Below are 57,671 nucleotides of genomic sequence, written 5' to 3' on the forward strand. Positions count from 1 at the left end.
CGCCTCCGTAGATCACGTCAAATTTGGACACATCGATTTTTCTGCTCAAAATGTCGCTGGACATGTCGGCGACGAGCGGAATTGGAGAATTCGGGAACTCCTGCCACTGAGTGCCGAAAATCGTATTGTTGGATGTGATGTGTAAATATGCGCCGTCTTTTACATCCGTAAGGTCAACCTCCGGAATATAGCTGTAATTGTCTGTTTCACTTGTAGCGGTGATAGACGTGTTCCCGAACAGTTTCGTTTCTGCCAGTGCTTTTTCAGACCAAGCGCCTGTCATGACAAAATGCGCGGTTTTTTCAGGTGTTAAAAAGTTCATCGGAAGCATTGAAAATTGAAGGCTTGCCCCGCCTTGAAGAAACAAAATATCGTAATCTTCCGGAATGCCCATCAGTTCGATTAAGAGGTTTTTCGCTTTTTGGTGCACCGCTTCATACTCTTTGCTGCGGTGGGAAAGCTCCATAACAGACATGCCGGATTCGTTAAAATCAATAAATTCTTTCTGTGCTTTTTGCAGAACTTCCAATGGCAGCGCTGCAGGACCTGCGTTAAAATTCGTTGTACGTTCCATCATGATCTCTCCCTGTTTTCCACGTTAATGTATAAAATAATACAATTATCCTATCACAAAAATTCAGTTTTTTGATAAAAAATTAGAATTATCAAAAGAAATTGACGGATGTTTGCGAAATGTTCACAAATAAAATAACCTCATCTTATGATGAGGCCAGGCGTTTTGCGATAGAGGAAGAGATATTCTGCAGATCTTCCGGTTTATAATCATCAGCATGCGTTTTCCAAACCGCTCCGAATCCATCTCCTTTTCCATAGCGGGGGATAATATGCATATGGTAGTGGAACACAGATTGTCCAGCTTTTTCGCCGTTATTGTTCAGCGTATTTAAGCCGATCGGTTCAAATTCATCCCGGATAGCGCGGGCGATTTTCGGAACAGCATGGAAATATTGTTTTGCTAATTCATCTGTAAATTCATACACATTCTCAATATGTGTTTTCGGAATGACAAGCGTATGGCCTTTTGTCACTTGGCTGATATCAAGAAAGGCAAGTACATGTTCATCTTCATACACCTTCGCGGATGGAATGTCGCCGGCGATAATTTTACAAAAGATACAATTCTCTGCACAATGCATGAGGGTTCCTCCTTATGAAATTGTTTAATATGTATACACTCATCGTACCACAGAAATGCAGAAAATAGAAAACAGGATGAACGGCGAGCGTTCACCCTGAATGCAGAGGAAGAGCTTATATGAAGAAAATGTGTTATGCCTTTGGTAAGCACCTCATTTGTCAATAAAATGAAGACTTGTTTAATGCCTAACGATTCCTGCGATAAACACCTCATTTGACAATTTGCTTCATACATGAAGAATTCATCAAGTCAGTGAAGAGAAATGGTTTGAGCATTGGACATGTTTATTTTCTATCCAACTGTTTCTAAGACGTCTTTGACAAACACCTCATTTTTCAGTTGATATGCTTTTCCTCTACGACTATTATGATGTCCAAGACCCTGTCTCTTTATGACAGCAAATTCATCATTTGTTAAAAGGGAATTGTTTCAAATCAAGCCTTGTTTTTGGTACTATGAAGAAAAACACTATAAGGGGAGAAACTATGTCTCTGCTATCGGTAAATGACTTAACCGGCGGATATACAAGAAATCCGGTTTTGAAAAACGTATCATTCACCCTTGAACCGAATCAAATAGTCGGCTTAATCGGGCTGAATGGTGCTGGCAAAAGTACAACAATCAGACACATCATCGGGCTGATGGACCCGCATAAAGGTTCAATCGAATTAAACGGTAAAACCTTTGCTGAGGATCCGGAAGGCTACCGTTCACAATTCACCTATATACCAGAAACACCTGTTTTATATGAAGAACTGACTTTGATGGAGCATCTTGAATTGACAGCCATGGCATATGGCCTGTCAAAAGAAACGATGGAGAAAAGGCTGCCTCCGCTTTTAAAGGAATTCCGAATGGAAAAGAGATTGAAGTGGTTCCCGGCCCATTTTTCCAAAGGAATGAAGCAGAAGGTTATGATTATGTGCGCATTTTTGGCAGAGCCTGCGCTCTACATTATTGATGAGCCTTTTCTGGGGCTTGATCCGCTTGCCATTAACGCGCTGCTTGAGCGGATGAATGAAGCGAAAAAAGGCGGGGCGAGCGTGCTGATGTCAACGCACATTTTGGCAACGGCAGAACGCTATTGTGATTCGTTTATTATTTTACATAACGGCGAGGTGCGGGCGCGCGGCACGCTGTCAGAGCTCAGAGAGCAGTTTGGAATGAAAGACGCGGCGCTGGACGATTTGTATCTTGAGCTTACAAAGGAAGACGCTGGCCATGAATAATATGCTTGATATTTGGCAGTCGCGGCTGCAGGAGCATATCAAAGAAACAAGAACATACATGAAATATATGCTCAACGATCACCTCGTCATTGTTTTGATCTTTTTTCTAGCGGGCGCTGCAAGCTGGTACAGCAAATGGATACGGGACATCCCCGCTCACTTTCCATCCTTTTGGGTGATGGCCGTGCTGTTTTCGCTCGTGTTGACAAGCTCTTATGTGCGGACGCTTTTGAAGGAGGCTGACCTTGTTTTCTTATTGCCTCTTGAATCAAAAATGGAGCCTTACTTGAAGCAGGCGTTTGTCTACAGCTATGTGTCTCAGCTGTTTCCGCTGATTGCACTGAGCATCGTTGCGATGCCGCTTTATTTCGCAGTCACTCCGGAGGCTTCACTTGTTTCGTATGCCGCGGTCTTTGTCCAGCTTTTGCTGCTGAAAGCGTGGAATCAGGTGATGGAATGGCGCATGACCTTCCAAAACGACCGCAGCATGAAGCGGATGGATGTCATTATTCGCTTTGCGGCGAATACGCTCGTTCTTTATTTTGTTTTGCAATCTGTTTATATGTATGCGCTTCTTGTCTATGTCATTATGGCTGCTCTTTATCTGTATATGTCTTCGGCAGCAAAACGGAAAACGTTTAAATGGGAGAGCCATATCGAGTCCGAATTGAGACGCAAGCAGCGTTTCTATCGGATTGCCAACCTGTTCACTGATGTGCCGCATTTGCGAAAACAAGCGAAACGCAGAGCGTATCTTGACTTTTTGCTGCGGCTCGTGCCGTTTGAACAGCGCAAAACATTTGCCTATATGTTCACCCGCGCCTTTTTGCGGTCGAGTGATTATTTGGGTATTCTTGTCAGGTTAACGATCATTTTCGCGCTGATCATCATGTATGTCTCAGCCAGCCCGCTGATTGCAGGGGTTTTGACTGTGTTTGCCATTTTCATTACGGGTATTCAGCTTCTGCCGCTCTTCGGCCACTTTGACCATCTGGCGCTTCAAGAGCTGTACCCTGTGAAAAAAGAAACGAAGCTGAAAAGCTATTTCTCTCTATTAAAAACTGCACTTAGTGTTCAAGCGCTGCTGATGTCTGCTGCATCTGCCTATGCAGCCGGCTTGACCGGTTTTGTTTACGCGCTGATCGGTTCTGCCGTTCTGATTTTTGTTGTTCTGCCGTCTTATATGACAACCAGACTGAAAAAACATGGCAAGCTGTGAGCTTAAAAAAGGGGTAGTTAAATGACAGATAATCAGCTGATGCAGGAAGCCCTTCAATGGAAAATGCATTTTTTGCGAAAGGATTCCATGTTTGAACGCTTTTCGAAGCGTGTGCAAACGAAGGTGAATGAGCGGATTCCTGAAAAAATCCATTCGGTCGTCACTGAGAGCGTGAAAAAAATGGTGGAAGCGACGATGGCGGGCTCCAATATTATTACCTATAAGAAGGATACAAGCACACTTTCGCTAAGTGAAAAGAACGAACTGGCGAAAAAAACGATTGCTTCTTATCAGAAGGTGGCGGCTGCTGAGGGAGTCGGCACTGGAGCAGGCGGCATATTTTTAGGCATTGCCGATTTCCCGCTGCTGCTTTCTATTAAGATGAGGTGTTTATTTACTTTATCCTCAATATATGGCTTTGATGTGAAGGATGCACAAGAAAGAATGTTCCTGCTGCTCGTGTTTCAGCTTGCGTTTTCGAGTGATGATTGCCGAAAATCGCTTTTTTCTGTCATCGAAAATTGGGAGACGGAGAAAAAGAGCATCGACTGGAGAGTGTTCCAGCAGGAATATCGCGATTATATCGACGTCGTGAAGTTTTTTCAGCTATTGCCGGGCGTAGGAGCGGCAGTCGGCGGGATTGCCAATTATAAACTGCTGGCTCAGCTTGGTGAGACGGCAAGACACGTTTTTCATCTGAGGATAATAAAGGAAACAGCCGGAGAATAAACATTCCCGGCTGTTTTTTTATAGCTTATGATAGGTGATTGCAGCGCCTGCAAGGACCTTGGCTGCTGTCAGCATTGCTTTTTCATTAATATCAAATTTCGGATGGTGATGGGAATAGACCCGCTCTGGCTGTTCAAGAGCGGCACCTGTAAAGAAAAAAGTGCCTTTCACGTTTTGTAAGTAATAAGCAAAATCCTCGCCGCCCATTTGCGGTTCACCGGCAATGACCTGCTGAACACCCTCTATGTTTTTGGCGATGCTGGCCAAGTGGCTCGTTTCTGCAGGATGGTTCACAACCGCCGGATAGCCCCGTTCATAGTTGTACTCATAGGACGCGCTGTGCATACTGCAAACCCCTTTTACAACCGCTTCAATTTCTTTTTCCAGAATGTCTTGGACATTTTCATCAAAAGAACGTGCTGTACCGATGAGTACTGCTTGGTCTGCGATGACATTAAATGGATTGTCTGCGATAAAGGAGCCTGTCGAAATGACGGCGGATTGAATGGGATTGACCTTGCGGCTGACAATGTGCTGCAAAGAGGAAACGATTTGTGAACCGATCAGGACGGCGTCTTTTGTATCATGCGGATGAGCACCGTGGCCGCCCTTTCCGAGGACTTTAATCGTAAATCGGTCCGCCGCTGCCATTACGGCGCCGGGGCGGCAAAGAATGGTTCCGAGCGGTTCGGTTGCCCAAAGATGAGTGCCGAATATCACATCCACGTTTTCGAGACAGCCGTCATCAATCATTGGCTTTGCGCCTCCTGGATAATATTCTTCCGCATGCTGGTGGATCATCACAAAAGTTCCCTTCAGCTCATGTCTGTTTTGGTGAAGAACCTTGGCGACTGCGAGAAGAGCTGCCGTATGGCCGTCGTGGCCGCATGCGTGCATGACACCGGGCACTTTGGAGGCGTAAGGGACGTCTTTTTCATCTTGAATGGGGAGAGCGTCAAAGTCAGCCCGCAAAGCGACTGTAGGGCCTGGTTCGCTTCCTTCAATATATGCTAAAATCCCTCTGCCGCCGACATTCGTGCGGATTGGGACTCCTAGCGATTCATAATAGGAAGCAATAAATGCGGCGGTTTTTTCTTCTTGAAACGAGAGCTCCGGATACATATGGAAATGTCGCCTGATCTCAACCATTTCTTCAAAACAGCTGTCGAGCTGTTTGTTTATCTCTTTCTGCAGTGTGGATATGGACAAAGCCGCTTCCCCCTTTTCTATGCTTTTCCATGATTGTATAGGAAAATTCTGAAAACTTCAACTTACGCTGTTTTAAAGCATCATCACGGCTGCGATTGTTGTCACGAAAAGGCCAATCGCGACGGGAATGAAGTTTTTTCTGGCTAATTCAAATGGATCAACTTTGCAAATGGCCGCAGCGGGAATCAACGCCCATGGGACCAGTGTGCCTCCCCCCACCCAAATGGCGGAGATTTGTCCGAGTGCGGTCAGGACGGCGGGGTCGGCATGGAGAGCGGACGAAAAGAGCTTTGCAATGGAGCCGGCGAGAGAAATGCCTGAAAATCCGGAGCCGTCGAGGCCTGTTATGGCTCCAGCGGCAGTTAATGCAGCGGCGGCAAGCTCCTTTGACATAGGCATCATATGGGATAAAGCAATGCCGAGATCGTTGACAATGCCGTGGGAACCTTTAGGGAGTGAAGCGCCTATTATGCGTTCATAGCCTGAGTCCCCAAGATAAAAAAAAGCGGCAATCGGGATGACGGGGCCGAAAACCTTAAAACCGAACTTAAACCCGTCAATAAAATAGCCGGTGATTTTTTCAAGCCCTTTATGCTTATACACGAGAAAATGAACGGTTAGGAGGATACAGATTGCAGACCCGCCAATTAACGCGGTTGCATCATTTCCCTGCAGGTTAAACAAGAGCATGCAGGCAATATCAGCAAGAAAGACAAGCGGAATGAAAAAAGCCAGAATGGACCGCATGCGTTTTGGCAAGTACAGTGAGTTGTCTTGTTCGCCGGAAAAAACGGGGGAAAAAGAAGCGGGATGCTCCTGTTTTCTGTGCTCGCGCTGAATCATGATAAAGGCAGCGGTTGTTGTTGTCACACCCATAATCAGCACAAGCGGAATGCTGGCCGAGACGACATCACCCACTGGAATGCCTGCTGCATCCGCAGTCAGCTTTGGCGCCGCCTGAATGACAAAGTCTCCTGACAGGGCAAAACCATGTCCGAATAAGTTCATGGCCATGGCTGCTGCAAGAGGCGTCAAACCGGCGCGTGCGGCTGCCGGGAGCAGGACGGCGCCGATCAAAGCGACACCCGGAGAAGGCCAGAAGAAGAGAGAAATGGCGAACATCAGGCCTCCAATCAGCCAGTAGGCAGTCACGGGCCCTTTCACAAGGCTTGTAAAGGGAGAAATCATCGCTTCATTTATCCCTGTTTTTGTTAATAAATCACTCATCGAAACGATAAAGCAAATGATGAAAATCGTGGGCAGCAGTTCGCCGGCCGCATAGATAAAGCTGTGGAACAAGCTGCTGACAGAAGCTGAAAGTGAATGGCTGGCCCATAGCGATATGATAAAAATGCCGAATAAGGAAATAAAGGTCGTATCTTTCCGCAGCAGCATAAATAGGATAATCGCCCCGATAAACAACACGTACAGAACATGGATAGGCAAAATCCCGACTTCCATCATTAATCACTCCTTCCGCTTCCTACAGATTATTCATAGGCGGGCGGAAGGTGCGGGACAGAAGTCTGGGTTATGATGGAAGATCAGCATTGATACGTTTCAGCTGTTCAGTTAAAACATGCTTTAACACTTTTTTCGCTTTTTGCTGTTGCGCTGGGCAGCAATCAGGAGAAAACATAACAGAACCGTCAGCAAGCCACTGTTTTCTGTAGGCGATGATGCTTTCCGCAGGTTCTAAATATGAACCATCCTCGTGCTGCATCTCGTACCCGTCAATCCCTTAAACCTGCAGACTGGGCAAGGATGCTTCATTTTGCTTTTCTCCCAATAAATAAGCTGCCGGACATGCCGGCAGCTATTCGACAGCGAAATATGTGGTGACGTACGAAGGCCGGGAGAAGATCGACGTCGTGTCAATTCCGGCAGACGTGCCACGTTTTTTGTGGGCTTCCTTGTAAGAACCGGACTGCTGCCAGTCTTGAAAGGCACTTTCCGTTTCCCACAATGTCAGAATGACATAGGTGTCACTGTCAAGCGGACGGAGCACTCGAATTGCTTCAAAGCCAGGCTCATTTTCAACTTTTCCCGTTCTGTTTTTAAATCTGTTTTCAAACAGCGGACGCCCTTCCTGTGTGACGGCAATATTGTTCAATACTGCAAAACCGGGATGCTTGATCTCTCCGACTTGGTCAATGACTTCATAAGCATGTGGTGCCTGGAAAACGGTATCTCCGTTTGTTTCATGAATCAAAATCGCGTTTTCCTGCCCCTGCATCAAAAGGATATGCTCTGAGGGATGCTTCTCAACGATCTTTTTTAAAAAATCGGCTGTCCCATATGTAATATAAACCTTCATATCAGCCACCTCCTGCTTGCTAGTATACCAAAACAATGGTATAAGTTTCTATTGGCGAGTGCTTCGAACATAATTCCAAACAATTTTTCCCATACTACCCTTAGAAAGGCGAGGTGAGTTCATGTTTAAGATAAAGAAAAAGAAACTTTTTATACCTATCATTATTTTAGTGTTAACTGCTTTTCTCGCTTTAATAGGATATATTTCAATTATTTTTCTCGGGCATTATGTCATAGATGAAAAGAAGCTGATACTTCATGCCTCTTCAAAAATTGTTGATCAAAACGGCGATGAGGTTGCAAGCCTGTATACAGAAAATCGCGAGCCGGTTTCGATCAATGAGATTCCCAAGCAAGTCAGAGAAGCGTTTATCGCTGTTGAGGATAAAAGATTCTATGAGCATCACGGCATTGATGCGAAATCTGTCGGAAGGGCAGTGTACCGCGATATATTAGCAGGCGGAAAGGTGGAAGGCGGAAGCACAATCACCCAGCAGCTTGCCAAAAATATTTTTTTGACACATGACAAAACGTTTCTAAGAAAAACAAAAGAAGTGATCATTGCGATCAATCTTGAACGGGATTACAGCAAGGACAAGCTGCTTGAAATGTATTTGAACCAGCTTTACTTTGGACATGGGGTCTACGGCATACAAGCGGCGTCCCACTATTATTTTAATAAAGAAGTAAAAGATTTGACTGTATCTGAAGGCGCTGTTTTGGCCGCTATTCCAAAGGCGCCTTCTACGTACTCTCCGATTTTGCACCCTGATAAAAGTAAGGAGCGGCGTGATACAATTCTAGGTATGATGAATGACCAAGGCTATATTAGTGCGAAGGAGGCTGTCACCGCGCAGGGCCGGACGCTTGGGCTGCACGTGAAGAAACAGTCGGAAACACCTTGGTTTGACAGTTACATTGACCTTGTGATCAAAGAGGCAGAAGACAAGTATTCGATTTCCGGAGAGCAGCTTCTTCAAGGCGGATACACGATCAAGGTGCCGCTTGATTCGAAGCTGCAGAAGACGGCTTATCAGGTGATGAAAGAGGGAAGCTATTATCCCGGAACAGATCAGAATGCCGAGGGCAGCGCGGTCTTTATTAATAACAAGACAGGTGGTGTAGAAGCGGCCATCGGCGGAAGGGATTACACATCCAAAGGATATAACCGTGTCACAGCTGTCCGCCAGCCGGGTTCCACATTTAAGCCGCTCGCAGTATACGGACCGGCGATGCAGGAAAAGAAATTTAAGCCGTATTCTCTATTGAAGGATGAGTTGCAGTCCTACGGAGATTATACGCCGAAAAACTACGACAGCCGGTATGAGGGCGAAGTCACTATGTCTGATGCCATTACGTATAGCAAAAACGCGCCGGCTGTCTGGACGCTGAATGAGATCGGCGTCGAAACAGGAAAATCTTATTTGAAAGCAAACGGCATTGATATCCCTGATGAAGGCCTTGCTCTTGCTCTAGGCGGCTTGGAAAAAGGCGTTTCACCACTCCAGCTTGCCGGCGCGTTTCATACATTTGCCGCGAATGGAACGTATACTGAACCGTTCTTTATCTCAAGCATAATAGATGAAGACGGAGAAACAATAACCGATCATAAAGGAGAAGGAAAACGGGTATTCAGCAAGCAGACGTCCTGGAATATGACAAGAATGCTGCAGCAGGTAGTCAAAAAAGGAACGGCCACGTCTGGCATCTATCACGGCGATCTGGCGGGAAAAACAGGTTCTACAACTTATACAGGCGTCTCCGGCGCGACAAAGGACGCCTGGTTTGCAGGCTATACGCCGAAAATAACCGGGGCAGTCTGGATGGGCTATGACAAAACGGACCGAAATCATTATTTAACATCCGGGAGCTCATACCCGACGCGGCTGTTTAAGGATATTTTGACACAGGCAGGAGAAACCGGTGCTGTGTTCACAAAGCCTAAAAACGTCAAAGAACTGGAAAGTCCGATTGAGCTGAAGCCGGTCAAAACACTCACAGCCGATTACACATTTAAAGCAGCGGGACTCTTTACTATTGAATTAAAGTGGGACGCCCAAGAGGATGATCGGGTTGTATACAGAATTTATGTAAACAAGGACGGAAAGGAGACGCTTCTTGATTCGGTTGAAGGGAAGGGGAGCTATGAAATCCCTTATGCCAACTTGTTTTCGGGCGCGTCTTATAAAATTGTGCCTTATAATTCACAGACAAAAAGAGAAGGGGAAGGAACCGATTACGTTCAGCCGAAATTGTTTTCCTCTTAATGGAATTCGGCGATTTTTTGAACTTTGAGCTTCATTTCTATACCATTTGCCTAAAACAAGGTATAGTGTAATAAGTCAAGAAATACGAACGTATGGTTGCAGTATGAAAGGTGGAAATCAGATGAGTAAACGAGAAACGTTTAACGAGACGTTTTTAAAAGCTGCGCGGGGAGAAAAAGCGGATCACACGCCTGTGTGGTATATGAGACAAGCAGGGCGCTCACAGCCGGAATACCGCAAGCTGAAGGAAAAATACGGATTGTTTGAGATCACCCATCAGCCCGAACTTTGTGCGTATGTCACAAGACTGCCGGTTGAGCAATACGGAGTCGATGCTGCAATCCTATATAAAGATATCATGACTCCGCTTCCGTCAATTGGTGTGGATGTTGAAATCAAAAACGGGATCGGTCCTGTGATTGATCAGCCAATCCGGTCTCTGGCGGACATTGAAAAACTCGGCCAGATTGATCCGGAACAGGACGTGCCGTACGTGCTTGAGACGATTAAACTGCTTGTCAATGAGCAGCTGAACGTCCCGCTCATCGGTTTCTCAGGTGCGCCTTTTACGCTTGCCAGCTATATGATCGAAGGCGGCCCATCTAAAAATTACAATAAAACAAAAGCCTTCATGTACAGCATGCCGGATGCATGGAATCTGCTGATGTCCAAGCTTGCCGACATGATCATTGTGTATGTGAAAGCGCAGATTAAAGCAGGCGCAAAAGCGATTCAAATCTTTGATTCGTGGGTCGGCGCGCTGAATCAGGCTGATTACAGAACATATATCAAACCCGTGATGAACCGGATCTTTTCAGAGCTTGCCGGGGAGAATGTGCCGCTGATCATGTTTGGCGTTGGTGCAAGCCATCTGGCGGGAGACTGGCATGACCTTCCTCTCGATGTTGTCGGGCTGGATTGGAGACTCAGCATTGATGAAGCCAGATCAAAAGGAATCACCAAAACAGTGCAAGGCAACCTGGACCCGTCCATTTTGCTTGCGCCATGGGACGTCATTGAGAAGAAAACGGCGGCAATACTTGCTCAAGGAATGAAATCGGACAACTTCATTTTCAACCTGGGACACGGGGTATTTCCAGACGTCAGTCCTGAGGTTTTGAAAAAACTGACAGCATTTGTCCATAAATATTCACAAAACAAGAAAATGGGTCAATATTCCTAAGCATATCTTTTGGTATCATGATGATATCCTGTCAAAATGTTTGTATCAGATCATTAAAGAGGGTGTAAACAGTGAGTAGAAAGAAAATGGGGCTTCTCGTGATGGCGTACGGCACGCCTTATAAAGAAGAAGATATCGAACGTTATTATACACATATCAGAAGAGGCAGAAAGCCTGAACCTGAAATGCTTCAAGATTTGAAAGACAGATACGAAGCAATTGGCGGCATTTCACCGCTTGCCAAAATCACAGAAGAGCAGGCACATAATCTGGAACAGCACTTGAATGAGATTCAGGACGAGATTACGTTTAAAGCGTATATCGGACTGAAGCATATCGAGCCATTTATTGAAGACGCTGTAGCAGAGATGCATAAAGACGGCATTACAGAAGCAGTCAGCATCGTGCTGGCGCCGCATTTCTCCACGTTCAGCGTTCAGTCCTATAATAAGCGTGCCAAAGAAGAGGCTGAAAAACTCGGCGGTTTAACGATTACGTCTGTTGAAAGCTGGTACGATGAACCGAAGTTCGTGACATATTGGGTTGACCGAGTGAAGGAAACATATGCGTCAATGCCTGAGGATGAAAGAGAAAACGCGATGCTCATCGTATCCGCGCACAGTCTGCCGGAAAAAATCAAAGAATTTGGAGAGCCTTATCCGGACCAGCTTCATGAATCGGCGAAATTGATTGCTGAAGGCGCAGGCGTTTCCGAATATGCTGTCGGCTGGCAAAGTGAAGGGAACACGCCTGATCCATGGCTGGGACCTGATGTTCAGGATTTAACTCGCGATTTATTTGAACAAAAAGGCTATCAAGCGTTTGTATATGTTCCTGTCGGGTTTGTCGCGGATCACTTAGAAGTGCTTTATGATAATGATTATGAATGCAAAGTGGTTACAGACGATATCGGCGCAAGCTATTACCGGCCGGAAATGCCGAATGCCAAGCCTGAGTTTATTGATGCTTTGGCAACAGTCGTATTAAAAAAATTAGGACGTTAAAGAAGGCGATGAACATGAGTGACGGAAAAAAACATGTAGTCATCATCGGCGGCGGCATTACCGGTTTAGCCGCCGCCTTCTATATGGAAAAAGAAATCAAAGAAAAGAATCTGCCGCTTGAGCTGACACTTGTTGAGGCAAGTCCGAGAGTCGGCGGAAAAATCCAGACTGTCAAGAAAGACGGCTATATCATCGAAAGAGGGCCAGACTCATTTCTGGAACGGAAGAAAAGCGCCCCGCAGCTTGTTAAAGATTTAGGTCTTGAGCATTTGCTTGTCAACAATGCGACCGGACAATCCTATGTGCTTGTAAACCGCACCCTGCATCCAATGCCGAAGGGCGCTGTAATGGGGATACCGACAAAAATTGCGCCGTTTGTATCTACGGGTCTGTTTTCCTTGTCCGGTAAGGCGAGAGCTGCTATGGATTTCATCCTGCCTGCAAGCAAAACAAAGGATGATCAGTCATTGGGAGAATTCTTCCGCAGACGTGTCGGAGATGAAGTGGTCGAGAACTTAATCGAGCCGCTTCTATCAGGGATCTATGCAGGCGACATTGATAAGCTCAGCCTGATGTCGACATTCCCGCAGTTTTACCAGACGGAACAAAAGCATAGAAGCCTGATTCTCGGCATGAAAAAAACAAGGCCTCAAGGCTCAGGCCAGCAGCTGACGGCAAAGAAACAAGGACAGTTCCAGACTCTGTCAACCGGATTGCAAACCCTTGTTGAAGAGATCGAAAAGCAATTAAAGCTGACGAAGGTGTATAAAGGCACAAAAGTGACCAAGCTCAGCCGTGGCGGCTCTGGCTACTCGCTTGAACTGGATAACGGTGTCACACTTGATGCTGATTCAGTAATTGTGACTGCTCCGCATAAAGCGGCTGCGGGAATGCTTTCTGAGCTCACTGCTATTTCCCATTTGAAAAATATGCACTCCACATCCGTGGCAAACGTCGCTTTAGGCTTCCCGGAAGGCGCCGTCCAAATGGAGCATGAGGGAACGGGCTTTGTCATTTCGAGAAACAGTGATTTTGCGATCACAGCCTGTACGTGGACGAACAAAAAATGGCCGCATGCAGCGCCGGAAGGCAAAACGCTGCTTCGGGCATATGTCGGAAAAGCCGGAGACGAATCGATTGTCGATCTATCAGATAATGACATTATCAACATTGTGTTAGAAGACTTAAAGAAAGTCATGAACATAAACGGCGAACCGGAAATGACATGTGTCACCCGATGGCATGAAAGCATGCCGCAGTATCATGTCGGCCATAAGCAGCGCATCAAGGAACTGCGTGAATCACTGGCAGCCGCATATCCGGGTGTTTATATGACAGGCGCTTCTTTTGAAGGTGTCGGAATACCCGACTGCATTGATCAAGGAAAAGCTGCCGTGTCTGACGCGCTTACCTATTTATTCAGCTAAAATCTCCGCCATAAAGCGGAGGTTTTTTTGTGCTGTGCGATGGCAATATTGTGTAAAAAAATGATTGAATTGAGCAGCAGGTTATGATACATTTGCATATGTACTTAATGACTAAAATGTTCAAACGGTCAGTTTTGGGGTGATATACGATGTCAATAGATCGAAAAAAGCTCATTTTGGAGGCGGCTACAAAGTCTTTCACGCAGTTCGGGTATAAAGCGACGACCATGGACCTTGTCGCAAAGCTTGCGAATGTGGGGAAGGGAACCATTTATACATTTTTTAAAAACAAAGAAGAGCTGTTTGACGAGATTTTCACAACTTTATTGAAGGAAATGAAGCAAAAAGCGGATGAAGCGATGGAGCCGAACCTTCCGTTCCATGAAAATGTGCACAGAGCGCTGTTTGCCATTCTGGAGTTCAGGAAAACACATCAGCTGACGATTAAGATTTTCCAAGAGAATGCCGAGATTGGTACAATGGCAGTTCAGGAAGTGATCCAGAAAATGGAGCGAGCCATACTGTCTTATATCAAAAGTAAGATTGAAGACGGGATTAAAAGCGGCGCAATCAAGCCGTGCGATCCTGAACTGACGGCCTTTGTGATGTTGAAGCTTTATATCGCGCTCATTTTTGACTGGGAAAAACAACATCCCCCGCTTGATAAAGAGACAATTGCGGAACTGCTTGAATTGTATGTTGTCAATGGATTGTCAGCCAACTAGATAATCCTTTCTCTTTGCAAGAAAATGACCATTTTTCATGATGAGTCAGTTTTAGAATGGAGGCATCAGGATGAACACAATACGAAGTCAGTGGAAAGACATCGTAACAAGTAAAAAACTATTGATTCCCATCATCGCCATTTTGTTTGTTCCGCTTATTTACAGCGGCGTATTCTTAAAGGCTTATTGGGACCCGTACGGCACAGTTGACCAGCTGCCTGTCGTAGTCGTCAACCAAGATGAGGGCGCAACGTATGAAGGAGAAAAACTTCAAATCGGTGATGATCTGGTCAAAGAATTAAAGGATAATAAAAACTTTGATTGGCATTTTTCCAATGATCTAGACCAATCGTTAAAGGACTTATTAAATCAAAAATATTATTTAGTTGTCGAGATTCCTGAGGATTTTTCTAAGAATGCCAGCACTGTGTTGGACAAAAATCCGAAAAAATTGGATCTGAAATACCATACAAATGCCGGTTCCAACTATGTAGGGGCAACGATCGGCGAAAAAGCGATTGATAAACTGAAAGCCTCTGTGTCTAAAGAAGTGACCGAGCAATATACGAAAGTTATTTTTGATAACTTTAAAGATATCGCAAAAGGGCTGAGCGACGCGAGCAGCGGCGCGAAAAAAATTGATGACGGCACAAAGGATGCGAAAAACGGAAGCGCCCAGCTGAAAGAAAATCTGGCGAAGCTGAAGGAAAGCACCGCTACCATCAGTGACAAAACAGCGCAGCTTGCAGATGGAGCGGCTCAGGTGACGAGCGGCATCCAATCACTTGACAGCTCTCTCGGTAAATTCCAGGACAGCAGCAACCAGATTTATGATAAATCTGGTCAGCTTGCAGCAGGATCAGGCAAGCTGACGGGCAAACTAAATGAACTGAATGCCGGCCTTCAAAAGGTGCAGCAGGGCTTACCTGATCTTACAAACGGGCTGAATCAGCTCAACAGTAAAGCACAAGAAGAGTCGGAGAAAGCAGCAAAAGCGGAAAAACTCATAAATGCGCTCGATTTAACACAGCTTGAAACAGCTGTGAACAATCTGGAAAAGTCAGAAACTGCGATGAAGGAATTTAAAAAACAGCTGTCTGACTTTGAAAACAGCTTGAAAAACCGTGATCAGGCATTCAAAAATCTCATCAACTCGAGTGATTTCTTAACAGCGGAGCAAAAAAGCCAGCTGATCAATTCTGTTGAAAAGCAGCTTCCGCAAGTTGATGCGCCTGATTTTGATGAAATTTTAAGTGGGCTTCCTACAGCTGATCAGCTGCCTGACATCGCAACGATAAAAAGCTCATTGGAAGATGTGAAAGCGGAGGTTGCCCAGGTGAAGGCATTGCCGGAAGCTACCTCTAAGCTTTATAACGGCGCAAAAGCCACTCAAGACGCGATTGACCAATTATCTGCTGGATCTGAGAAAATATACAATGCGTCACAGCAGGTGACAGATGGCCAAAATAAATTGACAGCCGGCATTGGTGAATATAATAAGCAGTTCGCAAAAGCAAAAGCGGGCTCAGAGCAATTGGTGACAGGAAGCAGCCAAGTATCCGGCGGATTGTTTAAGCTGTTAGACGGGTCTAAACAGGTCCAAAGCGGATCATCAAAACTGGCAGACGGGTCTGCATCACTTGATACAGGCTTAGGCAAGCTATTGGACGGCACAGGGGAGCTGTCTAATAAGCTGAAGGATGCGGCAGATCAAACAGGAGATATCGACGCTGATGATCAAACATACGGCATGTTTGCGGATCCGGTGAAAACCAAAGATGATGCCATTCATTCCGTTCCTAACTATGGAACAGGGCTGACACCTTATATCCTGTCAATGGGCTTATATGTCGGCGGCATCATGCTGACGGTTGTCTTCCCGCTGAAGGAGGCGTCAGGACGTCCGAGAAACGGTTTTGAGTGGTTCTTCAGCAAATTCAATGTCATGATGCTTGTTGGAATCATTCAATCGCTGATTGTGGCGACAGTTCTTCTATTGGGAATTGGGCTCGAGGTAGAGAGCACGTGGAGATTTTACGTGTTTACGATTATTACGAGTCTCGCTTTCCTAGCGATGATTCAATTTTTGGCCACAACAATGGGCAACCCGGGACGTTTTATCGCAGTCATTATTTTAGTGCTGCAGCTGGGAGCAAGCGGAGGAACCTTCCCGCTTGAATTGCTTCCGAATTTCTATCAGGTCATCCACGGCGCATTGCCGATGACCTACAGCATTAACGGATTCAGAGCGGTCATTTCAAACGGGGACTTTGGCTACATGTGGCAGATGGCCGGCGTCTTAATCGGCATCGCTCTCGTTATGATTATCTTAAGCATTACCTACTTTACAGTGTTAAGCCGGAAGGAAAAAACATCGGAAGAACAGCCGGCTTCATAAAGAAAAAGAACTTGTTTCCTTGGAAACAAGTTCTTTTTTTGTTACATTCCCCATCTAATAAGCAATCCTGTATAGGTTAATCCGCCGCCAAATCCGAAAAGCATCACGGTTTGGTCTTTTTTCAGCTTCCCTGCTTTTACTGCGAGATCAAGCGCCAAAACAATGGAGACCGAAGACGTGTTTCCATAGTATTCAACACTAGTGAGCGTTTTTTCAATCGGGAACGGTGTTTTTTCACAAATTGACTCGATCATGCGCAAGTTGGCGCTGTGAGGAACAAACCAATCGAGACCATCAGAGCTGAGTCCTGCTTTATGTAAAAGCCGTTCAAATTCGCCAGGGATCGTTCTTACGGCCCATTTATATACTTCGCGGCCGTTTTGGACCATTTTCCCGGAGCCAGCAAGCTCCACACCGTTTATTTCATTTCGCAGTCCGGCACGATACAAAATATCGCCTCCGTTCCCGCTTGTTCCTTGGACAGACGCAAGAAATCCTGGCGTCTCTTCCTCTCGTTCCACTAACAGCGCACCCGCGGCGTCACCGAACAGAACGCATGTCGTTCGATCGGTATAATCCGTTACCTTTGACAATGTCTCCCCGGCGATGACGAGAATTTTTTGATGAAGGCCGGATGTGATCAATCCATTTGCCAAATGAAGACCGTATGTCAGTCCGGCGCACGTCGCATTAATATCCAGCGCGCCGGTGTTTTCCCAGCCGAAATATTCCTGTACGCGGCATGCCGTACTCGGAAAGGCGTAATCGGATGTTGTTGTGGCAACGAGGATCATATCGACATCATCAAGTGTGCCTTTATAGCGGCTCTTGAGGTCCTTCACTGCTTCGATGCATAAATCAGAGGTAAACTGCTGTTCATCTGCAATCCGGCGTTCTCTCATGCCTGTACGCTGAACGATCCATTCATCAGATGTATCAACGATCTTTTCTAAATCAACATTGGTTAAGCGTCTGCTCGGCGCATATGTGCCGATAGCTGTAATTTTTGCTTTTGACATATGAATCACTCCTTATGGCTAGATTATAACACTAGATATTAGTATCTGGTACTAAAAAGAAGGTTTTTTGATAAAAAAAGAGAAGTGTAGGATAGGGAAGCTATGAAATAGAAAAAGGAGGCTGAAAAATGGTCAGTCAAGAAGCAGTAGTCTTTTTGGCGTTATCCGGGGCTATTGCGTTTCTGTTGCCGATCGGGCTGATTGTGTGGTTTAAGCGGAAATATGGCGCCTCGCTTAAAGTGTTCTTTATTGGCGCTCTTACGTTTTTTGTCTTCGCTCAGCTGCTGGAAGGCGGCGTTCATCTGTATGTACTGCAAGTGAATGAAGTGACGAAAGAAGCGATGCAACATCCATTGTGGTATGGCATTTACGGCTGTTTGATGGCCGGCATTTTTGAGGAGTGCGGAAGGTATTTGATGATGCGATTTTTTATGAAGCGCCATCATACTTGGGCGGATGGCCTGGCTTTCGGTGCAGGCCATGGCGGGCTTGAAGCCATCCTGATTACAGGCTTGTCCTCTATCTCACTTATTGTATACGCATTTGCTATCAATAGCGGGACGTTTGAACAGCTTTTGGTCAATGGCGACGTCAAACAGGCGCTTTTGCCGATACAGGAGCAGCTGTTGCATACCCCTTCGTATGAATGGCTGCTGGGCGGAATAGAAAGAATCAGCGCCATTGCTGTCCAAATCGGGCTGTCGCTGCTAGTCCTGTACGCGGTTAAAAGCCGCCGGCCGCTGTTTTTGCTGTATTCTATTCTTTTACATGCACTGTTTAATGTCCCGGCGGTTTTATATCAAAGAGGAATCGTAGAGCATGCCGCTGCTGTTGAAATCATTGTTGCTTTTATAGCTGCTTTATCAGTGTATTGGATTGTAAAAGCAAAAAGGGTGTTTCAATAAAAGGTCCAAGCAGCAGCAATGCCCGCTTGGAAAAATGTGAATGGAAATATTCATTAAGCATGGGTCATCAGAATATTTCTGATTCAGTCTTTAGCAATGACAGCAAGAATGTCTGTGTTTTTTACAAGAGAAACAATGGTGTTTCTTTTTCTTCTTCTCGCAAGGGTCATGGCATTCTTTCTTTTTCTTGCAATGGCCATGGAAATCTTTATCGAACCACTCGTCAAAGAACCAAAAATCATCGAACCAATCGTGACAACGACATTTCTGTTCATGTGAATGACGACAGCACATAGAAATCCCTCCTCTTCCCATGCTCTCTACAGCATATGAGAGATTGATAGGAAAAGATTGGACGGGTCCCTCGGGAAAAGAGTATATTTTAAGTAGAAAATAAAAGGAGGAATGCCCTATGACGTCCGTACGTAAAACGATGGAGCTCATTAAAGAACTGGTATCGATCCCAAGCCCGACAGGAAATACATATGAGGTAATCAATTATATTGAAAGCCTTTTAAAAGAATGGAAGGTAGAAACGGTTCGGAACCACAAGGGCGGCTTACTTGCAACGCTTCCAGGACGCGACACATCCCGGCATCGCATGCTGACGGCGCACGTTGACACCCTCGGCGCTATGGTGAAGGAAATTAAAGCGGACGGCCGGCTGAAAATCGACTTAATCGGCGGGTTCCGCTACAACTCGATTGAGGGGGAGTATTGCCAAATTGAAACCGCCTCAGGAAAAACGTACACAGGCACCATTTTAATGCATCAAACGTCTGTGCACGTATACAAAGACGCAGGAAAGGCCGAGCGGAATCAAGAGAATATGGAGATCCGCCTAGATGAACCTGTTCACTGCCGAAAAGATACGGAGGAGCTTGGCATTGGTGTCGGAGACTTTGTGTCGTTTGATCCCCGTGTCGAGATCACATCAAGCGGATTTATTAAATCGCGCCATTTGGATGACAAAGCAAGCGTCGCCTTATTGCTCCGCTTAATTCATCAAATTCAAACAGAAGACATTGAACTGCCGTATACAACCCATTTTCTTATTTCCAATAATGAAGAAATCGGATACGGCGGAAATTCGAATATTCCTCCTGAAACGGTCGAATATTTGGCGGTTGATATGGGAGCTATCGGAGACGGACAGGCCACAGATGAATATTCAGTATCAATCTGTGTGAAGGATGCGAGCGGGCCGTATCATTACCAGCTGAGAAAGCATTTAGTTCAATTAGCCGAGAAGCATCATATTGACTATAAGCTTGATATCTATCCGTACTATGGGTCTGATGCGTCAGCAGCGATCAAATCCGGGCATGATATTGTGCATGGCCTCATCGGGCCGGGAATTGACGCTTCCCATGCATTTGAACGCACCCATAAATCATCTCTTCGCCATACCGCTAAGCTTCTGTATTACTATGTACAGTCACAAATGGTATAAGGGGGAAGGGTGAATGAAGATTTATAAGCTGAAAAGCACATTCGGCTGGGAAGGTGATGACGGGCTGGGAGAACAGCTGATTCAGCAGATCATTGCCGGAGAAAAAACAGCCACGTGCGCGCCGAGATCATTATATTCAAAAGATGAATTGAGGGACGTTTATCAAACAGCTGGTCAGCTTGTTACCGTTTATGATAAACATGACAATCCAAGATGCAATATAAAAGTGACAGACGTCTTTGAAACCACCTTTGGTGCGCCTGATATGAGGTTAGTCAAAGGAGAGGGCAATGGAGACCGAATTGACGAATTTCAAAAGGATCATCGGATGGCTTGGGCGGAGCTGATTAAAAACGGTGACCTGGAGCTGAATGAAGATACGGTTTTGATTACAGAGCTGTTTGAGCTTGTTCAAGACTAAAAAAGCCTGCGGGGATAAGAATCCCGCAGGCTTTTCATTAACCGGAAATGGTTGCGTTTTGCTCTGTTTTCGATTGGGACATAACAGCTTCTGCTTTCGCAGGGTTAAACATGCCTTCCCATTTAGACATCACAACAGCAGCAAGCGCGTTACCAGTCAGGTTGACAACTGTACGTGCCATATCCATGATACGGTCTACGCCGGCAATAAAGGCAAGTCCCTCAGCCGGAACGCCGATGGTGCCAAGCGTCGCAAGCAAGACAACAAAAGAAGTGCCAGGCACGGCAGCCATCCCTTTAGATGTCACCATTAAGACAAGCACAAGCGTAATTTGGTGCCAAATTGTCAAATCAATTCCGTATACCTGTGCCAAAAACAGCGCGGCAATGGATTGATAGAGAACGGAACCGTCTAAGTTAAACGTATATCCGATCGGAATCACAAATGAAACAATGCCTTTCGGGCATCCGATTTTCTCCATTTTTTCCATGATGCGCGGAAGAACCGTTTCAGAGCTTGATGTACTGAACGCCAGTAAGATCTCATCCTTCATGTAAGCAAGGAATTTGAAGATGCTGATGCCGGCCATTTTTGCGACAATTCCAAATACGACAATTAAGAAGAAAGCAAGTGCGACATACACCAATCCGACGAGCTTTCCGAGAGAGATAAGAGAACCGAGCCCGAATTTAGACACAGTCACTCCGATAAGCGCGAAAACGCCGAACGGCGCCACTTTCATCACAAGGTTTACAACGTGGAACATGGCATGGGATACGCCTTCAAAAAAGGCTAATACAGGCTTGCCGCGTTCGCCGATCGCGGAAATACCCAATGCAAATAGTACTGTAAAGCAGATGATGGCTAGAAGATCCCCTTCGACCAACGACTGGAAGAAGTTTGTCGGCACAATATGGAGGAATGTTTCCGCCACTGATTTATTACTTTGTTCTTTTTCGGTTTCAACATATTGACTGATGTCCGATTTTTGAGCTTCGTGTATATTAACTCCTGTACCCGGATGGAAGATGTTTGCAAGGGCTAGTCCGAGAATAATGGCAAAAGTCGTGATGATCTCGAAGTACAGAATCGTTCTGAAGCCTAGTTTACCGACTTGCTTTCCATTTCCTGCACCGGCTACACCGATGATTAAGCTGGAGACAACAATAGGAATCACTATCATTTTGATTAAGCGTAAAAAGAGATCCCCAATTGGCTGCAGGTAAGTAGGCAATGCTGGGTTGCCATACCAAATGACGCCAACAATAACACCTAGAATAAGTCCAACGAATATTTGTGTGGCTAATCCAAACTTAATTCTTTTCATAGATTACCTCCCAAAAAACAAAGTATCAACATATATCATGAATAGACATATATTTAATCTCACTATTAGATCAAATTATAATAGATAAGAAATGAATTCGTCTACAGTAAATTATATTTCGAAAATAAAGAATATTCAGTGATGGCGCGATAATCACCAGAATTATCTAAAATCGGGTGAGCTTTGACCTAACCTGACTATTATTTCAAAATTAAGATATGTGTGAATAAATAAGAAAATCCCACGCGCAGGGCGTGGGATTTTTGCTTATGACAAATCATTTACTTTTATGCAGTTATTGCAGATATTACCATAGCACTCATGCTGCTCTTCTATCTTTTTTCCGCATTCCGCGCACTTTTTCGAAGGCAGGTTTCTAAAAAATTCTGTGATTTTTCCCAGCATAACCAATCCCTCTTTCCCCTTTGTAGTGACTTCATTGTAATATAACAGATTGTAAAAATCAATAACTGTTTTGATACAATATTTAAAACATGCTTTTTTCAAGAAAAATGGGTATATTGAAGGAGGAACAATTTTCTTGAAAAGATAGGAGGACATTATGAAAGTTACAGTTATCGGATGCTATGGCGGTTTCCCGGCCGCAAATGAAGCGACGTCAGGCTATTTATTTCAGTCAGGTGATTACTCTCTGCTTGTCGATTGCGGCAGTGCCGTATTGTCTAAGCTGTTCGGCTATGTGCCGGCGGAAAAGCTGGATGCGGTCGTTCTGTCTCATTATCACCATGACCATATTGCTGATATCGGGCCGCTGCAATTTGCCAAGCAAGTCGGTTCGTTTCTCGGCAAAGGAGAGCATACGCTTCCGATTTACGGACATGATGCTGATATAGAACAGTTTCAAAAGCTTACATATAAAACACATACGAAAGGCATTGCCTATCAGCCGGATCAGCCGCTGACTGCCGGTCCGTTTACGATCACATTTTTAAAAACGATTCACCCGGTGACGTGTTATGCCATGCGGATTACTGACGGCAGCCACACTGTCGTTTATACTGCTGATTCCAGCTATCAGGATTCATTTATTCCGTTTTCGAAAGATGCTGATTTGCTGATCTCAGAATGTAATTTTTATGCGGATCAAGACGGGACAAGCGCAGGCCATATGAACAGCCTGGAAGCCGGACGCATTGCAAAAGAAGCCGGGGCTGGAGAGCTGCTGCTGACACATTTGCCGCATTTTGGCGTGCATGACAATCTTCGCAAAGAAGCGAAAACCGTTTTTAACGGTGAAGTGAATATTGCGAAATCAGGTTTTGTGTGGGAAGGATAAAGGAGGAGCACCATGTTATTTATAGACAATCAAAATATCAATGATCCGCGGATCAATCTTGCTATCGAGGAGTACTGTGTCAAGCATTTAGACCCTGAACAGCAGTATTTGCTTTTTTATGTGAATCAACCGTCTATTATCATTGGGAAAAACCAAAATACAATAGAAGAAATCAATACAAAATATGTAGAGGAAAACGGGATTATCGTCGTCCGCCGTTTATCAGGCGGGGGCGCTGTGTACCATGATCTGGGGAACTTGAACTTCAGCTTTATCACCAAGGATGACGGGGACAGCTTTCATAACTTTAAAAAGTTCACTGAGCCGGTGATTCAGGCGTTACATCAACTCGGGGTTGAAGCGGAATTAAGCGGCCGGAACGACATTGTAGTGGATGGCCGGAAAATATCCGGAAACGCCCAGTTTGCAACGAAAGGCCGTATTTTCAGCCACGGCACCCTCATGTTTGATTCAGCCATTGATCATGTTGTGTCAGCATTAAAGGTGAAAAAGGATAAAATTGAATCAAAAGGCATCAAATCGATCAGAAGCCGAGTGGCAAACATCAGTGAGTTTCTCGATGATAAAATGACCACCGAAGAATTCCGCAGCCATTTGCTTCGCCATATTTTTAACACAAACGACATTGGAAACGTGCCGGAGTATAAGCTGACAGAAAAAGATTGGGAGACCATCCATCAAATTTCGAAAGAGCGCTATCAGAATTGGGATTGGAACTACGGCCGCTCACCGAAATTTAACCTTAATCATTCGAAACGTTATCCGGTTGGGTCGATCGATTTGCGCCTGGAAGTCAAGAAAGGCAAAATTGAGGACTGCAAAATCTTCGGAGATTTCTTCGGTGTCGGTGATGTATCTGATATTGAAAACCTGCTGGTCGGAAAACAATACGAACGGAGTGTCATCGCTGAGGTGCTCGAAGATGTGAATCTCAAGCATTACTTTGGGAACATTACGAAAGAGGATTTCCTTGATCTGATTTATTAAGGCAAAGCACTTCGTTTGAAAGAGCGGTTGTGTGTTTGAAAGAATGGAGGCAGGAGGGATTCAGATGAAAGTGTTTTTAATCGGAGCGAACGGACAAATCGGGCAAAGACTCGTCTCTTTATTCCGGGATCATCCTGATCATTCCATTAGAGCGATGGTCAGAAAAGAAGAACAGAAAGCGTCTCTCGAAGCTGCCGGTGCAGAAGCTGTGCTTGCGAATCTGGAGGGCAGCCCCGAAGAAATCGCCGCCGCGGCAAAAGGCTGCGACGCCATCATTTTCACAGCGGGTTCCGGCGGCAGCACAGGCTATGATAAAACGCTGCTGGTGGATCTTGATGGAGCGGCAAAAGCCATTGAAGCGGCGGACATTGCCGGAATCAAAAGGTTTATTATGGTCAGCGCCCTTCAAGCCCATAACCGTGAAAATTGGAATGAGGCACTCAAACCTTATTATGTGGCCAAGCATTATGCCGATAAAATTTTGGAAGCAAGCGGTTTAACCTATACGATTATCCGTCCGGGAGGCCTTCGCAACGAGCCTGGAACGGGAACTGTTTCAGCTGCGAAGGATCTGGAGCGGGGTTATATTTCCCGTGATGACGTTGCAAAAACGGTCATTGCCTCTTTAGATGAAAACAATACGGAAAATCGGGCCTTTGATCTGACAGAAGGAGATACGCCGATTGCCGAAGCATTGAAGAAACTATGACTGAACTGACACTCGGGGCTTTTTGCTCTTGAGTGTTTTTTTCTGTTTCTCTATAATGGAGGAGAAAGCTTGGCTTCAATAATGAATGACTATTCATTCACTTTAAGGGGTGGGAGAATGAATCTTGTTTCAAAATTGGAAGAAACAGCATCTGAGAAGCCCGACAGCATCGCATGCAGGTTTAAGGATCACATGATGACGTATCAAGAGCTGAATGAACAAATTCAGCGATTTGCGGACGGCCTTCAGGAAGCCGGTATGGAGAAAGGGGACCATCTAGCTTTGCTGCTTGGCAACTCGCCTGATTTTATCATCGCGTTTTTTGGTGCTTTAAAAGCCGGGATCGTGGTTGTTCCCATCAATCCGTTGTACACGCCGACAGAAATTGGTTATATGCTGACAAATGGCGATGTAAAGGCGATCGTGGGCGTTAGCCAGCTTTTGCCGCTTTATGAGAGCATGCATGAATCGCTGCCAAAGGTTGAGCTCGTCATTTTATGCCATACGGGAGAGGCTGAGCCGGAAGCCGCGGACCCAGAGGTCAGGATGAAAATGACAACGTTTGCAAAAATAGTGCGGCCGACATCTGCCGCTAAACAAAACCAAGAGCTTGCTCCTGATGATACCGCGGTTATTTTATATACGTCAGGAACGACTGGAAAACCGAAAGGCGCAATGCTGACTCATCAGAATTTGTACAGCAATGCCAACGATGTCGCAGGTTATTTGGGAATGGATGAGAAGGACAATGTGGTTTGTGCTCTTCCCATGTTTCACGTGTTTTGTTTAACTGTCTGCATGAATGCACCGCTGATGAGCGGCGCAACTGTCTTGATTGAGCCTCAATTCAGTCCGGCATCTGTTTTTAAACTTGTTAAGCAGCAGCAGGCGACCATTTTTGCCGGTGTTCCTACGATGTATAATTACTTGTTTCAGCATGAGAATGGAAAAGAGGATGATTTTTCTTCCATCCGGCTTTGCATTTCGGGGGGAGCGGCCATGCCAGTCGCATTGCTGACGGCATTTGAAGAAAAATTCGGCGTTACCATTTTGGAAGGCTACGGGCTCTCGGAAGCATCACCTGTCACATGCTTTAACCCGTTTGACAGGGGCAGAAAGCCGGGCTCCATCGGGACAAGTATCTTACATGTCGAAAACAAGGTCGTAGATCCGCTCGGACGCGAGCTGCCCGCTCACCAGGTCGGCGAATTGATCGTAAAAGGACCCAATGTGATGAAGGGCTACTATAAAATGCCGATGGAAACAGAGCATGCGTTAAAAGATGGTTGGCTTTATACGGGGGACTTGGCAAGACGGGATGAGGACGGCTATTTTTACATTGTTGACCGGAAAAAAGACATGATCATTGTAGGAGGATACAATGTGTATCCGCGGGAAGTGGAGGAGGTGCTGTACAGACACCCGGACGTCAAGGAGGCCGTTGTCATCGGCGTGCCGGACGCCCAAAGCGGGGAAGCGGTAAAGGGATATGTGGTACCGAAACGTTCTGGCATAACAGAAGAGGACATCATGCAGCACTGTGAAAAGCATCTGGCGAAATACAAGCGGCCTGCCGCCATTACGTTTCTTGACGACATTCCGAAAAATGCGACGGGGAAAATGCTCAGACGGGCGCTAAGAGATATTTTGCCTCAATAAAATGAAAAAGCGAAGCAGCTAGCTTCGCTTTTTCATTTTCAATCCTTTGCTTCTTTTTTCATAATGTTTAGCAGCGCCTTTGTATCGTTTTTGCTTAATTTGTAGTATGTGCCATCCTTCAAAAATACGGCTTGCTGGCTGCCGTCAATCCATAGCCTGAATGAGTCGTACCGGTCTTTATGAAACTTGATTGTCCCTTCGTAATCAGGGGCTGATGTTTTTTCTTGCTTCACCTGTTTTCCCTGATTCATAATGTCCAGCATATCTTTGACGTGCTGCCTTTTTTCAATCTTAATATCTTCCTGGCCGCTTGAAGACAGTGTGATCAAATCCGCGTCTACCGATTGATACACATCGCCTGACCGGCTGTAAAGATAGAAAAATGCAATAAACACAAGACCGATTACCACGATGGCTGCCACTATTTTTTTCATTTACATCACTCCAAACATTGTTAGTTTTCCCAGCGATCGGGCTTTCCATGCTTAAAAGGATGGAAAAGTGCGGAACACTGCTTGGTTCTAAGAATTTGAATTTATGATTACAATAGAAGTAACGGGTTGATGTGAGGAGTGAGGTGTTATGCGCAAATGGATTGCGGCAGCAGGGCTTGCTTACGTGCTGTACGGGCTGTTTTTTTATTGGTATTTCTTCCTGTCCGGTGATTCCGCAATACCGGAAGCTGTGAAAGGGACGCAGGCTGATCCGGCTTCTTTCATGAAGCCGTCTGATTTGGCGGTGGCCGAGCAGTATTCAAATATCAAGAATTTTTTATTTTTTATCGGGGTACCTCTTGATTGGTTTCTGTTTTTTGTTTTGCTGGTCAGCGGCGTTTCAAAGAAAATCAAGAAATGGATGGAAGCGGCCGTGCCTTTTCGATTTTTGCAGATCGTTGGTTTTGTATTTGTACTTTCGCTGATTACCACATTGGTGACGCTGCCTTTAGATTGGATAGGCTATCAAGTGTCACTTGACTACAACATTTCCACACAGACTACGGCCAGCTGGGCTAAGGATCAGGTTATCAGCTTTTGGATCAGCTTTCCAATCTTTGCGCTTTGCGTTCTCGTGTTTTATTGGCTGATCAAAAGGCATGAAAAAAAATGGTGGTTATACGCCTGGCTGTTAACAGTGCCGTTTTCGCTTTTTCTGTTTTTTATTCAGCCGGTCATTATCGATCCTTTATACAATGATTTTTATCCGCTGAAAAATAAAGAGCTTGAAAGCAAAATTTTAGAGCTGGCAGAAGAAGCTAATATTCCGGCTGATCATGTATATGAAGTGAACATGTCGGAAAAAACAAATGCGTTGAATGCCTATGTTACGGGAATAGGGACCAATAAACGGATTGTATTATGGGATACGACGCTGAACAAACTTGACGATTCAGAGATTCTGTTTATAATGGGCCACGAAATGGGCCATTATGTCATGAAGCACGTTTACATCGGCCTGGCTGGCTATTTGCTCGTGTCGCTCGCCGGATTTTATGTTATTGATAAGCTATACAAGCGGACAGTGCGCCTAACCCGCAGCATGTTTCATTTAGAAGGGCGGCATGATCTTGCGGCACTTCCGCTGTTATTGCTTTTGTTTTCTGTTTTGAGCTTTGCGATTTCGCCTTTTTCTAATGCTGTCTCGCGTTATCAGGAGAATAAGGCTGACCAGTATGGGATCGAGTTGACAGAGAACAGAGAAGCCGCTGTTAAAACGTTTCAGGATTTGGCCGTGACGGGGCTGAGCCAGGTTGATCCTCCGGTGCTTGTGAAGATTTTCAGAGGCAGCCACCCTTCGATCATGGAACGGATTCAACATGCGGAGAAAGAAGAGAAAACGCCGGAACATCCTGCCACAGAACAGGATAATGGCAAATAAAAAGAAGCAGGTATGGAGGAACCTGCTTCTTTTTGATATTATTGGGCAGCTGCTTCTACGTTGATTAACCCTTTTCCATAGTAGAAAGAGCTTCCAAGGTATGTTGCAGTGCTTTCTAAACGATCACGGACTTGCGCGTTTGTCCAAGTCGGGTGCTTAGAAAGAATTAACGCTGCTGCTCCGGCAACGTGAGGAGTCGCCATTGACGTTCCGTTGTAAGCACCGTAAGTGCCTCCAGGAAGTGTGCTTTGGATAGATACGCCAGGAGCCATCACATCAAGCTCAGAACCTGCGCTTGAGAATGAAGCTCTTTGGTTGCTGCTGTTTACCGCACCTACCGCGATGGTAGAAGGATATTTCGCAGGATAGCCGACTGTGCTTGAGCTTCCGGACGAGCCTTCGTTTCCGGCTGCGGCAGCAACCACAATACCGCTGGAAACGGCTTTATCAACAACTGTTTTCAGCGCTGTAGAACCAGAAGGTCCGCCAAGGCTCATGTTGATAACATCCATATTGTTGGAAATGGCCCATTCAATGCCGTTAATAATCCAGCTGTATTGGCCGCTTCCTGTTGAATCAAGAACTTTTACCGCATATAATGATGCGCTTGGCGCTACGCCGAGAACACCGATTGAGTTATTAAGAGCGGCAATCGTACCGGCTACGTGCGTACCGTGAGAACTGCCGTCCTGGTATGGGTTTGTTTCAGAAGGTACGAAGCTTGCTCCGCCTCTGACGTTTAAGTCAGGATGAGAAGAGTCAATTCCGCTGTCGATAACAGCTACTTTTACGTTAGAGCCTGTGTAGCCTTGAGAGTGAAGAGCCGGCGCTTTAATTTGGGAAATGCCGTAAGGAACAGATTGCGCATATTCATGTGCAATATGATCTTCTTCCACATATGCAACACTCGGATCTTGTTTTAATTCTTTTACAGCTTTTTCATCCAATGTTGCTGTGGCTGCGTTAACATACTTAAACTGCTTTTGAACTTTTCCGCCTTTCTCAGAAATAACATCCTTTTTCTTGGCGGAGCTCATGGCACTCATTGTCTGTTTAAATCCGACAATGTATTTCTTTTCTGTACTGCTTTTTCCGGCAGCCTGCGCAGACATGTTGCTGAACGCCATCGTAAAGATTAACGTTAACGCAAACAACAAGCTGATCCACAATTTTTTGTTTCTCACTCTTTACCCTCTCCTTTTAAAAAATTCAGAGTAGACTTACTAAAAAGACTATTCTGTGAATTTATTGTAATAGATGGAATAATATTTTAGTAGACCCATTTTTTTGAGATGATTTTATCTCTATTTAGGTATATCATCTCTCGCTATTTCCGTAGAGACTCGAAATAACTATTTTCATACAGAAAAAAACGAAAATAGACATGAGTAAATGTTCATTATGCCGAAATGTCATGCTTTTTCAGGTTAAATGCTCCTGAGTCCCGGCAAATTCCTGTCGAAAAAATTCGTTCGAATGACCTGCATATGTTTCCGTGAGAACAATGGATATTATCGTGATATTTTTTCAATGTATGATGATAAAAGTATTCTGAAAAATAAACTTTACAGAAAAATTTGATTAGGGATAGAATGAAAAAATGATTGAGAGGGAGGAAGAACTGAGATGAACATTCGCCAAGCAAAGATTTCAGATGCGGCAGCCATCGCGCCGCTGTTTAACCAATATCGGGAATTTTATAGACAGGCATCCGATTTGCAAGGGGCGGAGGCTTTTTTGAAAGCGCGTTTGAAAAATCACGAGTCTATTATTTTGATAGCAGAAGAAAATGGAGAGCTCATAGGCTTTTTCCAGCTCTATCCCGCGTTTTCTTCTGTGTCAATGAAAAGAATCTACATATTAAATGACTTATTTGTTGCTCCTCATGCGCGTACAAAGGGAGCCGGCAGCCAGTTGCTTTTGGCCGCAAAGGATTATGCAGCGGAAAACGGGGCAAAAAGTTTAACGCTTCAAACTGAGCACCACAACCGGAAGGCAAGAAGCTTGTATGAGCAAAATGGCTATGAAGAGGATACCGCATTTGTCCACTACCATCTCAATGTGCCGGCGAAGTGAAAATGGCGGCTTGATGATTTGGTTTTTGGAACGTTCTTCGGTTACGATATAAATGAAAAGGAGTGTGCCGAATGTCAACGTTATTTCAAGCATTGCAGGCAGAAAAAAATGCCGATGATGTTTCAGTCCAAGTGAAAACCATATCAACAGAGGATTTGCCGAAGGATGGTGTCCTGATTAAAGTTGCTTATTCCGGCATTAATTACAAAGATGGTCTGGCCGGAAAAGCAGGAGGCAATATCGTCAGAGAGTATCCGCTTATTTTAGGCATTGATGCTGCGGGTACGGTCGTCTCTTCCAATGATCCGCGTTTTGCAGAGGGGGATGAGGTGATCGCGACAAGCTATGAGCTCGGTGTCTCCCGTGATGGCGGATTAAGTGAATACGCTTCGGTGCCCGGTGACTGGCTGGTGCCTTTGCCACGGAATCTTTCGTTAAAAGAAGTGATGGTGTACGGAACGGCGGGGTTTACTGCGGCGTTATCAGTGCATCGGCTTGAACAGAACGGCCTGTCTCCAGAAAAAGGCAGTGTGCTAGTCACAGGAGCAACCGGCGGTGTCGGCGGAATTGCGGTATCGATGCTGAACAAGCGGGGCTATGATGTGGTGGCAAGCACCGGAAACCGGGAGGCGGCTGATTATTTGAAACAGCTCGGTGCAAGCGAAGTAATCAGCAGGGAAGATGTCTATGACGGAACGCTTAAGGCGCTGTCCAAGCAGCAATGGCAGGGAGCGGTTGATCCAGTCGGGGGAAAACAGCTTGCCTCGCTTTTAAGCAAAATTCAATATGGCGGAGCTGTCGCGGTGAGCGGCTTAACCGGAGGAGGAGAAGTTCCTGCAACGGTGTATCCTTTTATTCTTCGCGGAGTAAGCCTGCTCGGGATCGATTCAGTATACTGTCCGATGGACGTCAGATCCGCTGTTTGGGAGCGCATGGCTTCTGATCTCAAGCCTGATCAGCTGCTGACCATTGTGGATAGGGAAGTCTCATTGGAAGAAACGCCTGCTGCATTAAAAGAGATTTTGCAAAATCGCATTCAAGGAAGAGTGATAGTGAAGCTTTAACAGGATCAGCTTGCAGGGAATGCATGTTTCTGCAAGCTTTTTTGTGGACAGGGTGTTAAGCTGTGCCCCGAAACAATCTTCCGTTTCTTGTTTGCGCTATGTTAAAGAAACAAGATTGACCTGGAAAGCGGAACTTTCTTTTCTCATTTGAAAAATAATTGGTGATAATGATTCTCATTCCGTGTTATACTACTCTTGGACATCTTAATCATAGAAACTGCTAACAGGAGAGACTGGAACTATGAAAAAAACACTGATTATTCTTACAGTTTTACTTCTTTCTGTCTTAACGGCTGCTTGCTCGTCTTCAAGCGGCAATCAAAACAGCAAAGAACATAAAGTGGCGATAACACATGATTTAGGAAAGGCGAATGTGCCTGAGCATCCGAAGCGGGTTGTTGTTCTTGAGCTTGGTTTTATCGACACACTGCTTGATCTCGGCATTACGCCTGTCGGGGTTGCCGATGACAACAAAGCGAAGCAGCTGATCAACAAGGATGTGCTGAAGAAAATTGACGGCTACACATCTGTCGGCACTCGCTCACAGCCAAGCATGGAAAAAATCGCTTCATTAAACCCCGATTTGATTATTGCTGACACGACCCGGCATAAGAAGGTGTACGATCAGCTGAAAAAAATCGCGCCGACGATTGCGCTTAATAATTTAAATGCCGATTATCAGGATACAATTGACGCTTCCCTTACGATTGCAAAAGCAGTCGGCAAGGAGAAGGAAATGGAGAAAAAGCTGACGGCGCATGAAGAAAAGCTTAGCGACACAAAGCAGAAAATCAGCGCGAACAGCCAGTCCGTGCTTTTGATCGGAAATACAAATGATACGATTATGGCCAGGGATGAAAACTTCTTTACATCAAGACTTTTAACACAGGTCGGCTATCGATATGCAATCAGTACGTCAGGCAATAGCGATTCAAGCAATGGCGGCGACTCCGTGAATATGAAAATGACACTGGAGCAGCTGCTGAAAACAGATCCGGATGTGATCATCCTGATGACAGGAAAAACAGATGACCTCGACGCCGACGGGAAACGCCTGATCGAAAAGAATGTCCTCTGGAAAAAGCTGAAGGCAGTGAAAAACGGGCATGTATACCACGTGGACCGTGCAGTGTGGTCTCTGCGCCGCAGTGTAGATGGGGCGAATGCCATTTTGGACGAGCTTCAGAAAGAGATGCCGGCTGATAAGAAATAAAAGAAAAGACAGGCTGACGCCTGTCTCAGCGTGTCGACAAACCCTCGCATTCGTTGTCAGGACTGCGCTTCGGTGCTCACGAATTAGAACATTCGCTCCGCTCCTATGCTCGTCCTTCCTAGACTTCAAGGGTTTTCAATCACGCTGAATAGATGACATAATCATAAAATGAAAACCATTTTATGATTTTATCAACAATCTAAGACAGGCTGACGCCTGTCTTTTTCTTATTTGATAAAGCCGGATAAGTGGCTGTTGATATTATAGTCTTTAATCCGCCATTTTTCTTCTGCAAATTCAATGTTGCTGAGGCAGGCGTTTACGAGGCGAGTGCTTTTAAGCTCAGGGTCACCGCCGGATATCTCCGTCAGCAGGGCGTGAATTGCCGCACCGTGCGCCACGATCAGCACCTTCTTGTCTGGATACGCTTGGTTCACTTTTGCCAACCCGCCCATCAGTCTGTCAGTGAGTTCTTCTAGGGTTTCCATATTCGGATAGATGTTATCCGGATAGCGCTTTGTCCGCTCCTCCAGCGGCATGCCCTCCGCGTCGCCGTAATCGCGTTCCTTAAAATCATCCATCTCGACAATCGGAAGATGCAGATATTCATTAATAATTTCCGCGGTTCTTTTCGCTCTTTTCAGCGGGCTCGTCACAATAATATCCCAAGAAAAGTCCTTTACATATTCTCCGGTTTCTCTTGCTTGGCGTTCACCTGTTGCGTTTAGCGGGATATCGGTTTTGCCTTGGCATTTTTGCTGCAGGTTCCAATCGGTTTCTCCATGTCTTACTAAACAAACGGCTGTCATAAAATCCCCTTCCTGACTTTATTCATATTGCTATTATACTAAATCGAAAGCGTGCGTCCTATGAAAAAGCCTATGCAAGCACTTCAAATAATAAAGCCAGTCCGATTCCGCCGCCGCTTCCGATGGCTGCAACCGCATATTGACAGTCTGTCCGTCTTTTCGCTTCATAAAACAATCTGGTTACCAGAGCTGCACCTGATGCACCGTATGGATGGCCAAGAGCTAATGCGCCGCCGCGCACATTGATTTTTGAAAAGGGAATGCCGAGTTCTTGCGAGCAGACACAAATTTTGACGGCAAAGGCTTCATTGATTTCAAATAAATCGATATCATCAGGGGTTACATCGTGTGTATGTAAGAGCTGTCGGATCGCATCAACCGGTGCCGCGGGCGGATAGTTGGGGTGAATACCGCTGACAGCGCTGCCGATAAACCGAAGCACAGGCTTAAGTCCGAGAGCTGCCGCTTTTTCCTCTTCCATTACTAAAAGAGCGGCTGCTCCGTCTGCTATGCCGCTGCTGTTAGCTGCTGTAACTGTTCCGGAGCTGATGTCGAAAACCGGCTTTGCACGGGGAATAATTGCTTTTATCGGCCGCGTCTTCAAAAATGCTTCGTCCGTCTCCAATTCCCCGAGAGCAACAATTTCTTCACGGTAGAATCCTTCATCATGCGCGTTCCTGCTGCGTTGATGGCTGAGAAGCGCGTACTCATCCTGCATGCTTCTGCTGATGGAATAGCGTGCCGCCGTATATTCTGCGGCAATGCCCATGTCGGGATCGCCGATCGCATCTGGAGAAAAGCGGGCCCGTTCTGAAAAAGGGGATTGGCTGCTGCTTTCTGAGCCGCCCGCGATATACATCGCCCCGGCTCCCGCTTGAATGAGGCTGCAGGCATAGCGTACGGCTTCAAGGCCTGAACCGCACTGTCTGTCAATTGTCATCCCGGGAACCGATAGAGGCAGTCCGGCTTGAAGGGCTGACAGTCTGGCGAGGTTTCCGCCTCTGCCGGTAGCGTTTCCGAGAAAGACCTCGTCAATTTGATCCTCTAGCTTTCGGCTGAGACAACGGATGATGGGAGCCGCCAAATCCTCTGGCAGGAAAGGCTTCAGCAATCCATTTTGTTTTCCGAAGATCGTTCGTTTTGCATCAACAATAACCGCATTCATTTATACTGTACACCCTCTTCCAGCCATTTCTTCACTCTGGAACGGGCAATTTTTCCGCTGCTCGTTTCCGGCAAGCTGTCTGCAAACACCCATTTTTTCGGGATTTTATAGGAGGCTAATTTCTGTTTACACCAGGCTTTCAGCTTTCTGGCATTAGCGCTTCCACGAATGACAGCTACAGCGATTTCTCCCCAATACTCGTCCGGCATTCCAACGACAGCCGCGTTTTCAACCTCTGGGCAGGAGAGTAGCACACGTTCAACTTCTTCTGGGAAAATATTTAATCCTCCGTACACGATCATCCCGTTTTCTCTTCCTGATATGTATAGAAAGCCTTCCTCATCAACGCAGCCCATATCATCCACTGTCATCCATTCATCTGGTGTGCTGCCGTTCACATAGCCGGAAAACCGCATCGGGCTTTTGACAAATATTTTTCCGATTTCTCCTGGCTGGCAGCGTTCTCCTTTGGCGCCGCGGATTTCGATCTGGACATTATGAAAAGGGCGGCCGGCTGAATGCGGCTTCCGTTTGCTGTCTTCCGGTGAAGAAAACGTCACAAAACTAAGCTCTGAAGTGCCGTAAAAATCGTACAGCCTGAGATGGGGCCATATAGCGGCAAGCTTTTTCTTGGATTCTGCCGGCCAGTCTGCACCAGATGAAATGATTTTAAGAGGGCTGTCGGGAAAGCCCTCGATCCGGGTGAGTGCGTCTGTCATTGTAGGTACGGTATAAAGAACACTGACGGCTTCACGGTTCAGCCATTCCTTTGTCTGGGCAGGAGAAAACTTATTCAGCAAACAAACCGTTCCCCCGAGATATAAAGTGCTGACTGCCCCATATAAAAAGTGAGAGGATATTAACGTTCCGGGAATCAATACCGTGTCATCTGATGAGATCGAAAAATCTGTTTCTGTACAGGTAAAGCTCTCTATCCATGAGCGGTGAGAGCGCGTAAAGGCCTTTGGTTTTCCTGTCGAGCCTGACGTGAATCCCATGTAAAAGGGGTGCTCCGGGTCAATGATAGGTAAGGGAGCAGCGGATTCCTCTTCAATATTTGCCATACAGTTATCCAGCAAAACAACGGGTGTCTTGCTATGTATCAGTTTGTTTTTGTAAAAGGCTGAAGTAACCACTAGATCCGCATCGCTTATGGATAGCCTCTCCATACATTCAGCCGGGCTCCAGCGTGTGTCGAGGGGAATGGCCGTGCATCCAGCCGCTGCGGCTCCGGCAAACAGCTGTAAAAACGCCAGACTATTTGGGAGCAAAAATGCCACACGATTCGGCATGCTTGGCTGTGACCGCAGCCAATTGGCGGTTTGGGAGACAAGCCGATCCCAATCTTGGTACGTGATTTGCTCCGATTCAGTTAGGATCGCTACACGGCCGGGCGATGTTTCGGCAGTAGATGAATAGGTATGAGTAATTGTCATGCAGTGTCATCCTCCTTTTGTAAACATCGTATCAGAAAGAGACAAGGCTTGAGTGATTTTTATTGCCAGGAATGCAGATACAGCCGCTTTTATCAAATCACCGGGCACATATGCAAGACTCATGAAGGCGGCCTGTGACAAATCAATATGCATCATAAAAGCTTGTACCGGTATACCAAGCAAATAAATAAAGATAATGCCGAATGCGAGATGTGTGAAAAAGAGACGCGCTACTGTCACCTTTCGCAGTCTGTTAGCGGCTAAACTGATCAGCCATGAAGCGAGGGGATAAGCGATCAAAAAACCTGCGCTCGGTCCGAAAAACACACCAAAACCGCCTCGTCCGCCAGGCAACAGCGGCGCTCCGAAGGCGACGAGGAGCAAAAAGACAAGCTGGCTTAAGAAAGCAGACTTTGGCTTGAGGATGCTGCCTGCCAGCATGACACCAAGCGTTTGCAATGTAATCGGAACGGGTGTAAAGGATAAGAAGAGAGGGGGGATAAAGCCGAGCACTGCCATCAGTGCGGTGAAAATAGCAATATGCATCATGTCGATTAATTTCAGCATTGTGAATCCTCCAAACAGTAATCAAATATGGTTATACAATAAATGCAGGCTATTATTATGTCAACTTATTTTTAAATTAAGTTTACATTATGAACGCAGAAAAACCGGCCGTATGGCAGGCCGGTTATAATGATTATTCTTCTGTCAGGATGACAAGCGAATCAACGGAAGCGGCCACATGGGAAACGGCGCGGCTGACTTCCTGAAGCCCTCCAAGAAAGGCCTGCAGATCGACGTCGATTTTGCCTGATTGCTCTTTGCTGATTTTCATGCTGTGGACGATTTCATCGAATAAGCGGTTAATTTGTGTCATTTTTTCTTTACTTTCGCTGACTAGCTCATTCACGTCCTTGATATGCTTCGATACAATGTTGATTTGTGTATTCGTATTATTCACAAGCTCAGACACAGTAGAGACGGTTTTTTTCGTGTCCTCAGAAAGCTTCCGCACTTCATTTGCCACGACAGCAAAGCCTTTGCCGTGTTCTCCGGCGCGGGCGGATTCAATGGAGGCATTGAGCGAGAGAAGGTTTGTTTGTTCAGCTATGCCTGTGACGATGCCGAAGATTTTTTCAATTTGCTGCGCGATTTCATCCAGCTTAACCATTTCTTTTTCGATTTGGACAAGGCTTGTGTCAATTTTGTTCATCTGTTTTTGCTGGACTTCTAGCTCTTTTTTCCCGCCGATCGACTTTTCTTCAACAGTGCTGGATGTCACCGTGCCGGCTTTGGATGCTTGAGAAATGCCTTCAGATTTGTCCACAAGCTCTTGAACGGATCTGCTTGTTTCTGAAAACAGATTGGCAATCGATCCAGAGGTTTCTTGAATTTTCTGATGAAGAAGGTTTTTCTTTTCTTCTTGTTCATCACGGGTCTGGCTGTACTCGCTTTGAAATGCTTCAAGGACAAGCTGCTGTTCTAAGTTCAAGATTTTTGTTGTCGCTTTAATGGCTTTCAGCAGTTCTTGCTGATTTGTAATGGAAGCTTCGTAAATGTCAATCATTGACAAAAGTAGTTCTTGAAACGCGCCCATATACCATTTTGGCAGAAGGCCGATTTTTAAATGGATAGAGGCGATTCGGTTTCGCTTTTCAATGAATCCATCATCGATAACGCCTGCAAACATTTCCTGAATATGCCGTTTTAACGTTTGTTTTAAACGGTCAACTGAGCTGTGATCATTAATGATATCCATCAATGAGCTTTCATGGTCAAGGTTTTTATAAAACGCATCGACGATGAATACGATATTTTCTTGAATTAATGGCTGAAGCTGCTCCAACACGTAAAGCTCAGCATCTCCCAGCCTGACCATTTTGAGCTGTTTTTTGACATCTTCATGTTTGTTTGTGAGCTGGATGCGGTTTTTTTGCTGTCCATTTGAATCAGAAAAGTAAGCAGTTTCTTGTTTTCTCTCTTTTTTAAATAACAATACAATGATCCCCCTTGGGAAAAATATAATTTTTACTTTTTGGCTTTTTAAGCCTTTTACTTTTTTATCGGCCAAGGGAAACATGAATGAAGCTGCAGATGAAAAATATTTGAAAAACCGTTCATTAAAATGAACGGTTTAATCGAGATCTATTTGCTTTAATGGTTTAATGGCCGGACCCTCTACAACTTCGCCAGAAGGCTTAAAGCGTGATCCGTGGCACGGACAATCCCATGTAAGCTCGCTGTCGTTCCACTCGACCTCGCAGCCTAAATGGGTACAGGTTGTATCAACGAGATGGAGGCAGCCTGCCTCATCCCGAAATGCACCCGCCCGCCTGCCGTTTATGGTAACGGCTTTTCCTTCTCCAGGCGCAATGTCTTCAAATTGGACATCAGGCTTTTCAAGCTTTCCTTTAATTAAATGCTTGGCGACATCGGCATTGTAGGAAATCACTTTCTGCAAACCGGGATTCAGATGGAACCGGGACGGTGTGAAAATGCTTTCGTAAGGATTATCTTTTTTCTCTACAAGGTCCGATAATAAAGTGGCTGCGACCCCCGATGCAGTCATGCCCCATTTTTTGAACCCGGTCGCTACCAGAATATTGTCCTCATTTTCCGACATCGGCCCGATAAACGGGATTTTGTCGATCGTCACAAGATCTTGGGTGGACCAATAATATGGGATGCTTTCGATGCCGATGGTGCTTTCGGCCAGTTGTCTCAGTGTTTCATAATGTGTGGACATGTCTTTTCCCTGGCCTGTTTTATGGCTTACTCCACTAAAGAGAATCAGCTTTTCACCGTTTGCAACCGTATAGCGAAGGGCCACTGACGGCTGATCGATACTCAAATACATGCCCTCGGGATACTCGATCTTCGGCTTGATGGCGAGGACATAAGATCTGTCAGAATACATTCTCGCAGCATATAATCCGCCTCCGTCATAAAAAGGGAAGTGGGAACAGCATATGACAAAGCGGCTCTTAATGGCGTGCTGGCTTTTTGTTATCACTTCGGGCCTTTCGCCTTTTTTGATATCAAGCGCAACGGTCTCTTCATAAATTCGGCCGCCTTTTTGAACAATTTGCTCCAGAAGCGCTTTTAAGTATTGCAGCGGATGAAATTGAGCTTGATTCTTCATGACAAGCGCCAGCTTAGAACCTACAGGAATCGGAAGATCCTTGATAAGGTCTCTTTCAATTCCGAGTTTTGTGTATGCCTCATGCTCAGTACGGATTTTTTGAACAGCATTTTCATTTGCTGTGTAAAGATATGCGTCTTGCTCAACCCATTCACAGTCAATTTGATGTTCATCCACAATTCCTTTTATGTAATCAATTGCATTTTGGTTTGCTTCATAATAAAGCCTCGCATGGTTTAATCCGAAATTGCGGATAAATTCGTCGTATATCATGTCATGCTGTGCGGTAACTTTAGCCGTTGTGTGGGCAGTGGTCCCGTTGAGAACCTGATTTGCTTCAATCAAGACAACACGGAAGCCTCTTTTCGTAAGTTCATATGCCGTTGTAATGCCTGTAATCCCGCCTCCGATAATGGTGACGTCACATTCAGTGTCCTCTTGAAGCGCAGGAAAAGAAGGCAGGTCAGTTGATGTTTTCCAGTATGTTTCAGGTGCTTCCTTTGCAAAATGTTGATTAGCCAAGCCGTTATACCTCCAATCAGATTTATTCTTAATTTTTCCATATTCTATCTTTTCATACATAGGAAGCAGGCATTGTTCATAACATAATAAGGTTGAAAAGGAGTGATTTCATTGGCGAATCAAAAAAAGAAAACATTACCGCCTCAGCACCAGAACCAGCAGCCTGGTTTTGAATATCTCATGGACCCGCGTCCGGTTTTTGATAAGCCGAAGAAAGCGAAAAAATTAGAGGGCAAAACGGCTATTATTACTGGAGGAGACAGCGGAATTGGACGCGCTGTATCGGTGTTATTCGCAAAAGAAGGGGCTAATGTGGTCATTGTATATTTGAATGAACATCAGGACGCCGAGGAAACAAAGCAGTATGTAGAAAAGGAAGGGGTAAAATGCCTGCTGATTGCAGGAGATGTCGGGGATGAAGCGTTTTGCAATGATGTAGTCGGGCGGGCAAGCCAAGCGTTTCCATCCATTGATATATTGGTTAACAATGCAGCTGAGCAGCATGTCCAGCCCAGCATTGAAAAAATCACCAGCCACCAGCTGCTCAGAACCTTCCAAACAAACATTTTTTCCATGTTTTACTTAACAAAGGCAGTGCTGCCTCATTTAAAAAAAGGGAGCTCTATCATTAATACCGCCTCAATTACAGCCTATAAAGGCAATAAAACGCTGATCGATTATTCAGCGACAAAAGGAGCGATCGTTACGTTTACAAGATCCCTTTCCCAGTCGCTTGTTCAGCAGGGCATACGGGTCAATGCGGTGGCACCGGGTCCCATTTGGACACCGCTTATCCCGGCCAGCTTTGCCGCAAAAGACGTGGAAGTGTTTGGTTCAGACGTGCCGATGGAGCGCCCGGGACAGCCGGTCGAAGTGGCGCCAAGCTATTTATACCTAGCCAGCGACGATTCCACATATGTCACAGGACAGACGATTCACGTCAATGGCGGAACAATTGTGAATGGATAATAAAAAGCCAATCCTTAAGGATTGGCTTATTCGCTCTGCTTGAGCGTTGCATATTCTTTAGAGAGCGTCAGAAACGCATCTTTATCTTTTTCGTCCAAGGCTTTGTCGATTTGGTCCGTCAGCATGGCCAGCCGACGCTTATACAAGGATTCATCGAGCACCATTTGAATATAGACATCCGTCATTGTGACATCAAGTTCTTTTGTTTTTTGCGTGTTGCGGGACTTCATGAGCTCAGTGTACGATTTTTTCTCTTTCATAAAGAATCCCCCCAATGCCTTTTTTATAGTATATGGATAACGGTCGAAAAAATCAATAAATTTTTATAATTTTTAGACAACTAATACTTGGCAATCTATCGACATATCCTGCAAAATGCCGTAAACCGGCAAGTCTAATCAAAGTAAAATCGGTTTATTACTAGTCATTTAGTACCATTAAATATCATTAAAAGATGATTTTATCTTAATTGTTAAAAAAACCTGTCGTTTTATAAAAACAGATGATAGATTATTAGTATAAATTTTGCAGAAAAAGGATGGGGGCCAAAATATGAGTCAGAAAACAGACGCACCTTTAGAATCGTATGAAGTGAACGGCGCAACAATTGCCGTGCTGCCAGAAGAAATAGACGGCAAAATCTGTTCCAAAATTATTGAAAAAGATTGTGTGTTTTATGTCAGCATGAAGCCGCTGCAAATTGTCGACAGAAGCTGCCGATTTTTTGGATCAAGCTATGCGGGAAGAAAAGCAGGAACTTATGAAGTGACAAAAATTTCACACAAGCCGCCAATCATGGTGGACCCTTCGAACCAAATCTTTTTATTCCCTACACTTTCTTCGACAAGACCTCAATGCGGCTGGATTTCCCATGTGCATGTAAAAGAATTCAAAGCGACTGAATTCGACGATACGGAAGTGACGTTTTCGAATGGGAAAACGTTGGAGCTGCCGATCTCCTATAATTCGTTCGAGAACCAGGTATACCGAACAGCGTGGCTCAGAACCAAATTCCAAGACAGAATCGACCACCGCGTGCCGAAAAGGCAGGAATTTATGCTGTACCCGAAGGAAGAGCGGACGAAGATGATTTATGATTTTATTTTGCGTGAGCTCGGGGAGCGGTATTAGAAAATAGAAAGGAGCTGACCCACAGGGCAGCTCCTTTCATAAAGCTATGCCGTCGGAATTCCTCCGGTGATGCCATATACCTGAGATGTTACATAGCTTGAATTCTCTGAAGCTAAAAATACATAAACATCCGCCAATTCCGCTGGCTGTCCAGCGCGGTTTAATGGAGCTGGAGGCGTGCCTTGTCCGAATTTCGGGATGTTTTCCGTCGGCTGTCCGCCGGATATTTGCAGCGGTGTCCAAATGGGTCCGGGCGCAACTGAATTCACTCTGATTCCTTTGGAAGCCAGCTGTTTTCCCAGTCCGACGGTAAAGCCGATAATGGCGTTTTTCGTCGCTGCGTAATCTAACAGCATCGGGCTTGGATTGTAGCCTTCAACTGAGGTAGTTGTGATAATTGAAGATCCCTCCGGCAAATACGGAAGCGCCGCTTTTACAACCCAGTAAAGGGAGAAGACGTTCACTTCAAATGTTTTATAGATTTGTTCAGTAGGCAGATCTTCGATGTTTTCGACTGCTTGCTGTTTGCCTGCAACGAGCGCCAGCACATCCAGTCCTCCGAGCTCCTGCTGCGCCTGTTTGACCAGATCCTGGCAAAAGGATTCGTCGCTCAAGTCTCCGGGGATCAGCACTGCTTTTCGACCTTCTGCTTCTATGAGTTCTTTTACCTCTTCAGCATCTGGCTGTTCCTCGGGCAAGTAGTTAATGGCCACGTCGGCGCCTTCTCTGGCGTAAGCGATCGCGGCAGCGCGGCCGATGCCGGAATCGCCGCCGGTGACAAGCGCTTTTCGGCCGATTAGTTTACCTGACCCCTTGTAGCTTTTTTCTCCGCAATCAGGAACAGGCTTCATGTTCTTTTGCAGGCCTGGCGGCTCTTGATATTGTTCAGGAAATTCATCATGAAAAAATGCTTTTATAGGATTCGTAAGGTTTGAATCAGACATCATCAACGCTCCTTTTCTGTTTGGTGTACATTCGTATGTGTACCCCTGAGCATGTAGAGAAAAACATGTGTTGGCAGTTTGAATAGTGAAGGAAAAAGAAAACAAGAAAAACAAACTCTTCTTCCATATTTATCTTGTCAAATAAGACTATATGAATTATGATAAATTCGAGCTATAAATCAACTAAATATTGGGTGTTGGGGGAGTGAATTGTCATGAAAAAGGCGGCGGCGGTTTTGCTGTCACTCGGTCTCGTTTTCGGTTTTTCATACGGAGCTGACCATGTGGCGGAAGCCAAAACAAAAGTGAAGGTCTATAAGAACTGCAAGGAGTTAAACAAAGTATACAAAGGCGGAGTGGCCCGCACATCGAAGGTGAAAAATAAAGGCGGAAAAACGAAGTACAAGCCTTACGTCTCTAAGGACCTTTATGATGCCAATAAAAAGAAAGACCGCGATAAAGATCTTATCGCCTGTGAACGGTAAACAAGAAAAAGCAATCTGGTGTCCAGATTGCTTTTTCTATTGCTTAAGCCGCCTGATCGGCCGCAGCGCTTTTCGCCTTCCTTGTCATAAGGCTGACTGCCGTCATGACCGTGATATTCAAAAGCAGGGCGACGATGCCGACATTCAAGTCTTTTGCGGCTTGCGGCAGCGCCGGAAATAAAGTGCCGATCGTCGTTTCCGTCATTGTAATATAAGTAACTGCTCCAACACCTGCAATAATGCCGGCGAAGGCTCCCTGCTTTGTCACCATATTATGCTTGAACAGGCTGAACAAAAGGGCGGGGAATAGCTGTGTGACAAGGCTGTAGCCCATCAAAAGCAGCGTAACGATGGTATTCCCGCCTTTGAAGGTAAAATACACCGAAATCAGCGCGATCACCGGCACTAAAAACTTAGCAAGCGCCGATACTTGCTGTTCTGTCGTGCGGGGTGCGATTACCTTGTACACATTTTTTGCAAACAGCGTGGAGGCGGACATTAAGATCATAGAGCCTGGCACAAGTGCTGTCAGCAGTCCGGCAGCACCGATAATTCCGACAAACCATGGGTCAAATGCTTGCAGGGACAGTCTCAAAAGCGATAAATCCCCGTCTGCGCCTTTCAGATCTGGAACTTGCAGGATAGCCGCGAAGCCAACGAAAAGGACGAAGAGCAGGACCAGCTGGTACAAAGGCATGATGATGGCGTTTTTGCGAAAGACTTTTGGGTTTTCAGCTGAATACGAAGCGGAAAACGTGTGAGGCCACATGTAAAACCCAAGCGCTGTCAAGAGTACGGTTGAACTGAACCACGCCGTACTTTGTCCTGTTTCGGGCAGTGTAAGAAAGCCAGGCTTTGCCGTTTCAATCTGCTGAAACATGTCTTGAAATCCGCCGTAGTAATGAATTGGCAAATACACACCTAAAAACAGAACGACAACCAGAATCATGATGTCCTTCACAACCGATATCCAGGCTGACCCGTGAATGCCGGAAACCATAACATAAACCGTAATGGAAATGGCACCGATCCAGATGGCGGCGGTCGGGGTGATTTTGCCGTACGAGGTTTCCGATACAATCAGCCCGAGGCCTTTCAGCTGCAGTACAAGATAGGGAATGAGTGCGGCAATGCCGACCAGTGAAACGAGAATGCCAAGCAGCGGACTGTTGTATTTTTTTGTGAAAAAATCAGACTGCGACATTAGTTTATGCTGTTTCGCGTACGTCCAAACTGCCGGAAGAAGCCAGTAAGAAAGGATGTAGGCTAGGCATCCGTAGGCGATGATATAAAAGGCTGGACCGCCCTTTCCGTAGGCCCAGCCGCTGCCGCCGAGAAACGTAAAAGTAGTGTAAATTTCGCCTGCCATCAAAAGGAAGACGAACACAGTTCCGAAGCCGCGTCCTCCGACCGTCCACTGCTCCAGGTTCATGTCTTTTCCTTTTTGGGCGCGTATACCGAGAAAAATACTCAAGAGCAGGACGCCAAAAATGATGATGAGAGCTGCGTTCATTCTGCTTCCTCCTTTTTATTTTCCTTGTCGAGGACATACACAATTGCCATCAGCGCAGAGGTCAAAAGAGCCCACATCACAATATAGGCAAGGATAAACGGCATGCCGAACACATAGGGGGTCACTTTATTTGCAAAAGGGATGCCGAGTAAGATTCCGATAAAGGGCAACGCGGCGAGAACGTGAATCAGTTTCATAAAATCCTCCTTCTCATTAGGATTGGGGGTGTACAAGCCCGGCCGTACTGAAAATGGTGTCGTCGATATGGCAGTACATGTCATATTTCGGGGTGAGAGGCTGTGGTTCGAATTATAAATAAATTTATTTTGTTTGTATAGTGTGAATTGTCTGAAATTTATGATCGGGATCGCCCCGAAGAGGGAACGGACAATATGATTCAAAAGGCTCAGGTCCTGTCCGGGGCAAATAGATAGCATGTTAATAATTCGCTGACCTGCTCACGGATTCGGGGATTAAAATAGCGGTGCTTTTCTTCATAACCATCCATGACAAATACATAGAGCGTAAACGCCTCATCGCGTTCCATCTCGCGGATCGCAATTTTCCTTTTCCTCAGTTCTTTTCTGACCTCTATCAAATCCTTTTGTGCTATTTTTAATGATTCGCTGATAAGCTGTTTATAAGGATGCTTCAATTTTAATGTGCTTTCTTCAATTGCGGCGAGATCACGGTTAAAAATCGTAATGGCCATGGGCAAAAAGAGAGCACGTTCAATTAAATCGTATATTTCCTCTTGCAGATTCGGCATGTTGACTCCTTCCTTCTAAAGGGAACATTTGTTCTATTTGTATTCTATATCGGCTGGTGAAATGTTTCAAGACAGAAAAAAACACCAAAACTTTTTAGTTTTCTGCTGATAATGTGTAGAATAAGGATAGACAAACCCGGTAAGGAGTATAAATGTTGGAGCATTTTTTATCCTATTTGACACAAGAACATTTAACTGAATTATTTCAAAGCTATAGGGCTTTCGGTCCGCTCATAGCTGTGCTGCTGCCTTTAATTGAAGCGTTTCTCCCATTTTTGCCGCTGATCGTGTTTGTGGTGGCGAATACGAACTCGTTTGGCTTATGGGAAGGATTCATCCTGTCCTGGGCAGGGTCAACTGCTGGTTCCATTCTCGTATTTTTGATCGTCCGTCAATACGGACAGAGAAAATTGCTTGGATTTATCCGCAGTCATCCGTCTGTCAGAAAGCTGATGTTATGGGTGGAAAGACACGGCTTCGGCCCCATGTTTCTTCTGCTTTGTTTTCCATTTACACCGTCAGCCGCGGTGAATGTTGTTGCCGGTTTGTCAAGGATCGGAACGCGGCCGTTTATTTTGGCGGCAGCCTCAGGGAAGCTTGTCATGATTTTTATGATCAGCTTCATCGGATATGATCTGCACGCGCTGATTACACAGCCGATTCGAACGGTCATCGCCGTATTGGTGATCACTGTCTTATGGTATGTCGGCAAAAAGGTGGAGCGGCATCTGCATGTAAGAGCCAGTCAGCGTGAGCATGATGGAGGGAGACAGTAACATGAAAAAACGGTTTTTGTTTCTTGCCGGTGTAGTGTCCGTCGTTCTCGCCATTCAGGTTAAAAATGCCGTCTTTATTGATTACAAGGTAGAAGGTGTCAGTATGAACCCGACGTTTCAGGAAGGGAACGAATTGTTGGTCAATAAATTTTCACATCGATTTAAAACCATCCATCGTTTTGACATCGTTCTTTTTAAAGGCCCTGATCATAAAGTGCTGATTAAACGGGTGATCGGCTTGCCCGGTGAAACGATCAAATATCAGGATGATCAGCTGTATGTGAACGGAAAGCAGGTTGCTGAGCCATTTTTGAAGCATTTAAAATCCGTTTCTGCCGGAAGCCATGTAACAGGTGATTTTTCTTTGAAAGATGTGACGGGAACAAGCAAGGTGCCGAAAGGAAAATATTTTGTCGTTGGAGATAATCGCATATACAGCTTCGACAGTCGGCATTTTGGTCCGATAAGAGAAAAAAATATTGTCGGTGTGATTTCTGATGCCGAATAAAAAGACGCTAATTGAAGAGGCGTCTTTTTGTATGCCGTTTGGAAAAATGTGTTGAAGAAAAATTTGTAACGAGCTATAATCAATATTGTTACGTATGTAACAATATTCGTATACTTTTTGATTGGAGGTCCATTTTTATTGGGTTTTGTTCGTTTTTTATGAAACAAAAGGAGTGGTGAATGATGATGAAATATGAAGCAGTGATTATAGGTGGAGGGCCGGTCGGATTTATGCTGGCTTCTGAGCTTGCGATGGCCGGGGTGAAAACATGTGTGATTGAACGGCTTGAAAAACCTGTTCCACATTCCAAAGCGTTGACGCTGCATCCCCGAACGCTGGAGCTCCTTGAGATGAGAGGGATTTTAGAGCGGTTCGTATCCAAGGGAAGCAAGATACCTTCCGGACATTTTTCAATGCTGGATACCCGTCTGGATTTTTCAGGCTTGGATACGAGTTGCCCTTACACGCTTTTGCTCCCGCAGTCCAAAACAGAAAAGCTGCTTGAAGATCATGTACGACGTCTGGGTGCAGAGGTGTTTCGGGGGGCAGAGGCGCTCGCGGTTACGCAAAATGGGGAAGCGGTGCAAACGATTTTTAAGGATCGGGACGGCAGTGTACGGACGATCACAAGTAAGTTTGCCGTTGGTGCCGATGGCGGTGGAAGTACCGTCCGGAAACAGGCTGGAATTGAGTTTCCGGGAACAGACAGTACTGTCACCGCTGCGCTTGGAGATGTGGTGCTCCATTCTCCGCCGCCGTCAGGAGTACTGTCCCTTTGCACAAATGAGGGCGGTGTTATGATTGTTCCGTTATCACCAGGCCAATACCGTGTAGTTGTCGTCAGCCCTTATCGCACACAAACGCCGAAAGATGTGCCGGTGACTGAGGAAGAGCTGAAAGCTGACCTTCTGCGAATTTGCGGGACTGACTTCGGTTTAACCGACCCTTCGTGGATGTCGCGGTTCGGGAACGCCGCGCGCCAAGCGAAACGGTATCGTAACGGCAGAATCTTTCTAGCAGGTGATGCCGCACATATTCATTTTCCAGCGGGCGGGCAAGGATTGAATGTCGGCCTTCAGGATGCGATGAACCTTGGGTGGAAGCTGGCGGCGGCGATCAAGGGCTCTGCGCCTTCATGGCTTTTGGACAGCTACCATGACGAGCGGCACCCGGCAGCTGAAGGGCTCTTGAGGAACACGGAGGCACAGACAAGGCTGATTGATTTTACTCAAGCAGGCCTCCATTTGCGGGGGATGATGTCGGAGCTGCTGGCCTTCCCTGATGTGAATCGATATGTAGCGGGGCAAATTTCTGCGCTCGATGTCAGATATGAAGCTGATCTTATCATGCCGCCGCATCCTTTGAACGGGGCAAGGCTCCCTGATATGGAGCTGATTCTTTCCGACGCCAGTTCGGAATGGCTGTACAGCCTTCTCCGAAACGGGACATTCGTTTTGCTGTCGTTGATGCAGGAAGCTGATGATCATATCAATGTGAAAGGCTTACGAACGGTAAACGCCTCGCTTGCAGAACCGAATGAAAAGTTGCGGGATGTGCATACCATATTGATTCGTCCTGATGGACATGTAGCCTGGGCGGTAGATGCATCAGCGCCCGATTGTGCCGAGGTGATTCAAAAAGGGATCAGCCGCTGGTTTTCCGTCACCAGCCGAGTATAATTCAATTCGATTGTTTCATCTGTAACAAAACGGTATGATAGAAGAAACAATCGAATGAAAAAGGATGGAAAACCCGATGAACACAGATCATACGAAACGCAATCTTTTTGAATTGTATGCGGAGCTCATTCATCAGCAGGAGAAATGGGAGGGGCTTATTAAAGCTTTTTTATCCGACGAATTGAGGAAGCTAGATGTAGAGCACGGGAGTAAATCTCAATTGACGATGACAGAAATTCATGTTCTGTCCTGTGTCGGGGACAATGAACCAATCAATGTCACGTCGATAGCAGAAAAAATGAATACGACAAAAGCGACTGTATCACGCATCAGCACAAAATTGCTCGGCGCAGGCTTCCTGCACAGAACACAGCTCAGCGATAATAAAAAGGAAGTCTACTTCCGATTGACGCCTGCTGGGAAAAAGCTGCACAATTTGCACAAATATTATCATCAGAAGGCTGAACAGCGTTTTCTGTCATTTTTTGACCGCTATACCGAGGAGGAAATTCTTTTTGCGGAACGGCTGTTTCGTGATCTTGTGACAAAATGGTATCCGACGTCAGAAGAAATTGAAGGAGGCCTTCCCGGCATTTTCAAATAAAAAACACGCACTGCGGTGCGTGTTTTTTACGTTTTTTCTTTCTTTTTCAGGATGATGAGGTAAATCAAATTTCCTCCGACTAAAATCGTAAGAGGCAGTCCGGGGGAGCCGGTTGCCACCAAATTATAAATCAGCCAGATTCCTAAGCATATGCCATAATATAAGTGCATTGCCTTCTCTGGATTGTCGCGCAGCAAAAGAGTCACTCCTTCCCCATCTGCTATAAGTGTATCACGGAAGGATTTTGTTTCCAATTATGCATTGCTGCTGATCGAGCCCTCTTTTCCTTTTTTTTCACCATGGAGATGGTGAAGCAGACGATAAAACGGCGGCAGCAGGGCAATGACAAGGATGACGCGGATGACCTGAACCGCAACGACAAAGGTGGAATCAGCATGTAATGTAACTGACGTCGTCGCCATCTCTGCAATCCCGCCGGGCGCAAATGCCAGAACAGAGGTGATGAGCGAGATTCCTGTCAGTTCGGAAACGATCACGGCGCTCAAAAACATAGCTGCGATTAAACCGACGGACGAGACAAACCCGACGATGATAATGCGGGTGACGCCGGCAAACATGCTTTTGTACATTTTAGAGCCGATCGTTGCCCCGAGAAATACTTGTGATACATGGTTCGCTTGTGACGGCCACCATGCCGTCATGTCGTGCCCTATCACCGCAGCTCCGCCAACGTGTACAATTGCTACACCAAGCATGCTGCCAAGCAGCCATGGAGCCGGAAACTTTAAACATTTCGCCGCTTTACAGGCTCCCCAGGCAGCGAGAATCAGAATGACGGTCCACAAAACGGGAGCGAGCCTAAAATCTGTCGTTGCTGAAGAAAGTCCTGCTGCAGCACTTGTGGAACTGTCTTGTTTTGTATAGATCATGATAACCAAAAACGGAATGGAAAGGACCACGAGCAGTACCCGCATCATTTGCACGAGGCTGACAATGGCGGTGTTGGCGCCGACCTCCTGTGCGATGCTCGGCATAGCGGAAAGCCCGCCGGGAGCTGTGCCGACAAAGCTAGTCATCATATCCGTTTTGCTGAAACGCCAAAGCACATATCCTGACAGCATGGCCAGCAGGATAGACAATATCAGCATAACGCCGACTGAAAACCAATGGTCTTTGAGAACAGAGAGAACGGATAAATTCAGCTTTTGGCCCAATTCGATGCCGAGGATCATCTGCCCGAGGGCGAGCCATCGTCGGTTAATTCCTTTTTGGTCTGGTGCCATCATCAGCCATGCCGGCCGTATCATGGCGAGGCAGCAGGCGACAATCAGCGTTCCGATCATCCATCCAATTGATATTCCGGTTAATGAAAGAATAAACCCCCCGGCTGCACTGATTGCGATAAACCATAGATCTTTGAGGAGATTTTCGTCTTTCTTCAATGTAAACCCTTCTTCCTTTTCGCGTAACACTCCAATTGTTCACGTAGTGAATGTATTTATAACTATAGTATATTTTTGTTGATAAAGAAATTATGAATTATTTTCTATTAGTGATTCACTTTTCTTATGACCTTATGTTCGAGCTTCTCTATTGTGTAAGTCAGGCATAAACCCGCTGCCAGCAGACACACGGCAAGGGCGTAAAATATCACTTCTCCGCCAAACGATGTCAGGATCAGCCCGCCCGCGAGCGGTCCGATTGAGCGGGATATATCCCAATGCAGACCATAGACAGCATAGAACCGGCCAAGCAAATGAGGCGGTGCCAATTTTGAGATGAAGGTCTGGATGTGAGTTAATCCGATGCTTTCGCCAACCGTCATCACCGCTGCCGTCACTAAAAGCATTGTCGGGGATGTTGAGCATGCAAAGCCGGCAGCCGCAAGGGAGTAGCAGATATAAGTAATGAAAAGAATCGTTTTCATTGTAAGCTTTTCAGTCCCTTTGACAAGAGGAACCTGGAAAACAAAGCTGAATAAAGCCTTTGCTGCTGAGTAGATGGTCAGTATGGACAGATAATCAGAAAACATATTTTTGCTGAACAGTCGGTATGTTGTTTCTGTTTGCGCATATAACATGCTGATGGGGAGAGAAAGCAGCAAAAGAAGCAGGACGGGCCTGTATATCGTAAAGCTCGCAGACTTTTCCTGTGTCACCGCTGTGTTTTGCGGCTTTGTCTCAGGAAGTTTCAATGCAGCTGCCAGACAGTAGATGAACAAGGCTGCGGCATCTAAAGCGAATATCCATTCAGGATTTTGTTTGTACAGGAGCATTCCGAGCAGCGGCCCTGCCGTCAGGCCGGCTGAATAGATCGCGTTGATGACCGCAAATACTTCCGAACGTCTGCTTTCTGGCGTGCTTTCGGCGATTTGGGCGCGGGAAGCGGGAATGTATAACGATCTTCCGATGCCATTCACGACATAAAGAATGGCGAAAACATACGCATGCTCAGCAAATACAAACCCTGTCATTGCAGATGATTGCAGAAGCAATGCGATCAAAATCGCTGTACGCCGACCAAGCTGGTCCGTCACCCGTCCGGCAGCGAGCGTCAGGAAAAGATCAGCAAATGGCTGAAGGCTGATGATCAGCATTGGCATCATGACATTGCCGTTTAATTGTTCATGCAGATACAGCACCATAAAAGGTCCCATCATTGCACCTGTCAGGCTTGTCAGCATTTCGCCGAAAAAGCGGAGCCAAACGGGAGCGGTATATCTTGATTTAATAGATTGAAAGCTGGTCAGCATGTGATCGCCGCCTTTCGGTGTTTGATATAGTAGTAGTGTATAGAAGGGGCGGCGGCCCAAAAAGTGAAGAAAAGAAGAGATAAAAGTTCCCCTTTTGTCGGGAGGTGCGGGGATTGAAGCTAATTGAGCACTACGTGGCACTTGTAAAAACAGGACGGGCTGAGTATGGGCAAATGAACGAAATGACGCTCACTGAGATTGCAGACAGTTTATTTTGTACGGAAAGAAATGCAAAGCTCATTTTACATAAGATGGAGAACAACAATTGGATTACCCGGGAAAGCGGGGCGGGGCGCGGCCGCAAATCAAAAATTGCGTTTCTTCGGAGGCCTGAGGAACTGCTTCTTCAAACTGCCAAGGAATATACCATGGCTGGAAAGCTTAAAAAGGCAAAGGAGCTGCTTCAGCAGTATCAGTCCGCGTTTCCGGAGCTTCAAAATGAATATGGTATGTGGTTTTCTGAGGTATTTGGTTTTGTGACAGAGTCCGGCCGGGATGGAGAAAAGGATGTTCTCCGGATGTTCATCTCCCCTGAATCTGTCAGCAGTTTTGATCCATGCCAAATATTTTTGCGGTCTGAGGGTCATTTCGTCAAACAGATATTTGATACGCTTCTCACGTTTGATCCGGATATGCAGGAGCCGAAGCCTCATTTGGTTCATGGATGGGAAGAGGACGGAAAAAAACGGTGGAGATTTTTTCTTCGAAAAGGTGTGTTGTTTCATAATGGGCAGCTGCTGACATCGCGGGACGTTGCGTTTACGTTTCAGCGCTTTTTGGAACTGGCTGACAACCCGTATAAATGGCTGCTGCACGGAGTGAAACAAGTCTTAGAAAAGGGCCCTTATTGTGTGGAGATCATACTTGATAAGCCGAATGAGTTTTTGCCGTATGCTCTTTGTGACGAACGGCTGTCCATATTGTCGGCAGAACAGGGCTGCGGGATCAATGGAACAGGGCCTTTTCGTGTGAATCAGCATCACGGCTGGATGCTTGTGCTTGAAGCCTATGAGCGCTACTTCAAGGGGCGCCCCTATTTGGATCGCGTGGAGTTTGTGTTTTCTGAACAAGCCGGTGAGATGAACGGATTTACCATTCAAGAAAAACAAACATGTCCTGAGCAGCAAACTGTTTTTGATGAGCGGCATGTCCAGTATTTGTCGCTCAATCTGAAAAAGAAGGGGCCTCTTCAGCACCGAAGCTTTAGAAAAGCGCTCCGGCTGTTGATTTCCTCTGAACGGCTCGTTCGTGAAGCGGGAGGGCACCGGAGAATCCCGGTTACGTCGTTTTGGCATCCGAGTTCTTTTGAGTTAGAGGGCGTTACGCCATCTGAATTGTTGAAGAAAAGCGGATACGAGGGCGAAACAATGGTGCTGTATACCTTTTCGGAAACGGATCATCGTGAGGACGCCGAATGGATTCAAAATATGTGCGCCCAACACGGGATCAAGCTTACACTTCGATTCTGTGATGCTGATGATCTGCGACGGCCGGAAGTCGTGCAGATGGCGGATATCATTCATGACAGTGCGACGTTTTATCAAGATACCGAGTTTGGTTTTCTGCATTTGCTGCTGTCGGAGAACAGTTTCTTGTGCCAGCATCTATCTGAAAAGCTGACACAATTCTGCTCGGGAATGATAGAGCGGATGTTTTCCATGCCTGACCGCTGTTCGAGAATGAATATCCTGCGTGACATTGACCGTCAGCTTACACAGGAGCTGAATGCAATTCCGCTATATCAAAATGTGCTACAGGTGACATCAAGTAACAATGTAAAAGGCCTGGTGCTTGATGAAGAGGGATGGATTGATTTGTATTCCGTGTGGCTGTCCAAATAAAAAAGAGGGTTCAATCATTGAACCCTCTCCGTCTTTTAAGACGCCGCCATGCTGCGGCATTGTTCAGCGCAGGCGAAGCAGGCTTTCGCACATGCTTGACAATGATCGTGATCATGCTTTTCGCATTCAGTGCCGCACGCTTCACAAATATCGGCGCAAAGTGCACAAATTTCTTTCAAAAAGGGGCTGTCCGTTTGCATGGCTTTGATTGCCAGGGCGCAAATATCCGCGCATTCCCTGTCAAGCCGGATGCAGCCGCTGAGATCATGGTGCGCGCTTTCTTCCAAACATTTTGTAAAACAATGATTGCAAGCCTCCATACAATCAATGCAAGCCTCAATACAAGCTTCTGAATATTGCTCCATGGTTGATTCCCCCTAAATGCAGTGTATGGTTTTATGTTTCCCGGCTGCATTTGAAAAAAACGGAGGAATGTGTTTTTAGCTGAGGAGATATGTACATATACCCTAAAACGGGTATATCTAACGTTTGGACAGATAGTATAGGAACCAGACAGCGTGATTTTGTTCATCACGTGCGGCGCGCGTGAAGACGCCTTTCGCTTTTAAGTTTGACGTTTCCTCGGCTGCACGCAAGTAAAAGTCGACGGTTTCTTGTTCATCTTTAAAAGCGGCGTCCAGTCCTCTCGTGAAATTGTCCGGGCACTCTTCCGTTTGTTTCGGCATGATGTGCTTGCCGGTAATCGATCCATACAGTGTGGAAAATTCACGAAGGTGGCGGATCTCGTCACGTCTGATTTCTTCAATCTGTTTTCTGACTTCATCGCGCTCGGCTAGTTCGGCAAGCCTGCGGTAGCATTGAATTGCACTGAATTCTCCGTTGATGGCCTTCTGCAAATTCCGAATCAAAACAGGATCTTCCCGGTATGGCACCGGATAGGGATAGTAACTGTAATGCAAGAGGATTCAACTCCATTCCTAGGAATTGGGCTTCTGTAAAAGTATATGTTGGGCAAGGAGAGATGTGCAGGGATAATCAGCTTTTTATATGTGAAAAGGCCGTTTTTACCAATAGATCAGATTGGTCATTTTCGTCAACATTCGATAAAATATATAAAGATAAAAAGAGAGGGGTCTTCTAATTTGGGAGCAGAGTTTTTAGTAGGCAGGTCCGGGAGTGGAAAAACGAAGCTGATCATCAACAGCATTCAGGATGAATTGCGCCGGGCTCCATTCGGGAAGCCGATCATTTTTCTAGTCCCGGATCAAATGACGTTTTTAATGGAATATGAGCTTGCTAAAACGCCAGATATGGGCGGGATGATACGCGCTCAAGTGTTCAGCTTTTCACGATTGGCCTGGCGCGTCCTTCAGCATACGGGAGGAATGAGCAGGCCGTTTCTGACAAGCACCGGCGTACAAATGCTGCTGCGGAAGCTCATTGAGGAGCATAAACAGGAGTTCAAAGTCTATCAAAAAGCGAGTGACAAAAACGGGTTTACCGCACAGGTTGAGCGGATGCTGACAGAGTTTAAGCGGTATTGTCTGGAACCGGAGGATATCCGCCGGATGGCGGAAAGCGGAACGGCTTCCGAATATCGCGGAGAACGTGTGTTATCTGAAAAGCTCCATGACTTATCGATTCTGTATCAGCAAATGGAAAAAAGCCTCGCAGATCAATATCTTCACTCTGAGGATTATTTGACATTGCTGGCAGAGCATATCCCGCTTGCGGAAGATGTAAAAGGCGCGCATATCTATGTGGATGGCTTTTATCAGTTTACACCGCAGGAATTCAGGGTGCTGGAGCAGCTTATGGTTCATGCAGAGCACATCACGTTTTCGCTCACAGCGGACAAGCCGTCATATGAGCGGGAGCCGCATGAACTGGAATTGTTTAGAATGACGGGAAAAACCTATTACCGCCTGCATCAGAAGGCGAAGGAACTGAATTTAGACATTACGTATAAAGAGCTGAGAGGGACTGAGCGGCATACACAGACACCTGAATTGGCCCATCTAGAGGCGCAGTATGAAGCGCGTCCGGCCGTTCCTTACGCAGAAAAACAAGAAGCACTGACTGTAATGCAGGCCGCGAACAGACGAGCTGAGCTGGAAGGTATTGCCCGGGAAATTCACGCCCTCGTCAGAGAGAATGGATATCGCTATAAAGATGTAGCAATTCTTGCGCGCCAGCCGGAAGACTACAAGGATATGGTGAAGGAAGTTTTCGCAGATTACGAGATTCCTTATTTCATTGACGGAAAAGCATCTATGCTGAACCATCCGTTAATCGAATTTATCCGGTCAAGCCTTGATGTTCTGAAAGGGAATTGGCGTTATGAAGCGGTGTTTCGCTGTGTGAAAACCGAACTGCTATTCCCGCTCAATGAACCGAGGGCCAAAGTGAGAGAACAGGTCGATCAGCTCGAAAATTACTGTATCGCTTATGGGATCAAAGGCGACCGCTGGACAAAGGGCGACCGTTTCCAATATAGGCGCTTTGTGTCGCTGGATGATGATTTTGCGCAGACCGATCAGGAAATCGAAATGGAAAACATGTTGAATGACACCCGCGATTGGATTGTTCCGCCGCTTTTTCAGCTTCAAAAACGAATGAAAAAAGCAAAGACGGTACATGAGAAGGCGGAGGCGCTCTATTACTATTTAGAAGAGACGGAGGTGCCGATGAAGCTGGATCAGGAAAGGAAGCGTGCTGAGGAAGACGGCAGAATCATTGAAGCGCAGCAGCATCAGCAGGCGTGGGACGCAGTCATTCAGCTGCTTGAGGAGTTTGTTGAAATGATGGGAGATGATGAGATTTCTCTTGATTTGTTTCAGCAAATGATAGAAGCCGGCGCGGAGTCGCTTACATTTTCGCTTATTCCGCCTGCGCTTGACCAGGTATTTGTCGGCAATATGGATTTGTCCAGAATGTATGGCACATCCTGTACCTTTGTGCTCGGGGCAAACGACGGCGTTCTGCCGGCACGCCCTGATGAAAACGGGGTTCTGTCGGATGATGACCGGGAATGGCTGAAAACGATCGGGGTTGAGCTTTCCTCAGGCGGACGGGAGCGTTTGCTTGATGAGCATTTCCTCATCTACATGGCATTTTCAAGTCCGTCTGACCGGCTTTATGTCTCGTATCCGATTGCAGATGCGGAAGGAAAAACGCTTTTGCCGTCGATTATCGTTAAACGGCTGGAAGAACTGTTTCCGCATCATAAGGAGCGCCTGTTGACAAATGAACCTGAGCAGGTCAGCGATGAGGAACAGCTGAAGTATGTCGTCAATCAAAGCGTGGCACAGTCCTTTACTGCGAGTCAGCTCAGATTATGGACCCGGGAATATGACATCAGCAACGTCTGGTGGAGCACGTACAATGTGCTGATGAGTGAGCCGGACAGGCTGCAATCGAAAAAGCTGTTCTCAAGCCTGTTTTTCCGGAATGAAGTAAAGCAGCTTGAACGCAGTGTGTCAAGACAGCTCTATGGTGAACGCATTCAGGGCAGCGTATCGAGAATGGAAACCTTTAACGCATGTCCGTTTTCCCATTTTGCGTCACACGGGCTGCATCTGAAGGAACGGCAATTTTTCAAGCTTGAAGCGCCGGATATCGGCCAGCTGTTTCATTCCAGCTTAAAGCTGATTTCAGACAGGCTGCGTGAGCAAAAGCTGGATTGGCGAGATTTAACGAAAGAGCAGTGCGAGCTGTTTTCTTATGATGCGGTAGAGCGGCTGGCACCGAAACTGCAAAAGGAAATTTTGCTCAGCTCAAACCGGCATTATTATGTAAAGGAAAAACTGC

General features: G+C 45.9%; 55 protein-coding genes and 1 pseudogene (2 of these 56 cut by a window edge). 29 read left to right on the plus strand and 27 right to left on the minus strand.

Translation table 11 applies throughout. From position 1 onward, the window contains the following. Together serC and C1T29_RS06240 are read right to left on the minus strand one after the other, a co-directional pair. Positions 1-574 carry the 5' portion of a 3-phosphoserine/phosphohydroxythreonine transaminase gene (serC, locus tag C1T29_RS06235; protein ID WP_095432703.1) on the minus strand. 506 nt of this gene lie to the left of the window's left edge, so only the first 574 of its 1,080 coding nucleotides appear in the window; it begins with the start codon at positions 572-574; its stop codon lies beyond the left edge, outside the window. Positions 575-719: 145 nt separating this feature from the next. Then, positions 720-1,157 (minus strand): HIT family protein, encoded by a 438-nt coding sequence (locus C1T29_RS06240; protein WP_003233231.1) that lies wholly within the window; start codon positions 1,155-1,157, stop codon positions 720-722. 487 nt (positions 1,158-1,644) lie between these two features. Here C1T29_RS06240 and ecsA point away from each other — a divergent pair, with 487 nt between their 5' ends. Genes ecsA through C1T29_RS06255 form a run of 3 tightly spaced genes read left to right on the plus strand, consistent with a single transcriptional unit; the run spans position 1,645 to position 4,336 of the window. Continuing rightward, positions 1,645-2,388, plus strand: a complete 744-nt coding sequence (gene ecsA, locus C1T29_RS06245; RefSeq protein ID WP_014663403.1) for an ABC transporter ATP-binding protein EcsA — start codon at positions 1,645-1,647, stop codon at positions 2,386-2,388. Next, positions 2,381-3,607, plus strand: coding sequence for an ABC transporter permease EcsB (gene ecsB / locus C1T29_RS06250; protein WP_095432702.1), 1,227 nt, complete (start codon positions 2,381-2,383; stop codon positions 3,605-3,607). Before ecsA ends, ecsB begins: the two co-directional genes overlap by 8 nt. Before the next feature lie 21 nt (positions 3,608-3,628). Continuing rightward, entirely contained in the window at positions 3,629-4,336 is a 708-nt protein-coding gene (locus C1T29_RS06255) for an EcsC family protein (protein ID WP_095432701.1), read from the plus strand. Between the two features lie 18 nt (positions 4,337-4,354). On the opposite strand, the gene sndC is transcribed toward C1T29_RS06255, so the two are convergent. The 4 genes and pseudogenes from sndC to hmoB form a co-directional block, all read right to left on the minus strand. Further along, positions 4,355-5,545, minus strand: a complete 1,191-nt coding sequence (sndC, locus tag C1T29_RS06260) for an N-acetyl amino acid acetylase SndC (protein ID WP_095432700.1) — start codon at positions 5,543-5,545, stop codon at positions 4,355-4,357. A gap of 72 nt (positions 5,546-5,617) precedes the next feature. Next, entirely contained in the window at positions 5,618-7,009 is a 1,392-nt protein-coding gene (locus C1T29_RS06265; protein WP_095432699.1) for a hypothetical protein, read from the minus strand. Positions 7,010-7,076: 67 nt separating this feature from the next. Further along, positions 7,077-7,318: pseudogene (locus tag C1T29_RS06270) on the minus strand (hypothetical protein). A 43-nt stretch (positions 7,319-7,361) separates the two neighbouring features. Continuing rightward, on the minus strand, positions 7,362-7,862 hold the full coding sequence (gene hmoB, locus C1T29_RS06275; RefSeq protein ID WP_103748952.1) for a heme-degrading oxygenase HmoB: 501 nt from the start codon (positions 7,860-7,862) through the stop codon (positions 7,362-7,364). Between the two features lie 121 nt (positions 7,863-7,983). Here hmoB and C1T29_RS06280 point away from each other — a divergent pair, with 121 nt between their 5' ends. From C1T29_RS06280 to C1T29_RS06305, 6 genes are all read left to right on the plus strand, one after another. After that, positions 7,984-10,128, plus strand: coding sequence for a transglycosylase domain-containing protein (locus C1T29_RS06280; protein WP_103748951.1), 2,145 nt, complete (start codon positions 7,984-7,986; stop codon positions 10,126-10,128). Positions 10,129-10,249: 121 nt separating this feature from the next. Beyond that, positions 10,250-11,311 (plus strand): uroporphyrinogen decarboxylase, encoded by a 1,062-nt coding sequence (hemE, locus tag C1T29_RS06285; RefSeq protein ID WP_103748950.1) that lies wholly within the window; start codon positions 10,250-10,252, stop codon positions 11,309-11,311. 71 nt (positions 11,312-11,382) lie between these two features. After that, positions 11,383-12,315 (plus strand): ferrochelatase, encoded by a 933-nt coding sequence (hemH, locus tag C1T29_RS06290; protein WP_103748949.1) that lies wholly within the window; start codon positions 11,383-11,385, stop codon positions 12,313-12,315. Positions 12,316-12,329: 14 nt separating this feature from the next. Continuing rightward, positions 12,330-13,742, plus strand: coding sequence for a protoporphyrinogen oxidase (gene hemY / locus C1T29_RS06295; protein ID WP_095432697.1), 1,413 nt, complete (start codon positions 12,330-12,332; stop codon positions 13,740-13,742). A gap of 149 nt (positions 13,743-13,891) precedes the next feature. Then, on the plus strand, positions 13,892-14,467 hold the full coding sequence (locus C1T29_RS06300) for a TetR/AcrR family transcriptional regulator (RefSeq protein WP_021479630.1): 576 nt from the start codon (positions 13,892-13,894) through the stop codon (positions 14,465-14,467). Positions 14,468-14,537: 70 nt separating this feature from the next. Continuing rightward, positions 14,538-16,865: a YhgE/Pip domain-containing protein gene (locus C1T29_RS06305; protein WP_095432696.1), complete on the plus strand. Its 2,328-nt coding sequence runs from the start codon at positions 14,538-14,540 to the stop codon at positions 16,863-16,865. A 41-nt stretch (positions 16,866-16,906) separates the two neighbouring features. On the opposite strand, the gene fabHB is transcribed toward C1T29_RS06305, so the two are convergent. Next, positions 16,907-17,884: a beta-ketoacyl-ACP synthase III FabHB gene (gene fabHB, locus C1T29_RS06310; RefSeq protein ID WP_103748948.1), complete on the minus strand. Its 978-nt coding sequence runs from the start codon at positions 17,882-17,884 to the stop codon at positions 16,907-16,909. Positions 17,885-18,012: 128 nt separating this feature from the next. Here fabHB and C1T29_RS06315 point away from each other — a divergent pair, with 128 nt between their 5' ends. The 3 genes from C1T29_RS06315 (at position 18,013) to C1T29_RS06325 (ending at position 20,663) form a co-directional block, all read left to right on the plus strand. Beyond that, positions 18,013-18,789, plus strand: coding sequence for a YhfC family intramembrane metalloprotease (locus C1T29_RS06315; protein WP_095432694.1), 777 nt, complete (start codon positions 18,013-18,015; stop codon positions 18,787-18,789). A gap of 412 nt (positions 18,790-19,201) precedes the next feature. After that, a complete protein-coding gene (locus tag C1T29_RS06320; RefSeq protein WP_014663420.1) occupies positions 19,202-20,242 on the plus strand; it encodes a M42 family metallopeptidase in 1,041 nt (346 codons plus the stop codon). 13 nt (positions 20,243-20,255) lie between these two features. Beyond that, positions 20,256-20,663 (plus strand): ASCH domain-containing protein, encoded by a 408-nt coding sequence (locus C1T29_RS06325; RefSeq protein ID WP_014663421.1) that lies wholly within the window; start codon positions 20,256-20,258, stop codon positions 20,661-20,663. Between the two features lie 37 nt (positions 20,664-20,700). Here the strand turns inward: C1T29_RS06325 and gltT are convergent, their stop codons facing one another. Together gltT and yhfH are read right to left on the minus strand one after the other, a co-directional pair. Continuing rightward, positions 20,701-21,990 (minus strand): glutamate/proton symporter GltT, encoded by a 1,290-nt coding sequence (gene gltT, locus C1T29_RS06330; RefSeq protein ID WP_014663422.1) that lies wholly within the window; start codon positions 21,988-21,990, stop codon positions 20,701-20,703. 267 nt (positions 21,991-22,257) lie between these two features. Next, entirely contained in the window at positions 22,258-22,395 is a 138-nt protein-coding gene (gene yhfH, locus C1T29_RS06335) for a protein YhfH (protein WP_052438181.1), read from the minus strand. A 157-nt stretch (positions 22,396-22,552) separates the two neighbouring features. Here yhfH and C1T29_RS06340 point away from each other — a divergent pair, with 157 nt between their 5' ends. From C1T29_RS06340 to lcfB, 4 genes are all read left to right on the plus strand, one after another. Then, the gene (locus tag C1T29_RS06340; RefSeq protein ID WP_003233185.1) at positions 22,553-23,287 is read left to right on the plus strand and encodes an MBL fold metallo-hydrolase; all 735 of its coding nucleotides are present in this window, start codon (positions 22,553-22,555) and stop codon (positions 23,285-23,287) included. A gap of 12 nt (positions 23,288-23,299) precedes the next feature. After that, entirely contained in the window at positions 23,300-24,295 is a 996-nt protein-coding gene (lplJ, locus tag C1T29_RS06345; RefSeq protein WP_014663424.1) for a lipoate--protein ligase, read from the plus strand. Between the two features lie 64 nt (positions 24,296-24,359). Continuing rightward, positions 24,360-25,004 (plus strand): SDR family oxidoreductase, encoded by a 645-nt coding sequence (locus C1T29_RS06350; protein ID WP_071582277.1) that lies wholly within the window; start codon positions 24,360-24,362, stop codon positions 25,002-25,004. A gap of 117 nt (positions 25,005-25,121) precedes the next feature. After that, positions 25,122-26,663, plus strand: coding sequence for a long-chain-fatty-acid--CoA ligase LcfB (gene lcfB / locus C1T29_RS06355; protein WP_071582276.1), 1,542 nt, complete (start codon positions 25,122-25,124; stop codon positions 26,661-26,663). 38 nt (positions 26,664-26,701) lie between these two features. On the opposite strand, the gene C1T29_RS06360 is transcribed toward lcfB, so the two are convergent. Further along, a complete protein-coding gene (locus C1T29_RS06360; protein WP_071582275.1) occupies positions 26,702-27,097 on the minus strand; it encodes a YhfM domain-containing protein in 396 nt (131 codons plus the stop codon). Between the two features lie 148 nt (positions 27,098-27,245). On the opposite strand from C1T29_RS06360, the gene C1T29_RS06365 reads away from it, so the two are divergent. Beyond that, positions 27,246-28,538: a M48 family metallopeptidase gene (locus C1T29_RS06365; protein ID WP_103748947.1), complete on the plus strand. Its 1,293-nt coding sequence runs from the start codon at positions 27,246-27,248 to the stop codon at positions 28,536-28,538. Positions 28,539-28,576: 38 nt separating this feature from the next. On the opposite strand, the gene aprE is transcribed toward C1T29_RS06365, so the two are convergent. Then, complete coding sequence (aprE, locus tag C1T29_RS06370; RefSeq protein WP_014663429.1) at positions 28,577-29,722, minus strand: subtilisin AprE; 1,146 nt, start codon at positions 29,720-29,722, stop codon at positions 28,577-28,579. Between the two features lie 442 nt (positions 29,723-30,164). Between aprE and C1T29_RS06375 the strand changes: the two genes are divergently transcribed. The 3 genes from C1T29_RS06375 to C1T29_RS06385 all read left to right on the plus strand — a co-directional run bounded on the left by C1T29_RS06375 (position 30,165) and on the right by C1T29_RS06385 (position 32,891). Then, positions 30,165-30,614, plus strand: a complete 450-nt coding sequence (locus tag C1T29_RS06375; RefSeq protein WP_103748946.1) for a GNAT family N-acetyltransferase — start codon at positions 30,165-30,167, stop codon at positions 30,612-30,614. Positions 30,615-30,685: 71 nt separating this feature from the next. After that, complete coding sequence (locus C1T29_RS06380) at positions 30,686-31,678, plus strand: NADPH:quinone oxidoreductase family protein (RefSeq protein WP_103748945.1); 993 nt, start codon at positions 30,686-30,688, stop codon at positions 31,676-31,678. 241 nt (positions 31,679-31,919) lie between these two features. Next, complete coding sequence (locus C1T29_RS06385; RefSeq protein WP_103748944.1) at positions 31,920-32,891, plus strand: ABC transporter substrate-binding protein; 972 nt, start codon at positions 31,920-31,922, stop codon at positions 32,889-32,891. Positions 32,892-33,118: 227 nt separating this feature from the next. On the opposite strand, the gene phoE is transcribed toward C1T29_RS06385, so the two are convergent. From phoE to C1T29_RS06415, 6 genes are all read right to left on the minus strand, one after another. Then, entirely contained in the window at positions 33,119-33,700 is a 582-nt protein-coding gene (gene phoE, locus C1T29_RS06390; protein WP_040083533.1) for a phosphatase PhoE, read from the minus strand. A gap of 70 nt (positions 33,701-33,770) precedes the next feature. Next, positions 33,771-34,865, minus strand: a complete 1,095-nt coding sequence (locus C1T29_RS06395; RefSeq protein WP_103748943.1) for an acetyl-CoA C-acyltransferase — start codon at positions 34,863-34,865, stop codon at positions 33,771-33,773. Continuing rightward, positions 34,862-36,301 (minus strand): acyl-CoA synthetase, encoded by a 1,440-nt coding sequence (locus C1T29_RS06400; RefSeq protein WP_095432683.1) that lies wholly within the window; start codon positions 36,299-36,301, stop codon positions 34,862-34,864. Before C1T29_RS06400 ends, C1T29_RS06395 begins: the two co-directional genes overlap by 4 nt. Positions 36,302-36,307: 6 nt before the next feature. Then, positions 36,308-36,868: a biotin transporter BioY gene (locus C1T29_RS06405; protein ID WP_071582268.1), complete on the minus strand. Its 561-nt coding sequence runs from the start codon at positions 36,866-36,868 to the stop codon at positions 36,308-36,310. 133 nt (positions 36,869-37,001) lie between these two features. Further along, complete coding sequence (hemAT, locus tag C1T29_RS06410; RefSeq protein WP_103748942.1) at positions 37,002-38,300, minus strand: heme-based aerotactic transducer HemAT; 1,299 nt, start codon at positions 38,298-38,300, stop codon at positions 37,002-37,004. A 138-nt stretch (positions 38,301-38,438) separates the two neighbouring features. After that, the gene (locus tag C1T29_RS06415; protein WP_103748941.1) at positions 38,439-39,968 is read right to left on the minus strand and encodes an FAD-dependent oxidoreductase; all 1,530 of its coding nucleotides are present in this window, start codon (positions 39,966-39,968) and stop codon (positions 38,439-38,441) included. A gap of 111 nt (positions 39,969-40,079) precedes the next feature. On the opposite strand from C1T29_RS06415, the gene C1T29_RS06420 reads away from it, so the two are divergent. Continuing rightward, on the plus strand, positions 40,080-40,937 hold the full coding sequence (locus tag C1T29_RS06420; protein WP_014663440.1) for an SDR family oxidoreductase: 858 nt from the start codon (positions 40,080-40,082) through the stop codon (positions 40,935-40,937). A gap of 26 nt (positions 40,938-40,963) precedes the next feature. Here the strand turns inward: C1T29_RS06420 and C1T29_RS06425 are convergent, their stop codons facing one another. Then, entirely contained in the window at positions 40,964-41,197 is a 234-nt protein-coding gene (locus tag C1T29_RS06425) for an IDEAL domain-containing protein (RefSeq protein WP_071582266.1), read from the minus strand. A 292-nt stretch (positions 41,198-41,489) separates the two neighbouring features. Here C1T29_RS06425 and comK point away from each other — a divergent pair, with 292 nt between their 5' ends. Then, positions 41,490-42,068, plus strand: coding sequence for a competence transcription factor ComK (comK, locus tag C1T29_RS06430; RefSeq protein ID WP_095432681.1), 579 nt, complete (start codon positions 41,490-41,492; stop codon positions 42,066-42,068). A 44-nt stretch (positions 42,069-42,112) separates the two neighbouring features. Here comK and C1T29_RS06435 read toward each other — a convergent pair whose 3' ends face one another. Beyond that, positions 42,113-43,012, minus strand: a complete 900-nt coding sequence (locus C1T29_RS06435; RefSeq protein WP_095432680.1) for an SDR family oxidoreductase — start codon at positions 43,010-43,012, stop codon at positions 42,113-42,115. 215 nt (positions 43,013-43,227) lie between these two features. Here C1T29_RS06435 and C1T29_RS06440 point away from each other — a divergent pair, with 215 nt between their 5' ends. Continuing rightward, positions 43,228-43,497 carry an excalibur calcium-binding domain-containing protein gene (locus C1T29_RS06440; RefSeq protein WP_014663444.1) on the plus strand — a complete coding sequence of 90 codons (270 nt, stop codon included), beginning with the start codon at positions 43,228-43,230 and terminating at the stop codon, positions 43,495-43,497. A 43-nt stretch (positions 43,498-43,540) separates the two neighbouring features. Here C1T29_RS06440 and C1T29_RS06445 read toward each other — a convergent pair whose 3' ends face one another. From C1T29_RS06445 to C1T29_RS06455, 3 genes are all read right to left on the minus strand, one after another. Then, the gene (locus tag C1T29_RS06445) at positions 43,541-45,010 is read right to left on the minus strand and encodes a sodium:solute symporter family protein (RefSeq protein ID WP_095432679.1); all 1,470 of its coding nucleotides are present in this window, start codon (positions 45,008-45,010) and stop codon (positions 43,541-43,543) included. Next, positions 45,007-45,207, minus strand: a complete 201-nt coding sequence (locus C1T29_RS06450) for a DUF3311 domain-containing protein (RefSeq protein ID WP_003224377.1) — start codon at positions 45,205-45,207, stop codon at positions 45,007-45,009. Before C1T29_RS06450 ends, C1T29_RS06445 begins: the two co-directional genes overlap by 4 nt. Before the next feature lie 209 nt (positions 45,208-45,416). Continuing rightward, positions 45,417-45,779, minus strand: a complete 363-nt coding sequence (locus C1T29_RS06455; protein ID WP_069149320.1) for a YhjD family protein — start codon at positions 45,777-45,779, stop codon at positions 45,417-45,419. Positions 45,780-45,931: 152 nt separating this feature from the next. Between C1T29_RS06455 and C1T29_RS06460 the strand changes: the two genes are divergently transcribed. The 4 genes from C1T29_RS06460 to C1T29_RS06475 all read left to right on the plus strand — a co-directional run bounded on the left by C1T29_RS06460 (position 45,932) and on the right by C1T29_RS06475 (position 49,346). Then, entirely contained in the window at positions 45,932-46,555 is a 624-nt protein-coding gene (locus tag C1T29_RS06460; RefSeq protein ID WP_014663448.1) for a TVP38/TMEM64 family protein, read from the plus strand. 1 nt (position 46,556) lies between these two features. Beyond that, positions 46,557-47,063: a signal peptidase I gene (gene lepB, locus C1T29_RS06465; RefSeq protein WP_014663449.1), complete on the plus strand. Its 507-nt coding sequence runs from the start codon at positions 46,557-46,559 to the stop codon at positions 47,061-47,063. A gap of 179 nt (positions 47,064-47,242) precedes the next feature. Continuing rightward, the gene (locus C1T29_RS06470) at positions 47,243-48,742 is read left to right on the plus strand and encodes a monooxygenase (RefSeq protein WP_095432678.1); all 1,500 of its coding nucleotides are present in this window, start codon (positions 47,243-47,245) and stop codon (positions 48,740-48,742) included. A gap of 76 nt (positions 48,743-48,818) precedes the next feature. Beyond that, on the plus strand, positions 48,819-49,346 hold the full coding sequence (locus tag C1T29_RS06475; protein ID WP_014663451.1) for a MarR family transcriptional regulator: 528 nt from the start codon (positions 48,819-48,821) through the stop codon (positions 49,344-49,346). Between the two features lie 26 nt (positions 49,347-49,372). Here the strand turns inward: C1T29_RS06475 and C1T29_RS06480 are convergent, their stop codons facing one another. The 3 genes from C1T29_RS06480 to C1T29_RS06490 all read right to left on the minus strand — a co-directional run bounded on the left by C1T29_RS06480 (position 49,373) and on the right by C1T29_RS06490 (position 52,059). Then, on the minus strand, positions 49,373-49,600 hold the full coding sequence (locus C1T29_RS06480; RefSeq protein ID WP_095432677.1) for a hypothetical protein: 228 nt from the start codon (positions 49,598-49,600) through the stop codon (positions 49,373-49,375). Next, entirely contained in the window at positions 49,601-50,749 is a 1,149-nt protein-coding gene (locus tag C1T29_RS06485) for an AbrB family transcriptional regulator (RefSeq protein ID WP_095432676.1), read from the minus strand. It abuts the gene before it with no gap. A gap of 107 nt (positions 50,750-50,856) precedes the next feature. Then, positions 50,857-52,059 (minus strand): MDR family MFS transporter, encoded by a 1,203-nt coding sequence (locus tag C1T29_RS06490; protein WP_103748940.1) that lies wholly within the window; start codon positions 52,057-52,059, stop codon positions 50,857-50,859. A 113-nt stretch (positions 52,060-52,172) separates the two neighbouring features. Here C1T29_RS06490 and C1T29_RS06495 point away from each other — a divergent pair, with 113 nt between their 5' ends. Then, a complete protein-coding gene (locus tag C1T29_RS06495) occupies positions 52,173-53,900 on the plus strand; it encodes an SgrR family transcriptional regulator (RefSeq protein WP_103748939.1) in 1,728 nt (575 codons plus the stop codon). Positions 53,901-53,935: 35 nt separating this feature from the next. Here the strand turns inward: C1T29_RS06495 and C1T29_RS06500 are convergent, their stop codons facing one another. Together C1T29_RS06500 and C1T29_RS06505 are read right to left on the minus strand one after the other, a co-directional pair. Further along, a complete protein-coding gene (locus C1T29_RS06500; protein ID WP_014663456.1) occupies positions 53,936-54,265 on the minus strand; it encodes a four-helix bundle copper-binding protein in 330 nt (109 codons plus the stop codon). Between the two features lie 117 nt (positions 54,266-54,382). Then, on the minus strand, positions 54,383-54,820 hold the full coding sequence (locus tag C1T29_RS06505; RefSeq protein ID WP_103748938.1) for a ferritin family protein: 438 nt from the start codon (positions 54,818-54,820) through the stop codon (positions 54,383-54,385). 183 nt (positions 54,821-55,003) lie between these two features. Here C1T29_RS06505 and addB point away from each other — a divergent pair, with 183 nt between their 5' ends. Then, positions 55,004-57,671: the 5' portion of a helicase-exonuclease AddAB subunit AddB gene (gene addB / locus C1T29_RS06510; protein ID WP_103748937.1), read on the plus strand. The gene runs 833 nt beyond the window's last position; only the first 2,668 of its 3,501 coding nucleotides appear in the window; the start codon lies at positions 55,004-55,006; its stop codon lies beyond the right edge, outside the window.

This window comes from Bacillus sp. MBGLi79, from assembly GCF_002953915.1.

Bases quoted from the DNA above. Each gene is read 5' to 3' on its own strand.
- C1T29_RS06500 (WP_014663456.1), bottom strand. From the start codon at position 54,265: ATGGAGCAATATTCAGAAGCTTGTATTGAGGCTTGCATTGATTGTATG.
- C1T29_RS06375 (WP_103748946.1), top strand. From the start codon at position 30,165: ATGAACATTCGCCAAGCAAAGATTTCAGATGCGGCAGCCATCGCGCCG.
- lplJ (WP_014663424.1), top strand. From the start codon at position 23,300: ATGTTATTTATAGACAATCAAAATATCAATGATCCGCGGATCAATCTT.
- ecsA (WP_014663403.1), top strand. From the start codon at position 1,645: ATGTCTCTGCTATCGGTAAATGACTTAACCGGCGGATATACAAGAAAT.
- C1T29_RS06380 (WP_103748945.1), top strand. From the start codon at position 30,686: ATGTCAACGTTATTTCAAGCATTGCAGGCAGAAAAAAATGCCGATGAT.
- C1T29_RS06490 (WP_103748940.1), bottom strand. From the start codon at position 52,059: ATGCTGACCAGCTTTCAATCTATTAAATCAAGATATACCGCTCCCGTT.
- C1T29_RS06385 (WP_103748944.1), top strand. From the start codon at position 31,920: ATGAAAAAAACACTGATTATTCTTACAGTTTTACTTCTTTCTGTCTTA.
- yhfH (WP_052438181.1), bottom strand. From the start codon at position 22,395: ATGCTGGGAAAAATCACAGAATTTTTTAGAAACCTGCCTTCGAAAAAG.
- phoE (WP_040083533.1), bottom strand. From the start codon at position 33,700: ATGACAGCCGTTTGTTTAGTAAGACATGGAGAAACCGATTGGAACCTG.
- C1T29_RS06360 (WP_071582275.1), bottom strand. From the start codon at position 27,097: ATGAAAAAAATAGTGGCAGCCATCGTGGTAATCGGTCTTGTGTTTATT.
- C1T29_RS06325 (WP_014663421.1), top strand. From the start codon at position 20,256: ATGAAGATTTATAAGCTGAAAAGCACATTCGGCTGGGAAGGTGATGAC.
- comK (WP_095432681.1), top strand. From the start codon at position 41,490: ATGAGTCAGAAAACAGACGCACCTTTAGAATCGTATGAAGTGAACGGC.
- gltT (WP_014663422.1), bottom strand. From the start codon at position 21,990: ATGAAAAGAATTAAGTTTGGATTAGCCACACAAATATTCGTTGGACTT.
- C1T29_RS06300 (WP_021479630.1), top strand. From the start codon at position 13,892: ATGTCAATAGATCGAAAAAAGCTCATTTTGGAGGCGGCTACAAAGTCT.
- C1T29_RS06255 (WP_095432701.1), top strand. From the start codon at position 3,629: ATGACAGATAATCAGCTGATGCAGGAAGCCCTTCAATGGAAAATGCAT.
- C1T29_RS06455 (WP_069149320.1), bottom strand. From the start codon at position 45,779: ATGCCGAATCTGCAAGAGGAAATATACGATTTAATTGAACGTGCTCTC.
- C1T29_RS06435 (WP_095432680.1), bottom strand. From the start codon at position 43,012: ATGTCTGATTCAAACCTTACGAATCCTATAAAAGCATTTTTTCATGAT.
- lepB (WP_014663449.1), top strand. From the start codon at position 46,557: ATGAAAAAACGGTTTTTGTTTCTTGCCGGTGTAGTGTCCGTCGTTCTC.
- C1T29_RS06320 (WP_014663420.1), top strand. From the start codon at position 19,202: ATGACGTCCGTACGTAAAACGATGGAGCTCATTAAAGAACTGGTATCG.
- C1T29_RS06440 (WP_014663444.1), top strand. From the start codon at position 43,228: ATGAAAAAGGCGGCGGCGGTTTTGCTGTCACTCGGTCTCGTTTTCGGT.
- C1T29_RS06350 (WP_071582277.1), top strand. From the start codon at position 24,360: ATGAAAGTGTTTTTAATCGGAGCGAACGGACAAATCGGGCAAAGACTC.
- C1T29_RS06460 (WP_014663448.1), top strand. From the start codon at position 45,932: ATGTTGGAGCATTTTTTATCCTATTTGACACAAGAACATTTAACTGAA.
- hemE (WP_103748950.1), top strand. From the start codon at position 10,250: ATGAGTAAACGAGAAACGTTTAACGAGACGTTTTTAAAAGCTGCGCGG.
- C1T29_RS06240 (WP_003233231.1), bottom strand. From the start codon at position 1,157: ATGCATTGTGCAGAGAATTGTATCTTTTGTAAAATTATCGCCGGCGAC.
- C1T29_RS06400 (WP_095432683.1), bottom strand. From the start codon at position 36,301: ATGACAATTACTCATACCTATTCATCTACTGCCGAAACATCGCCCGGC.
- C1T29_RS06445 (WP_095432679.1), bottom strand. From the start codon at position 45,010: ATGAACGCAGCTCTCATCATCATTTTTGGCGTCCTGCTCTTGAGTATT.
- C1T29_RS06340 (WP_003233185.1), top strand. From the start codon at position 22,553: ATGAAAGTTACAGTTATCGGATGCTATGGCGGTTTCCCGGCCGCAAAT.
- hemY (WP_095432697.1), top strand. From the start codon at position 12,330: ATGAGTGACGGAAAAAAACATGTAGTCATCATCGGCGGCGGCATTACC.
- hmoB (WP_103748952.1), bottom strand. From the start codon at position 7,862: ATGAAGGTTTATATTACATATGGGACAGCCGATTTTTTAAAAAAGATC.
- C1T29_RS06365 (WP_103748947.1), top strand. From the start codon at position 27,246: ATGCGCAAATGGATTGCGGCAGCAGGGCTTGCTTACGTGCTGTACGGG.
- C1T29_RS06475 (WP_014663451.1), top strand. From the start codon at position 48,819: ATGAACACAGATCATACGAAACGCAATCTTTTTGAATTGTATGCGGAG.
- C1T29_RS06425 (WP_071582266.1), bottom strand. From the start codon at position 41,197: ATGAAAGAGAAAAAATCGTACACTGAGCTCATGAAGTCCCGCAACACG.
- C1T29_RS06315 (WP_095432694.1), top strand. From the start codon at position 18,013: ATGGTCAGTCAAGAAGCAGTAGTCTTTTTGGCGTTATCCGGGGCTATT.
- C1T29_RS06450 (WP_003224377.1), bottom strand. From the start codon at position 45,207: ATGAAACTGATTCACGTTCTCGCCGCGTTGCCCTTTATCGGAATCTTA.
- C1T29_RS06470 (WP_095432678.1), top strand. From the start codon at position 47,243: ATGATGATGAAATATGAAGCAGTGATTATAGGTGGAGGGCCGGTCGGA.
- fabHB (WP_103748948.1), bottom strand. From the start codon at position 17,884: ATGTCAAAAGCAAAAATTACAGCTATCGGCACATATGCGCCGAGCAGA.
- C1T29_RS06280 (WP_103748951.1), top strand. From the start codon at position 7,984: ATGTTTAAGATAAAGAAAAAGAAACTTTTTATACCTATCATTATTTTA.
- C1T29_RS06395 (WP_103748943.1), bottom strand. From the start codon at position 34,865: ATGAATGCGGTTATTGTTGATGCAAAACGAACGATCTTCGGAAAACAA.
- C1T29_RS06265 (WP_095432699.1), bottom strand. From the start codon at position 7,009: ATGATGGAAGTCGGGATTTTGCCTATCCATGTTCTGTACGTGTTGTTT.
- ecsB (WP_095432702.1), top strand. From the start codon at position 2,381: ATGAATAATATGCTTGATATTTGGCAGTCGCGGCTGCAGGAGCATATC.
- C1T29_RS06405 (WP_071582268.1), bottom strand. From the start codon at position 36,868: ATGCTGAAATTAATCGACATGATGCATATTGCTATTTTCACCGCACTG.
- lcfB (WP_071582276.1), top strand. From the start codon at position 25,122: ATGAATCTTGTTTCAAAATTGGAAGAAACAGCATCTGAGAAGCCCGAC.
- C1T29_RS06305 (WP_095432696.1), top strand. From the start codon at position 14,538: ATGAACACAATACGAAGTCAGTGGAAAGACATCGTAACAAGTAAAAAA.